55 protein-coding genes and 1 pseudogene (1 of these 56 running past the window's edge) are annotated in these 54128 nt (G+C 70.9%); 32 read left to right on the top strand and 24 right to left on the bottom strand.

The genetic code is table 11. From position 1 onward, the window contains the following. The 3 genes from MTDSW087_RS14480 to MTDSW087_RS14470 form a co-directional block, all read right to left on the bottom strand. Window positions 1-2060: the 5' portion of a hypothetical protein gene (locus tag MTDSW087_RS14480; RefSeq protein WP_144765024.1), read on the bottom strand. 1027 nt of this gene lie to the left of the window's left edge; only the first 2060 of its 3087 coding nucleotides appear in the window; its start codon is at window positions 2058-2060; its stop codon lies off the left edge, out of view. A 126-nt stretch (window positions 2061-2186) separates the two neighbouring features. After that, a complete protein-coding gene (locus MTDSW087_RS14475; protein WP_238179178.1) occupies window positions 2187-3527 on the bottom strand; it encodes an HlyD family type I secretion periplasmic adaptor subunit in 1341 nt (446 codons plus the stop codon). 27 nt (window positions 3528-3554) lie between these two features. Further along, on the bottom strand, window positions 3555-5318 hold the full coding sequence (locus MTDSW087_RS14470) for a type I secretion system permease/ATPase (protein WP_144765019.1): 1764 nt from the start codon (window positions 5316-5318) through the stop codon (window positions 3555-3557). A gap of 247 nt (window positions 5319-5565) precedes the next feature. On the opposite strand from MTDSW087_RS14470, the gene MTDSW087_RS14465 reads away from it, so the two are divergent. Continuing rightward, a complete protein-coding gene (locus MTDSW087_RS14465) occupies window positions 5566-5862 on the top strand; it encodes a helix-turn-helix domain-containing protein (RefSeq protein WP_144765017.1) in 297 nt (98 codons plus the stop codon). Window positions 5863-5874: 12 nt separating this feature from the next. Here the strand turns inward: MTDSW087_RS14465 and MTDSW087_RS14460 are convergent, their stop codons facing one another. Further along, complete coding sequence (locus tag MTDSW087_RS14460) at window positions 5875-6084, bottom strand: hypothetical protein (protein ID WP_144765015.1); 210 nt, start codon at window positions 6082-6084, stop codon at window positions 5875-5877. Window positions 6085-6326: 242 nt separating this feature from the next. Further along, on the bottom strand, window positions 6327-7028 hold the full coding sequence (locus tag MTDSW087_RS14455) for a sigma-70 family RNA polymerase sigma factor (protein WP_144765013.1): 702 nt from the start codon (window positions 7026-7028) through the stop codon (window positions 6327-6329). 406 nt (window positions 7029-7434) lie between these two features. On the opposite strand from MTDSW087_RS14455, the gene MTDSW087_RS14450 reads away from it, so the two are divergent. Both MTDSW087_RS14450 and MTDSW087_RS31430 read left to right on the top strand, forming a co-directional pair. Next, window positions 7435-7944, top strand: a complete 510-nt coding sequence (locus MTDSW087_RS14450; RefSeq protein WP_144765011.1) for a methylated-DNA--[protein]-cysteine S-methyltransferase — start codon at window positions 7435-7437, stop codon at window positions 7942-7944. Then, the gene (locus MTDSW087_RS31430) at window positions 7839-8525 is read left to right on the top strand and encodes an IclR family transcriptional regulator domain-containing protein (protein ID WP_425324724.1); all 687 of its coding nucleotides are present in this window, start codon (window positions 7839-7841) and stop codon (window positions 8523-8525) included. Before MTDSW087_RS14450 ends, MTDSW087_RS31430 begins: the two co-directional genes overlap by 106 nt. Window positions 8526-8647: 122 nt before the next feature. Here MTDSW087_RS31430 and MTDSW087_RS14440 read toward each other — a convergent pair. From MTDSW087_RS14440 to MTDSW087_RS14425, 4 genes and pseudogenes are all read right to left on the bottom strand, one after another. Further along, window positions 8648-9532 (bottom strand): annotated as a pseudogene (locus MTDSW087_RS14440) (alpha/beta fold hydrolase). 10 nt (window positions 9533-9542) lie between these two features. Then, window positions 9543-10151, bottom strand: a complete 609-nt coding sequence (gene leuD / locus MTDSW087_RS14435; RefSeq protein WP_144765009.1) for a 3-isopropylmalate dehydratase small subunit — start codon at window positions 10149-10151, stop codon at window positions 9543-9545. Window positions 10152-10154: 3 nt separating this feature from the next. Continuing rightward, entirely contained in the window at window positions 10155-11585 is a 1431-nt protein-coding gene (gene leuC / locus MTDSW087_RS14430; RefSeq protein WP_144765007.1) for a 3-isopropylmalate dehydratase large subunit, read from the bottom strand. Between the two features lie 63 nt (window positions 11586-11648). Then, window positions 11649-12998 carry a dicarboxylate/amino acid:cation symporter gene (locus tag MTDSW087_RS14425; protein WP_144765005.1) on the bottom strand — a complete coding sequence of 450 codons (1350 nt, stop codon included), beginning with the start codon at window positions 12996-12998 and terminating at the stop codon, window positions 11649-11651. A 215-nt stretch (window positions 12999-13213) separates the two neighbouring features. Here MTDSW087_RS14425 and MTDSW087_RS14420 point away from each other — a divergent pair, with 215 nt between their 5' ends. The 3 genes from MTDSW087_RS14420 to MTDSW087_RS14410 all read left to right on the top strand — a co-directional run bounded on the left by MTDSW087_RS14420 (window position 13214) and on the right by MTDSW087_RS14410 (window position 16768). Beyond that, window positions 13214-14170, top strand: coding sequence for a LysR family transcriptional regulator (locus MTDSW087_RS14420; protein WP_144765003.1), 957 nt, complete (start codon window positions 13214-13216; stop codon window positions 14168-14170). Window positions 14171-14468: 298 nt separating this feature from the next. Beyond that, window positions 14469-15392 carry a LysR family transcriptional regulator gene (locus MTDSW087_RS14415; protein ID WP_144765001.1) on the top strand — a complete coding sequence of 308 codons (924 nt, stop codon included), beginning with the start codon at window positions 14469-14471 and terminating at the stop codon, window positions 15390-15392. Between the two features lie 209 nt (window positions 15393-15601). Beyond that, window positions 15602-16768 carry an NAD-dependent formate dehydrogenase gene (locus tag MTDSW087_RS14410; RefSeq protein WP_144764999.1) on the top strand — a complete coding sequence of 389 codons (1167 nt, stop codon included), beginning with the start codon at window positions 15602-15604 and terminating at the stop codon, window positions 16766-16768. Between the two features lie 941 nt (window positions 16769-17709). On the opposite strand, the gene MTDSW087_RS14405 is transcribed toward MTDSW087_RS14410, so the two are convergent. Then, on the bottom strand, window positions 17710-18060 hold the full coding sequence (locus tag MTDSW087_RS14405) for an avidin/streptavidin family protein (protein ID WP_144764997.1): 351 nt from the start codon (window positions 18058-18060) through the stop codon (window positions 17710-17712). Between the two features lie 335 nt (window positions 18061-18395). Here MTDSW087_RS14405 and MTDSW087_RS14400 point away from each other — a divergent pair, with 335 nt between their 5' ends. Then, window positions 18396-19562: an MFS transporter gene (locus tag MTDSW087_RS14400; protein WP_186383850.1), complete on the top strand. Its 1167-nt coding sequence runs from the start codon at window positions 18396-18398 to the stop codon at window positions 19560-19562. A gap of 341 nt (window positions 19563-19903) precedes the next feature. Here the strand turns inward: MTDSW087_RS14400 and MTDSW087_RS14395 are convergent, their stop codons facing one another. Then, window positions 19904-21040: an HPP family protein gene (locus MTDSW087_RS14395; protein ID WP_186383849.1), complete on the bottom strand. Its 1137-nt coding sequence runs from the start codon at window positions 21038-21040 to the stop codon at window positions 19904-19906. A 541-nt stretch (window positions 21041-21581) separates the two neighbouring features. On the opposite strand from MTDSW087_RS14395, the gene MTDSW087_RS14390 reads away from it, so the two are divergent. The 11 genes from MTDSW087_RS14390 to MTDSW087_RS14340 all read left to right on the top strand — a co-directional run bounded on the left by MTDSW087_RS14390 (window position 21582) and on the right by MTDSW087_RS14340 (window position 32677). After that, entirely contained in the window at window positions 21582-21842 is a 261-nt protein-coding gene (locus MTDSW087_RS14390) for a hypothetical protein (RefSeq protein ID WP_144764992.1), read from the top strand. Between the two features lie 235 nt (window positions 21843-22077). Continuing rightward, a complete protein-coding gene (locus tag MTDSW087_RS14385; protein WP_144764990.1) occupies window positions 22078-24177 on the top strand; it encodes a caspase family protein in 2100 nt (699 codons plus the stop codon). Beyond that, entirely contained in the window at window positions 24174-25520 is a 1347-nt protein-coding gene (locus MTDSW087_RS14380) for a hypothetical protein (protein WP_144764988.1), read from the top strand. Before MTDSW087_RS14385 ends, MTDSW087_RS14380 begins: the two co-directional genes overlap by 4 nt. A gap of 50 nt (window positions 25521-25570) precedes the next feature. Continuing rightward, window positions 25571-26080 carry a hypothetical protein gene (locus MTDSW087_RS14375; protein ID WP_238179469.1) on the top strand — a complete coding sequence of 170 codons (510 nt, stop codon included), beginning with the start codon at window positions 25571-25573 and terminating at the stop codon, window positions 26078-26080. Window positions 26081-26173: 93 nt separating this feature from the next. Next, window positions 26174-27583, top strand: a complete 1410-nt coding sequence (locus MTDSW087_RS14370; RefSeq protein ID WP_144764985.1) for a hypothetical protein — start codon at window positions 26174-26176, stop codon at window positions 27581-27583. After that, window positions 27580-28113: a hypothetical protein gene (locus tag MTDSW087_RS14365; protein WP_144764983.1), complete on the top strand. Its 534-nt coding sequence runs from the start codon at window positions 27580-27582 to the stop codon at window positions 28111-28113. Before MTDSW087_RS14370 ends, MTDSW087_RS14365 begins: the two co-directional genes overlap by 4 nt. Window positions 28114-28178: 65 nt before the next feature. Continuing rightward, window positions 28179-29324 (top strand): hypothetical protein, encoded by a 1146-nt coding sequence (locus tag MTDSW087_RS14360; protein ID WP_144764981.1) that lies wholly within the window; start codon window positions 28179-28181, stop codon window positions 29322-29324. Between the two features lie 84 nt (window positions 29325-29408). Beyond that, complete coding sequence (locus MTDSW087_RS14355) at window positions 29409-30398, top strand: trypsin-like serine peptidase (protein ID WP_144764979.1); 990 nt, start codon at window positions 29409-29411, stop codon at window positions 30396-30398. 109 nt (window positions 30399-30507) lie between these two features. After that, on the top strand, window positions 30508-31383 hold the full coding sequence (locus MTDSW087_RS14350; protein WP_144764977.1) for an OmpA family protein: 876 nt from the start codon (window positions 30508-30510) through the stop codon (window positions 31381-31383). A gap of 26 nt (window positions 31384-31409) precedes the next feature. Continuing rightward, complete coding sequence (locus tag MTDSW087_RS14345; RefSeq protein ID WP_144764975.1) at window positions 31410-32366, top strand: hypothetical protein; 957 nt, start codon at window positions 31410-31412, stop codon at window positions 32364-32366. A gap of 8 nt (window positions 32367-32374) precedes the next feature. Continuing rightward, the gene (locus MTDSW087_RS14340) at window positions 32375-32677 is read left to right on the top strand and encodes a hypothetical protein (RefSeq protein ID WP_144764973.1); all 303 of its coding nucleotides are present in this window, start codon (window positions 32375-32377) and stop codon (window positions 32675-32677) included. Between the two features lie 116 nt (window positions 32678-32793). Here MTDSW087_RS14340 and MTDSW087_RS14335 read toward each other — a convergent pair whose 3' ends face one another. The 4 genes from MTDSW087_RS14335 to MTDSW087_RS30805 form a co-directional block, all read right to left on the bottom strand. Then, window positions 32794-34257 carry a caspase family protein gene (locus MTDSW087_RS14335; RefSeq protein ID WP_238179467.1) on the bottom strand — a complete coding sequence of 488 codons (1464 nt, stop codon included), beginning with the start codon at window positions 34255-34257 and terminating at the stop codon, window positions 32794-32796. A gap of 115 nt (window positions 34258-34372) precedes the next feature. Beyond that, window positions 34373-34741: an MliC family protein gene (locus tag MTDSW087_RS30810; protein ID WP_238179466.1), complete on the bottom strand. Its 369-nt coding sequence runs from the start codon at window positions 34739-34741 to the stop codon at window positions 34373-34375. A 42-nt stretch (window positions 34742-34783) separates the two neighbouring features. After that, a complete protein-coding gene (locus MTDSW087_RS14325) occupies window positions 34784-35155 on the bottom strand; it encodes a hypothetical protein (RefSeq protein WP_373322024.1) in 372 nt (123 codons plus the stop codon). A gap of 26 nt (window positions 35156-35181) precedes the next feature. Continuing rightward, a complete protein-coding gene (locus tag MTDSW087_RS30805; protein ID WP_238179464.1) occupies window positions 35182-35565 on the bottom strand; it encodes a hypothetical protein in 384 nt (127 codons plus the stop codon). Window positions 35566-35827: 262 nt separating this feature from the next. Here MTDSW087_RS30805 and MTDSW087_RS31425 point away from each other — a divergent pair, with 262 nt between their 5' ends. Both MTDSW087_RS31425 and MTDSW087_RS14310 read left to right on the top strand, forming a co-directional pair. Further along, window positions 35828-36148: a GCG_CRPN prefix-to-repeats domain-containing protein gene (locus tag MTDSW087_RS31425; protein ID WP_373322023.1), complete on the top strand. Its 321-nt coding sequence runs from the start codon at window positions 35828-35830 to the stop codon at window positions 36146-36148. Window positions 36149-36367: 219 nt separating this feature from the next. After that, window positions 36368-37417, top strand: a complete 1050-nt coding sequence (locus tag MTDSW087_RS14310; RefSeq protein WP_238179462.1) for an alpha/beta fold hydrolase — start codon at window positions 36368-36370, stop codon at window positions 37415-37417. A 205-nt stretch (window positions 37418-37622) separates the two neighbouring features. Here the strand turns inward: MTDSW087_RS14310 and MTDSW087_RS14305 are convergent, their stop codons facing one another. Then, entirely contained in the window at window positions 37623-38639 is a 1017-nt protein-coding gene (locus tag MTDSW087_RS14305) for an LLM class flavin-dependent oxidoreductase (protein ID WP_144764969.1), read from the bottom strand. Window positions 38640-38734: 95 nt separating this feature from the next. After that, window positions 38735-39352, bottom strand: coding sequence for a glutathione transferase GstA (gene gstA, locus MTDSW087_RS14300; protein WP_144764967.1), 618 nt, complete (start codon window positions 39350-39352; stop codon window positions 38735-38737). A 136-nt stretch (window positions 39353-39488) separates the two neighbouring features. Between gstA and MTDSW087_RS14295 the strand changes: the two genes are divergently transcribed. Beyond that, window positions 39489-39851 (top strand): winged helix-turn-helix transcriptional regulator, encoded by a 363-nt coding sequence (locus MTDSW087_RS14295; protein WP_144764966.1) that lies wholly within the window; start codon window positions 39489-39491, stop codon window positions 39849-39851. A 13-nt stretch (window positions 39852-39864) separates the two neighbouring features. Here the strand turns inward: MTDSW087_RS14295 and MTDSW087_RS14290 are convergent, their stop codons facing one another. Next, window positions 39865-40521, bottom strand: a complete 657-nt coding sequence (locus MTDSW087_RS14290; protein WP_144764964.1) for a response regulator transcription factor — start codon at window positions 40519-40521, stop codon at window positions 39865-39867. A 7-nt stretch (window positions 40522-40528) separates the two neighbouring features. After that, the gene (locus MTDSW087_RS14285; RefSeq protein WP_144764962.1) at window positions 40529-41863 is read right to left on the bottom strand and encodes a sensor histidine kinase; all 1335 of its coding nucleotides are present in this window, start codon (window positions 41861-41863) and stop codon (window positions 40529-40531) included. Window positions 41864-42034: 171 nt separating this feature from the next. On the opposite strand from MTDSW087_RS14285, the gene MTDSW087_RS14280 reads away from it, so the two are divergent. Both MTDSW087_RS14280 and MTDSW087_RS14275 read left to right on the top strand, forming a co-directional pair. Next, the gene (locus tag MTDSW087_RS14280; RefSeq protein ID WP_144764960.1) at window positions 42035-42946 is read left to right on the top strand and encodes an MBL fold metallo-hydrolase; all 912 of its coding nucleotides are present in this window, start codon (window positions 42035-42037) and stop codon (window positions 42944-42946) included. Between the two features lie 185 nt (window positions 42947-43131). Then, complete coding sequence (locus MTDSW087_RS14275) at window positions 43132-43344, top strand: hypothetical protein (protein WP_210248288.1); 213 nt, start codon at window positions 43132-43134, stop codon at window positions 43342-43344. A 64-nt stretch (window positions 43345-43408) separates the two neighbouring features. Here the strand turns inward: MTDSW087_RS14275 and MTDSW087_RS14270 are convergent, their stop codons facing one another. From MTDSW087_RS14270 to MTDSW087_RS14260, 3 genes are all read right to left on the bottom strand, one after another. Beyond that, window positions 43409-43684, bottom strand: coding sequence for a DUF2312 domain-containing protein (locus MTDSW087_RS14270; protein WP_144764958.1), 276 nt, complete (start codon window positions 43682-43684; stop codon window positions 43409-43411). Window positions 43685-43824: 140 nt separating this feature from the next. After that, window positions 43825-44151, bottom strand: a complete 327-nt coding sequence (locus tag MTDSW087_RS14265; protein ID WP_144764956.1) for a DUF1244 domain-containing protein — start codon at window positions 44149-44151, stop codon at window positions 43825-43827. A 57-nt stretch (window positions 44152-44208) separates the two neighbouring features. Beyond that, a complete protein-coding gene (locus MTDSW087_RS14260) occupies window positions 44209-45024 on the bottom strand; it encodes an N-formylglutamate amidohydrolase (RefSeq protein WP_144764954.1) in 816 nt (271 codons plus the stop codon). A gap of 135 nt (window positions 45025-45159) precedes the next feature. On the opposite strand from MTDSW087_RS14260, the gene MTDSW087_RS14255 reads away from it, so the two are divergent. The 3 genes from MTDSW087_RS14255 to MTDSW087_RS14245 all read left to right on the top strand — a co-directional run bounded on the left by MTDSW087_RS14255 (window position 45160) and on the right by MTDSW087_RS14245 (window position 47576). Next, window positions 45160-46467, top strand: coding sequence for a glycerate kinase type-2 family protein (locus tag MTDSW087_RS14255; RefSeq protein WP_144764952.1), 1308 nt, complete (start codon window positions 45160-45162; stop codon window positions 46465-46467). Then, complete coding sequence (locus tag MTDSW087_RS14250; RefSeq protein WP_238179458.1) at window positions 46433-46912, top strand: DUF1036 domain-containing protein; 480 nt, start codon at window positions 46433-46435, stop codon at window positions 46910-46912. Before MTDSW087_RS14255 ends, MTDSW087_RS14250 begins: the two co-directional genes overlap by 35 nt. 133 nt (window positions 46913-47045) lie before the next feature. Continuing rightward, on the top strand, window positions 47046-47576 hold the full coding sequence (locus MTDSW087_RS14245; protein ID WP_373322025.1) for a phospholipase A2 family protein: 531 nt from the start codon (window positions 47046-47048) through the stop codon (window positions 47574-47576). Between the two features lie 44 nt (window positions 47577-47620). Here MTDSW087_RS14245 and MTDSW087_RS14240 read toward each other — a convergent pair whose 3' ends face one another. Beyond that, entirely contained in the window at window positions 47621-47815 is a 195-nt protein-coding gene (locus tag MTDSW087_RS14240) for a hypothetical protein (RefSeq protein WP_186383848.1), read from the bottom strand. Window positions 47816-47842: 27 nt separating this feature from the next. Between MTDSW087_RS14240 and MTDSW087_RS14235 the strand changes: the two genes are divergently transcribed. The 4 genes from MTDSW087_RS14235 to MTDSW087_RS14220 all read left to right on the top strand — a co-directional run bounded on the left by MTDSW087_RS14235 (window position 47843) and on the right by MTDSW087_RS14220 (window position 50667). Next, on the top strand, window positions 47843-48337 hold the full coding sequence (locus MTDSW087_RS14235) for a hypothetical protein (RefSeq protein ID WP_144764948.1): 495 nt from the start codon (window positions 47843-47845) through the stop codon (window positions 48335-48337). Window positions 48338-48379: 42 nt separating this feature from the next. Next, complete coding sequence (locus MTDSW087_RS14230; RefSeq protein ID WP_144765105.1) at window positions 48380-49381, top strand: UDP-glucuronic acid decarboxylase family protein; 1002 nt, start codon at window positions 48380-48382, stop codon at window positions 49379-49381. 147 nt (window positions 49382-49528) lie between these two features. Then, window positions 49529-49924, top strand: coding sequence for a Ros/MucR family transcriptional regulator (locus tag MTDSW087_RS14225; RefSeq protein ID WP_144764946.1), 396 nt, complete (start codon window positions 49529-49531; stop codon window positions 49922-49924). Between the two features lie 266 nt (window positions 49925-50190). Beyond that, entirely contained in the window at window positions 50191-50667 is a 477-nt protein-coding gene (locus MTDSW087_RS14220) for a Ros/MucR family transcriptional regulator (protein ID WP_144764944.1), read from the top strand. 118 nt (window positions 50668-50785) lie between these two features. Here the strand turns inward: MTDSW087_RS14220 and MTDSW087_RS14215 are convergent, their stop codons facing one another. Further along, window positions 50786-51289: a Ros/MucR family transcriptional regulator gene (locus tag MTDSW087_RS14215; protein WP_144764942.1), complete on the bottom strand. Its 504-nt coding sequence runs from the start codon at window positions 51287-51289 to the stop codon at window positions 50786-50788. An 897-nt stretch (window positions 51290-52186) separates the two neighbouring features. On the opposite strand from MTDSW087_RS14215, the gene MTDSW087_RS14210 reads away from it, so the two are divergent. Together MTDSW087_RS14210 and MTDSW087_RS14205 are read left to right on the top strand one after the other, a co-directional pair. Then, window positions 52187-52393 carry a hypothetical protein gene (locus MTDSW087_RS14210; protein WP_144764939.1) on the top strand — a complete coding sequence of 69 codons (207 nt, stop codon included), beginning with the start codon at window positions 52187-52189 and terminating at the stop codon, window positions 52391-52393. Window positions 52394-53441: 1048 nt separating this feature from the next. Next, window positions 53442-53798, top strand: a complete 357-nt coding sequence (locus MTDSW087_RS14205; RefSeq protein WP_144764937.1) for a hypothetical protein — start codon at window positions 53442-53444, stop codon at window positions 53796-53798. Window positions 53799-54128 lie beyond the last annotated feature (330 nt).

Genomic DNA, 54128 nt, shown 5'->3' with positions numbered 1-54128 from the left:
GCCGCGTCGGACCGGGCTTCGACGGTTCCCTTGGGCGTACCCTGAACGGAGGCAGGCTCGATCCCATGGGCGCCGTGCGCGCCCGGGCCCCGATGGTCGCCCTGTTCGGCAGCGTCGGTGCCGTGACCGTGGCTGTCGGGGCGGCCTGCCTGCGGGTCGACCCCGGCAGCGGGAACGGCCTTGCTCTGCGTCACGGATCCCTGATCGCCGCCGTTGTCCGGCATCCGACCGTTGCCGTTTCCGTGCGTGCCGGATTCGATTGCACCGTGCGCGTCGGACTGGGCCTGCGAGCCGTTGCTCTGACCGTTGTTGCCTTGGCCGTTGCCATGGCCGGTCTGCTCGACCTTTGCGCTGTCTCCGGCAGCGGCCTCTGCCTGCGAGCCGTTGCCGTTGCCCTGACCGTTGTTGCCTTGGCCGTTGCTACGGCCGGTCTGCTCGACCTGTGCATTGTCCCCGGCAACGGTTTCAGCCTGCGAGCCGTGGCCGTTACCATTGCCCTGACCGTTGTTACCTTGCCCGTTGCCGCCGCTTGTCTGCTCGACCTGCAGATTGTTTCCGGCAGCAGCCTCGTCCTGTGAGCCATGGCCGTTACCATTGCCCTGGCCATTATTGCCTTGGCCGTTGCTACGGCCGGTCTGCTCCACCTGCGTATTGTCGCCGGCCGCGGCCTCGGACTGCGAGCCCTGACCGTTGCCATTACCCTGGCCGTTACCACGGTTGGCCTGCTCGACCTGTGCGCTGTCCCCGGCCGCGGTCTCAGCCAGTGAGCCATGGCCTTTGCCATTGCCTTGGCTGTTGTTGCCTTGGCCGTTGTCGTTACCTTGGCCGTTGCCCTGGCCATCCGCATCACGCGAGACCGTTGCCGGCGTCCGGTTGACGACGGTCTGGACCCCCGCATTGGCCCAGGCCGGCTGGGCCGTTCCCGATCCGGCGTCGGACTGGCCCGCATCGGCGGACCGTGACTGGCCGCCTGGATCCGCCGTCGGCGCCGGAGCGGAGCTGCCGCGCTGATCGCCGCCGGCCGCCCCCGACCCGTCCAGCGTCGCGGCCGCGCTCTCGGTGCGTCCCGCCGTCGACGTCTGCTGGCTGCCGGTGCGGACGGCACCCGCCTCGGCCGGTGCCCCGATCAGCGCGACGTCGATGCCGAAGCTCGGTGACGGATGCCCGGCTTCCGAGCCCGGAGGCCCCGCCCTGTCGCCGGGCAGGTCCGTTCGGACCGCCGGAGCCGCATCGATCCGGCTCCCCGCGGAGGCGGCGGCCTGGCTCGCGCCGCTGCCCTGCGCGGTCAGGCCAGCCGACTGGGTCGCCGAGACGGCGCCGAGCCCGGAGCCGTGCGCTCCGCTCGATCCCGATACCGCATCGCCCTGTGCGATCTGGCTCGGGGCGCCGCCCGCCGGATCCGCGAGCGCGAGGCCCAGCTCCGCGCTCGCGTCGCGATGATCGGCCGCCAAGGCCTCCGCGGCGAAGATCATCGCGGAGAGGATGATGGCTTCGATCTGCTTGCGGCTGCTCTCCTGGTCGCTGGGCCCGCCGGCGCCCTTCGCCTTCGCGGGCTGCGGCTGGCCTTGCGCGGCCCCGGCCGCGCCAGAGGCAGGGAGCGGGAACGCGCCCTCCGGCCCCGCCCCGATCTCGCCCGCATGGGCATCCTCGGCGGAGAGGCTCAGGGCCGCGGCCGCCACCAGGGCGGCCAGCAGGGCGGCGGGGTGAACCACGAGCTTCGTGCCCGCGGCGGCCGCCGGGATCGGGAGCAGGTCCGGATGAAGGCGGGCGATCTGGTCGATCAGGGCGCGGAAATCCGCGCCGCGCACGGGGCGGTCCAGCACCTCGGAGGCGATCAGGTAGCTGCCGTCGATCCGGGCGAAATGGATGATCGCGTCGCCGTCCGGCCGGCAGAAGACGAACCAGGGCTCGCCCTCGTCGCTGAGGCCGTGCTCGCTCGCGATGCCGATCCCGGCCCGGATGAGGGCCGCCTCGACCCGGTAGAACTCGGCGAGCTCCTGCTGCGACCAGCTGCCCGGCCGCGCCGCTGCCGGACGAAGGAAGGGAACGACCGTGCTCATCGTCCCCTCACCGTGCCCGCGCGCCGTGTCCTCCGGCGGATGCCGCCGCGCCCGATGGCCGTGCGACCGGGCGCGTCTCCGAGCCCTTGCCCCGGCGTGCTCTTGGTCGCCGAAATGGCGTGCGCTCTAGCGCTCATGGAAAGCGCGTCCCATCGCGTCGAAGAAGGGGGCGAACATGTATTCCAGGGCCGTGCGCTCCCCGGCCGAGACCACCACCTCGGCCGGAAGGCCGGCGACGAGGCGCTGCCTGACATCGGCCGGGAGCTGGTGCTCGTCGATCTCCACGGTGCCGGCGAAATAGGGCTGCTTCGTGCCGTCATCGACGAGGCGGTCGCGCGACACCGTCGTGAGCGTCCCGAACAGGGCGGGCGTGCGGCGCGCCTGGAAGGTCGGGAACTTGATCTCCGCCCGCATCCCCGCATGGACGGTTTCGAGGTCGTTGGGCGAGAACTGCACGTTGATGACGAGGCGGTCGGTGGTCGGGACGATCTCCATCAGGGGCTCGCCCGAGCGGATGACCTGCCCGATCGCGGAGACCTTGAGCCCCTGGATCACGCCCTCGTGCGTGGCGCGGATCTCGTGCCGCCGGAACACGTCCTGCGCGACGACGAGCTTCTCCCGCAGCTCGCCGATCCTCTGCCGCGTCTCGAGGAGCTGGGCCGTGATCGCCTCCTGGAGCTTCTGCTTCAACTGGGTGATCTGCAGCCCGGCCTCGCTGATGGCGTTCTCGGCCTTCGCCCGCTCCGCCACCGAGCGCCCGATCACGCCCTCCAGGCGGGTGCGCTCCCGCTCCATGACGAGGAGGCGCGACAGCGGGATCAGGTTCTTCGCGTGCAGGCTGCGCAGGCCCTCGAGCTCCTGCCGGATGAAGCCGACCTGCTGCTCGACCGAGGCCTTCTCGACGGCAAGACCTGAGATCTCCGTCCGCAGCTGGGTGACCTTGGCCTCGACGAGGGCGAGCTGACCCCGCAGCGTCGTCCGCCGCTCCGCCATCTGGCCGGCCTGATCGGCGATGATGCGGGCGAGCGCCGGCTCGGAGCGCCGTGCGGCGATCTCGGCCGGCAGGCGCAGGTCGTCGGTCCCGTCCTGCTCGGCCCGCAGGCGCGCCTCCAGCACGAGGGCCGCGTCGAGCTGGTTCCGGAACAGGTCGGCGCTCGCCTGGGACTGGACGGGATCGATGCGCAGGAGGACGTCGCCGGCCCGGACGCTCTGCCCGTCCTTCACGAGCACCGCCTGGACCATGCCGCCCTCGAAGTGCTGAACGGTCTTGCGGCTGCTCTCCGCGACGATGATTCCGGGGCTGATGACGGCGCGATCCAGGCGCGTGACGGCCGCCCAGGCGCCCGCGCCCCCGAAGAACGCGGCGATGAGCGCGTAGCCGGCGATCGCGTAGCGCCGCCAATCGATCGGGGCGAGCGCCCCGACCGCACCGGGTGACGGCGGGCGGGAGACCGGATGGGCGGCCAGGCTCGGGGCGAGGGGCGTCGTCACGGCTCAGCCCGCGCTGCGCTGGGCTTCGGCCACGCGCCGGACCTCGGGCGGCGGCGGATTGCCGGCCGCGACCAGCGCCGGGACCGGACGGGGGCCGGCGACCTGCGCCAGGATCTGGTCCGCCGGGCCCGCGCCGCGCAGGGTTCCGCCATCCAGCATCAGGATCAGGTCGGCTCCCGCCAGCAGGCCGACCTTGTGCGTGACGATGACGACCGTCGTCCCCTGCTGCCGGAGATCCGCCACCGCCCGCATCAGGGCGGCCTCGCCGGCCTGGTCGAGGCTGGCATTCGGCTCGTCGAGGACGACGAGGCTCGGCGCGCCGTACATGGCGCGCGCCAGGGCGATGCGCTGCCGCTGGCCGCCGGAGAGGCCGTGCCCGCCCGTCCCGATCCGGGTGTTGTAGCCCTCGGGCATTGCCTGGATCAGGTCGTGGCAGCCGGCCCGCTGCGCGACCGCGACGATGGCGGCATCGTCCTGCGCGCCGAAGCGGGCGATGTTCTGCGCCACCGTGCCGTCGAACAGCTCCACATCCTGCGGCAGGTAGCCGACATGCTGCCCGAGCGCCTGCGGATCCCAGTGCCGGAGGTCCGAGCCGTCGATGCGCACCGCGCCGGAGGCGACGGGCCAGACGCCGGTGATCGCCCGGACCAGGGTCGATTTCCCGGCCGCGCTCGGACCGATGATCCCGACGACGCTGCCGGGCTCCAGCCGGACGCTCACCCCGTGCAGGATGGCCGCCGGCGAGCCCGGCGCCGCGACGACGAGGTTCTCCGTCTCGACGAGGCCGCGCGGGCGCGGCAGCATCAGGCGCTGCGGCTCCGGCCCGACGCGCGCCACCATCTCCGCCAGCCGCGCATAGCTGCCGCGGGCCGCCGTGAAGCTCTTCCAGTGCCCGACCACCGCCTCGATCGGCGCCAGCGTGCGGCCCATGATGATCGAGGCCGCGATCATCGAGCCGGCGGAGATCTCGCGGTGGATGGCGAGGTAGGCGCCCAGGCCGAGGACCATCGTCTGCAGGAACATGCGGGCGAACTTCGTCGCCGCGGTGGTCAACCCGGCCCGGTCGCTCGCGCGCGCCTGCAGCCGGATCGCCTCGTCGTGGCGCCGGTGCCAGCGGGCGCGCAGGGCGCCGAGCATGCCCATGGCCCGCAGCACCTCGCCGCTGCGGAAGGTCGCGCGCGCCCGCTCTCCGGCCTCGCGGGCGGCCTGGCCCGCCGCGTCGAGGGGCCGCCGGGTGGTGAGGTCGGTGAGGAGCGTCAGTCCCAGGAGCGTGGCGCCCCCGAGCAGCGCCATCCAGCCGAACCAGGGATGCAGGATGAAGCAGGCGACCAGGAACAGCGAGGCCCAGGGCAGGTCGCAGAGGGCGAGCAGCGCGCCGCCGGTGAGGAACTCGCGCAGGACGTCGACATCGCGCAGAGCCGCCTCGTGCCCCGCCTGCGGCCGGAGCAGCGCCGCCCGGTGCACGATCTCGAAGGCCGGCCCTGCGACCGTCCGGTCGAAGATCATCCCGCCCCGCACCAGCAGGCGCGCGCGGAGCATCTCGAGCGCGGCATAGACGGCGAGCGCGAAGGCCGCGATCGCGGTGATCCCGAACAGCGTCGCCTCGTTCCGGCTCAGGAGAACCCGGTCGTACACCTGAAGCATGTACAGGGGCGCGGCGAACAGGAGCAGGTTCGTGAAGAAGGCGAAGACGAACACCGTCAGCAGAACGGGCCGGATCGCGCGCAGGCCGTCCTTCAAGACAGACTCGGCCGCACGACCGCTCATGGCATCTCCCTGCGCGGGGTTCGGATACCCGGATCGTCCGGCCAGCCGGCCCATCTCCGGGCGCCGAGCGCGACCCGATCTCTTGCCTACCCACCCAGATATCTTAGGGCAGGCTTATTGTGTTCCAAGGTATGCCACCAGGGCCGGCAGGATCGGCCACGCCGCCGACTGGACGTCGGCTGCCGCAGCCACATATAGAAATTACTGTACCACTCGGCCTCATCTGTGCTGGTAGGAGTCTCGACGCTTGTATGTCCACCAGCAACGTCTCGGCTCGGAGGAGGTGCAGGAGCTGCGCCGGGAGGGGGGGCGGTTCCTGAAGGAGCTGCGCGAGAAGCGCGGCCTGTCGCAGAGGCAGCTCGCCGCCCAGGTCGGTGCGGACTACTACACGTTCATCTCGCAGCTGGAGACCGGGCGCGGGCGCGTGCCCCCGGACCGCTACCGGATCTGGGCGGAAGCGCTCGGCGTGGATGCGCGGGATTTCGTGAAGAGCCTGATGCGCTTCTACGATCCCCAGACCTTCGAGATCCTGTTCGGGGACTGACCGCGACCGGGCCTATTCCGCGGCGAGGCCGAGCGTCGGCTCCTCGACGAGGTCGGCTCCGCAAGCCGCCATCAGGTCGCGGAGCATCGCCAGGGCGGATGACACCTCCGCCCGGGTGGCCAGTCCCTCGCGGGATTGCGTGCCGCCCCCGGCCAGCGTCACCGCGATGTCGAACCGGCCGTCAGGACGTTCGATGATCCGATAGGACGCGCGGCGCGGCATGGGCAAAACAGGGGACAATGGCTGCGGGCTGGGGGAGTGCCCCTGTCATGCGCGGTCTATTCCTGAAGTTCAAGATATGGCTTTCACTGTATCCGGCCGCACCCGCCGCGACTTGCAGCGGGATTGAGTGCGGGACATGTGTGCAGCCAGCCAATCCGCACGCGACCTGATGCGGGGAGTTCTCGACTGATTTGTAGCGCGCCCCCGCCTTGATGGTGCGGGGGCTGTTTCTTCGATCGGGTTCAAGCCGAGACCAGGGCCGACGGTGTCTCCAGCCGCTCGACCAGATAGGCGCGGGCGCGACTCACCCGGCTCTTCACCGTGCCGGTCTGGCAGCCCATGACCTCCGCGGCGGCCTCGTAGGTCAGGCCCTGCGCGCCGACGAGGAGCAGCGCCTCGCGCTGCGGCGCCGGGAGCCGCGCCATGTGGGACAGGACCACCTGAAGGTCCGATCCGTGCTCCTGGGCGGCCGGGGCGACGAGCTGGCCCGCGATGGTGCCGTCCACGTCCTCCACCTCGCGCTTGTGCTTGCGGCACTCGCTGTAGAACTGGTTGCGCAGGATGGTGAACAGCCACGCCTTCAGGTTCGTGCCCGGAACGAACCGGTCCTGGTTGGCCCAGGCCTTCAGCAGCGCCTCCTGCACGAGATCGTCCGCCCGTCCCGGATTTCCGGCCAGCGACTGCGCGAAGGCCTGCAAGGACGGCAACGCCGCCGTCAGCCCGTCGCGGAAGGCGGCGCTGCGCGCATCGGCCCGGGACGCGAGGCTCCCCTGGAGAGCCTGGATCAGACCGAGCAGGTGTTGCGGCGGATCGGAGGCGACGAGCCCGAGATAGGCCGCCTGCAACTGAGTCCCGAGATGCGTCCGCACGGCCAGGGGCAGCGTGGCAGGCTCTGCCGCCGTCCGATCCGGGCGAGCCGGACCAAGTCCGCTTGCTATCAGCATGTCGATCGATCCACGTCCCTTCGCAGAGAGCGGGAGGGCGCGCCTGGAACGCCCCCGCCCGCTCGTACAGTGAATATCTAACTCACTGTCCGCGGGGATTGATCCCTCGGGCGGTAACGGCGACGATCCCGTCAACTCAGGCGGAGGCCAACGCCATGCCGTGAGGGCGGTTGGCGGCGTAGGTCCCGAGCGTCGTCAATCCGGCGAGAACGAGGGCGATGACCTCGATCCTATCATCGTGGCGCCGATGCCGTGGGGCGGCCCCTGTCCTTCCGGCGACGGCGGCGCCAACGCCTGAGGGCGGTCCCGATCTCCGCTTCACCGGCGGGCGCGGCCGACCCCGCGCCGCTGGGGTCGCCCGGTCATCCGCAGGGGCTTACAGAAGGGAACGGGCGCGGAGGATGACATGAGCTATGCGTTCACGACGGTGGCGTCGCCGGTCGGCGCCCTGACGGTCATCGCGAGCGACCGCGGCCTCTCGGCCATCCTCTGGGAGAACGACGACCCGGCGCGGGTCCGGCTCGGGCCCCTCGTCGAGGACCCGTCCCATCCCGTGCTGCTGGAGACGGAGCGCCAGTTGGCGGCCTATTTCGCGGGAACGCTCAAGGCCTTCGCGGTGCCGCTCGACTTCCAGGGGACCGCCTTCCAGAAGAGCGTCTGGGCGGCCTTGCTGACCATCCCCTTCGGCGAGACTCGCAGCTACGGCGACATCGCCCGCCAGATCGGCCGGCCGGGCGCCTCCCGTGCGGTGGGCGCCGCGAACGGGAAGAACCCGATCTCGATCATCGCGCCCTGCCACCGCGTCATCGGATCGGCCGGCGCCCTGACGGGCTTCGCGGGCGGCCTCGACATCAAGAGGCACCTGCTCGGCCTGGAACGCGCCGGGGCCGGGGCCTCGCCCGGCCAGCTCCTGTAGCAGCGGGGCCCACTTGGTCGGCGCGTCGATCCAGGCCTTCGTCATGGGCCTGCCGGCTGTCCCCGCTCAGAAGCGGTAGAGCGTGGCTGGATTGGCGACGAGGATCTGCGCCTGTCGGATCCGTCTACCAGCAATCCTTCGCGCTGGAGGAGCGGATCGTCCCGGTCCTGGAGCGGCTCGCCGCCGAGTCCTTCGAGACGGCGTCGTTCTACATCCGCCGCGGCAACCAGCGGCTGTGCCTGTTCCGGGCGGATTCCCCATCCCCGCTCAGGATGAACGTCCGGCCCGGCGACATGAGGCCGATGGACGATTCCGCCATCGCCCAGGTCCTGTCGGCCTTCAACGACCGCAATCCGGCGGCCCGCGCCGATATCGCATTGCCCCTCGACACCTCCGGGATCACCGATCCGCATGTGGCCTCCCTCGCGATGCCCGTCTTCGGCACCGAGAGGCGGCTGATCGGTGCCCTCGCCCTCTCGGGCCCGTCATCCCGACTGACCCGCGAGCGCGCGGACGCGTTGAAATCCCGGTTGCGTGAATCCGCCGACCGGCTGTCTTCCGAATTGGAGGCTCAGCTTTGAGCGATGCGGGATCCGGCCCGAGCCGGAAAGGCAGATCTTTCCGAGGTCTGCTCCGGGCCGGGATTTCACGTGTCGTGTGCCCGATCGTATGCGAGCCGATAGCGGATCTTGCTGCCGGAGCATCAGGACAGGAAATTGTCGAGCGCGGCGAGCACCAGATCGGGCCGCTCCTCCTGCAGGGTATGGCCGCATTCGAGTGCATGGCCGCGCACATCCGTGGCCTTCTCGCGCCACGTCGCCAGCACGTCGTAGGTTCGCCCCACCGTGCCCTTCGCGCCCCAGAGCGCCAGGAGGGGAACCTCGATCCGCCGGTCGGCATCGGCCGCGTCGTGCTCCAGGTCGATGGTCGCGGCCGCCCGGTAATCCTCGCAGATGGCGTGGCGGGTCGCCGGGTCCCGGTAGACCCGCAGATACTCGGCGAAGAGCTCCGCGCTCGGGCTGCCCGGGGTCTTCGACTGTCCGTCGACATGGGTGCGCAGGAAGAATTCCGGATCCGCTTCGATCAGGCGCTCCGGCAGCGGCGCCGGCTGGATCAGGAAGAACCACCAGAAATAGGCCGTGGCGAAGGCCTTGTCGGTGCGCGCGTACATCGTCGCGGTCGGCGCGATGTCGAACAGCGCGAGCCGGGTGACGGCCTCCGGATGGTCGAGCGCCATGCGGTGCGCCACGCGCCCGCCCCGGTCGTGCCCGACCACCGCGAAGCGCGGATGGCCGAGGCTCCGCATGACCGCGACGGCGTCGGCGGCCATGGCACGCTTGGCATAGTTGGCGTGACGCGCGCCGCCCTCCGGCTTGTCGGAATCGCCGTAGCCGCGCAGGTCCATCGCCACGACGCTGTGGCGCTCGGCTCATTGCGGGGCGACGGCGTGCCAGGTCGCGTGCGTCTGCGGATGCCCGTGCAGCAGGAGGAGTGGCGGACCTGAGCCGCCGACGGCCGCGCGGATCCGGACGCCGTCGGCATCGATGTCGCGGAGCGCAAATCCTTCGAGAAACGGATCCCTCGTCATCGTCCGCACCTCACTGCGCGAGCCAGGGCTGGGCCGCATGATAGCGGTCCTCGAAGGCGCGGATCGTCGCGGCCTGATCGAGCGTCGTCCCGATGGCGTCGAGGCCGCGGATCAGGGCGTCCTTGCGCGAGGGCGGGATCTCGAAGGGGACGCGCAGGTCTCCGGCCAGGATCGACTGCGCGGGCAGGTCGATGGCCAGGCGGTTGCGCTGCGGGTCGGCCGCGAGGTCGGCGAGCGTGGCGACCTCCGCGAGGTCGACGCCGATCAGCAGCAGCCCGTTATTGGCCGCGTTGTCGGCGAAGATGCCCGCGAAGGTGGTGCCGATGATGGCCCGGATGCCGAGCTGCATCAGACCCCAGACCGCGTGCTCGCGCGAGGAGCCGCAGCCGAAATTCGGCCCGACCACGAGGAAGCGGGTCTCCGCCCATTCCGGGCGGTTCAGCACGAAGTCGGGGCGAGGCGCGCCCTGCGCGTCGAAGCGCAGGTCGTGGAAGGTGCCCCGGCTCAGCCCGCTCCGGTCGATGCCCTTCAGGAATTGCTTGGGCATGATCACGTCGGTGTCGACATTGGCGGCCGGAAGCGGGGCGGCCGGGCCGGCGACGGTGGTGAAGGCTTGCATGGCTCAGTGCTCCCGGGCGAGGCGCCGCACGTCGACGAGGTGGCCGGCGACCGCGGCCGCGGCGACCATGGCGGGGCTCATCAGGTGGGTGCGGCCGCCCGCGCCCTGACGCCCCTCGAAATTGCGGTTGGTGCTCGACGCGCAGCGCTCGCCGGGCGCCAGCACGTCGTCGTTCATGGCGAGGCAGAGCGAGCAGCCGGACTGGCGCCACTCGAACCCGGCCTCGATGAACACGCGGTCGAGCCCCTCGGCCTCGGCGGCGCGCCGCACGCTGGAGGAGCCGGGCACGACCATGCCGCGCACGCCCGCGGCGATGCGCCGGCCCCGCAGGATGCCGGCCGCCTCGCGCAGGTCGGAGAGGCGCGCATTGGTGCAGGAGCCGATGAAGGCGCGCTGGATGCCGACCGTCTCGAGCGCGGTGCCGGGCGTGAGGTCCATGTAGGCGAGCGCGCGGGCCATGTCCCGGCGGCGGTTGGCGTCGGGCTCCGCCTCGGGGTCGGGAACATGGCCGCCGACCGGGGCCGCCTGGTCCGGGCTGATGCCCCAGGTCACCAGCGGCTCGATCTCGGCCGCGTCGAGGCGGATCTCGCGGTCGAACACCGCGTCGGGGTCGCTGCGGAGGGTCGACCAGTGCCGCACGGCCGCGTCCCAGGCTGCTCCCTTCGGTGCCCTGGGCTTGCCGGCGAGATAGTCGAACACCGCCTGGTCGGGCGCCATGATCACGCCGCGGGCGCCGCCCTCCACGGCCATGTTGCAGATCGTCATCCGCCCCTCGACGGAGAGCGCCGCGATGCCGGGCCCGGCGAACTCCACCGCGTAGCCCGTCGCGCCGGAGGCGCCGATCCGGCGGATGAGCGCCATCACCACGTCCTTGGCGGTCACGCCCGGCGCCAGGGTGCCGTCGAGCGTCACGCGCATGGTGCGCATCCGGCGGTACCGCAGCGTCGAGGTGGCGAGGTAGTGCTCGATATCCGAGGTCCCGATGCCGAAGCCGAGGGCGCCGAGCGCGCCGTAGGTCGTGGTGTGGCTGTCGCCCGCCCCCACCACCATCCCGGGCAGGATGAAGCCGAGTTCGGGCGCGACCACGTGCTCGATGCCCTGGAGCGGGTGGAGCACGTCGAACAGCTCGATGCCGAAGTCGCGGCAATTCTCGGCGAAGTAGCGCACCTGGTTGGCGCCGCCGGCATCCGGCATCTCGGCGTTGCGGTCCGGAGCGGTCGGGTTGACGTGATCGACGACGCCGAGGGCGGCCTGCGGCCGCCAGACCCGGCGGCCCGCCTCGCGCAGCCCGCTGAAGGCCTGCGGGCTCGTGTATTCGTTGAGCACGGTGCGGTCGATGTAGAGCAGCACCTCGGCGCCCGGGCCGGAGCGGTCGTCGAGCCGGGCCACCGTGTGGCCGTCGATCAGCATGTCGTAGAGGGTGCGGGGCGACATCGTCCTATGTCCTGCGAGAGGGAGGAAGGCGCGGCCCGGCGGCCGCGCCCGGGATGGGGCGGGTCAGGCCGCCGAATGGGCCGGCAGGGCGGTGTGGGGCGCCGCCTCGGCGTCGCCGGCGACCGGGTCGTCCTCGACCAGCCGGCCCTCCAGCACGTCGCGCATGCGGGCGAGGTCGAGCTCGCCTTCGAGCTTGGCCATCACCACGGCCGCCACCGCGTTGCCGATGATGTTCACGATGGCCCGGCCCTCGCTCATGAAGCGGTCGATGCCGAGGATCAGCGCCATGCCGGCGAGCGGGATGGCGGGCACGACCGAGAGCGTGCCGACGAGGGCGATGAAGCCGGCGCCGGTGATGCCCGAGGCCCCCTTCGAGGTCAGCAGCGACACGCCGAAGATCGCGAGCTGCTGCGTCAGGGAGAGGTCGATGTTGGTGGCCTGGGCCACGAACAAGGCGGCCAGCGTCATGTAGATGCAGGTGCCGTCGGCGTTGAAGATATAGCCGGTGGGCACGACGAGCCCGACCACGGATTTGGAGCAGCCGAGATGCTGCAACTTCTCCATCAGCGAGGGAAGCGCCGCGTCCGAGGAGCTCGCGCCGAGCGTGATGAGCAGCTCCTCCTTCAGGTAGCGCAGGAGCTTGAACAGGCTGAAGCCGGCCCACATCGAGACGATGCCGAGCACGCCGAACACGAAGATCGCGCCCGTCAGGTAGAAGGTGCCGATCAGGCCGATGAGCTGCCCGAGCGAGCCGAGGCCGAACTTGCCGATGGTGTAGGCCATCGCGCCGAAGGCACCGAGGGGCGCGAAGCGCATCAGCACGTTGATGACGCCGAAGATCCAGTGCGAGGCGGCCTCCACGAGGTCGCGCAGCGGCTTGCCGCTCTCGCCCATCTTCGACAGGACGTAGCCGAACAGCACGGCGATGAAGACCACGGGCAGGATCTCGCCCTTGGTCAGGGCGTCGAAGACCGTGTTGGGCACGATGCTCATCAGGAAGTCGACGGTGCCGTGCTCCTTGGCGGCGCCGGCATACTTGGCCACCGCCCCCGCATCGAGCTTGCTCGGATCGGCATTCATGCCGGCGCCCGGCCGCACCAGATTGCCGACCACGACGCCGATCACGAGGGCCGCCGTCGAGAGCACCTCGAAGTAGAGCAGCGCCTTGCCGCCGAGGCGGCCCATCTTCTTCATGTCGCTCATGCCGCTGATGCCGGCGACGACGGTGCAGAAGATGACCAGGCCGATGACCATCTTGATCATCTTGATGAACACGTCGCCGAGCGGCTTCATGTCGACGCCGAGGCCGGGCGCCGCGTAGCCGACCAGGACGCCGAGCAGGATGCCGGCGACGACCTGGACGTAGAGGCTCGTATGGAGCGGTTTCGCTCGGCGTTCGGCTGCCACCTGCACGACGTTTCTCCCTGGCTGTTCTTGACGAGGCCGCCTTCCTGGCCTTCGGCCGGGGCGCTCTTCCGTCACAGGGCCAGAGCGCGGGCGAAACCGCCAATGCCGTTGTGGCATCGGTTCATGCCGGGCCGGCCGCTGCCTGCGTTGACCCCCGTCCAGGCGCTCGCCATGCTGCCCGGCCCTGGATGTGGCTCTGGCTCGGGGAAAGGGGCCGACGGATGGACGCCGCCTGGCTCGAGGACTTCCTGGCGCTGGTCGACCTTGGGCATTTCTCGCGCGCCGCGGAGCAGCGCTGCATCACCCAGCCGGCCTTCAGCCGGCGCGTCCGCGCGCTCGAGGAGTGGGTCGGCGCGCCCCTGTTCACGCGGGACGCCCTGCCGGTCACGCTGACGCCGGCGGGCGAGCGCTTCCGGCCGGTGGCCGAGGAGACGCTCCGGCGCCTCTACCAGGGCCGGGAGGCGGCGCGGGAGGCCGGCCGTATGGCGGCGGAGACCGTCCGGTTCGCCTCGACCCAGACGCTCTCAGTGAGCTTCTTCCCGAACTGGCTCAGGACCGTCGAGAGCTTCGAGAGCGTGCAGGGCACGATCCAGCTGACGGCCGCCCACATGGCCGCCTGCGAGCAGATGATGCTGCGCGGGGAGGCGCAGTTCCTGCTCTGCCACGACCATCCGAGCACGACGCACATGCTGGCGCCCGACCAGTTCCGCTCGATCCATCTCGGGACCGACATCCTGCTGCCGGTCAGCGTGCCGCGGCCGGACGGGACCGCCCCGCTCTTCGCCCTGCCGGGACGGCCCGACGCCCCCCTCCCCCTGCTCACCTATACGGGGGAATCCGGGCTCGGGCGCATCCTCGCGAGCGCGCGGGTCCTGGAGCAGAGCGAGGCTTCGGTGAGACCGGTCTTCGCCTCCCATCTCACCTCGGTTCTCGTGGCCATGGCGAGGGATGGCCGAGGGCTGGCCTGGGCGCCGCTGAGCATCCTGGGCGACGACCTCGAGCGCGGGCGGCTGGTGCGCGCCGCGAGTGCGGCGACCGACATCCCGATCGAGATCCGGCTCTACCGGCCGCGGGCACGGCAGAGCCCGGCCGCGGAGCGCCTCTGGGCGCTCGTCGCCGGCCGGGACTGGGATGTTCCGACACCGGATGCCGCGGAGGATCCCGACTCCGGCGCGTGAGGGCGTTCTGGGTTGTCCGGGGCATGAGCTTGTATCGCCCCCTCCCCGCCCGACGAAGCATGGGCGCTGGCGACGCCGGATCCGGCCCTGTTTCGGGAGAGATCGGGTCGGCGCGACCACGGCCTGCGGGCGGTGTTCGACCGGCTGCGCTGCTTCGTGGAGACAGGGCGCCGTGGCGGCTCATGGCGGCTCATGGCAGCTCATGGCGGCCAACCTGCAGGCCGATCCCCGGCTGGCATCGTCGCAGATACCGCTGTATCCAAAAATACATATCGCGGTCGCAGAGCCCTCCGCCGCCATGCTGGTCCGGCACCTCTCGTACTTCGTCACCCTCGCGCGCGAGCGGCACTTCGCGCGCGCGGCCGAGGCCAGCAACGTCACCCAGTCCACCCTCTCGGCCGCGCTCCGCAAGCTCGAGGACGATCTTCAGGTGGCCCTCGTCGTGCGCAACCAGCGCTTCGTCGGCCTCACCGTGGAGGGCGAGCACCTCCTCGCCTGGGCGCGGCAGATCCTGATCGACTACGACAGCCTGCGGGAGGATCTCTCCGGGCTTCGGACCGGCCTGAAGGGCACGTTGCGGCTCGGCGTCATCCCGGCGGCGATGGGTGCTGTCGGCTTCCTCACCACGCGCTTCCGGGAGGCGCATCCCGACGCCTGCGTCGAGATCCGCTCCCTGTCCTCGCGCGAGATCCAGAAGGGGCTCGACGGGTTCGAGATCGAGGCCGGCCTGACCTATCTGGAGAACGAGCCGCTCGATCGGGTCCGGCGCGTGCCGCTCTATCACGAGCGCTACATCCTCGCGATGCGCGCCGACCACCCGCTCGCTGCCGAGGCGCAGGTGAGCTGGGAGCAGGCCTGCGGCCAGCGGCTCGTCCTCCTGAGCGAGGACATGCAGAACCGCCGCATCCTCGACACCCTGGCGGCCGCCTTCGGGCTGGAGCTGCGCCCGACCGTCGTCAGCAACTCCTTCCTCGGCGTCTGCGCCCATCTGCGCGAGGGCGGATTCGTCAGCATCGTGCCCCAGACCTTCCGGCACCTGTTCGGCGGCACCGCGGACCTCGCCATGCGCGATTTCGCCGAGCCGACGCCGCATCAGGCGGTCGGGCTCGTCCTGTCCGAGCGCGATCCGCTGCCGCCGATGGCATCCGCCCTCCTGCGGACCACGCTCGGCGCGCCCTTCGCGGCGACCGTCGAGGCTGCGGAACGGCGGCCGATCCCCTGATCGGCGGCGTCGATCAGGCCATTCAAAGCTTTCGTTTGATGCCGGGCTGTCGAGCACCGAAGCTCTGCCTGCTCGCGCCGGGTTGCCGCCAAGGCAGCACAAGGCCACGGGCGGGGAAACGTCCGACAACACGATGCTCGATCGCGTTCCGCGGCCGATGGCGCGCGGCTGGACGCTCCCCTTTGGCTCACCGCGAAAGGGAGTGAAGCATGGCCAAGATCGTCCTCGTCCTCTACGACGATCCCGTCGAGGGATACCCGAAGACCTACGCCCGCGACGACCTGCCGAAGATCGAGCGCTACGCGGACGGCCAGACGCTGCCGACGCCCAAGGCCATCGACTTCCAGCCCGGCACCCTGCTCGGCAGCGTCTCGGGCGAGCTCGGCCTGCGCAAGTATGTCGAGGGGCTCGGCCACGAGCTCGTGGTCACCTCCTCGAAGGACGGTGCCGGCTCCGAGCTCGACCGTCACCTGCACGACGCCGAGGTGGTGATCTCGCAGCCCTTCTGGCCGGCCTATCTCACCGCCGAGCGCATCGCCCAGGCGCCGAAGCTGAAGCTCGCCCTCACCGCCGGCATCGGCTCGGACCATGTCGATCTCGACGCCGCCATCGAGCGGGGCATCACCGTCGCCGAGGTGACCTTCTGCAACTCGATCAGCGTCGCCGAGCACGTGGTGATGATGATCCTCGGCCTCGTGCGCAACTACATCCCCTCCTACCAGTGGGTGATGAAGGGCGGCTGGAACATCGCCGATTGCGTGTCCCGCTCCTACGACGTCGAGGGCATGCATGTCGGCACGGTGGCGGCCGGCCGCATCGGCCTCGCGGTGCTGAAGCGCTTGAAGCCCTTCGACATGCACCTGCACTACACCGACCGGCACCGGCTGCCCGAATCCGTCGAGCGGGAGCTCGGCCTGACCTGGCACGCCAGCCGCGAGGACATGTACGGCGCCTGCGACGTGGTGACCCTGAACTGCCCGCTCCACCCGGAGACGGAGCACATGATCAACGACGAGACGCTGAAGCTGTTCAAGCGCGGCGCCTATCTCGTCAACACCGCCCGCGGCAAGCTCGCCGACCGCGACGCCATCGTGCGGGCGCTCGAATCCGGCCAGCTCGCGGGCTATGCCGGCGACGTCTGGTTCCCGCAGCCGGCGCCGAAGGACCATCCCTGGCGCGCGATGCCGCATCACGGCATGACGCCCCACATCTCCGGCACCTCGCTCTCGGCGCAGACGCGCTACGCGGCGGGCACCCGCGAGATCCTCGAATGCTATTTCGAGGGCCGGCCGATCCGGAACGAGTACCTCATCGTCGATGGCGGCACGCTCGCCGGCACGGGCGCGCATTCCTACAGCGCCGGCAAGAAGGCCTGACGCGCGAGATCGGGCGAGCGGTCCTGAGGATCGCTCGCCCTCATTGAGAAGCACGGCGGAGGGACGAGCAGGATGCGCAGTCGTGGTGCTCGGATCCATGCCGCCATCGCGATTGCCCAGGGGCTGGCACTTCTCTGCTGGATCGGCGACGCGCTGATACGGCCCCGGATGCTGCCGGGCTTCAATCCCGGCGAGTTCGCAGGGTCCGCCCTGGCCGCGATCCTCCTCGTCGGTCTGAACGATCGGCACTATGCATGGGGTACGGCCCGGAAGAAGCGGGTCAGGATCGACGCGAAGCGACCCGGGCAACCCCAATTGCGCCCTCTCGGCCGTCGATAGGGTCATCCAAAGCGATCGAGGATTGCGGCCGGCTCGCTCGCCGACATCGACTCAGGAAGATGATCGTGTCCTGAGATGAAGACCCGGCCTGGGGATGGACGCTGCGGAGCCCTCACGTCAGCTCAGCGCAACTCCCTGGAGCGCTCTCGGGGGAAGTGGACACCGGTTCGGCGAAAGAGAGCGCGTCAAAACAAGAGTTTAGAGCCGTTCCCGATTGCAACGCGATCGGGAACGGCTCTAGGTCGTCGCCCGCAATCCCGGGAATCGAGGTGCCACGGCGTTTGCCGGCCGAGCCGTTGACCGCGGCCAGCCGCATCGCCTCATCGGGCGTGAAGCGGCGCCAGATCGAGCTTGCGCGCCCTCTCCGATCCTGCCTGGAAGGCTTCCGACTCGGTGGAATAGGAAATGGTCGAATGCTCGTGCCAGTGCTTGTCGGGCACTGCGATCGTCCATCGAAATCTCTTTCTCTGAAAAGCGCAGCGGCGTGTCGTGACGTTATATCTGCATGTTATTAGCTCATGCATTGGAATCTGGTCCATGGCACGTTCGTTGAAATGCTCGATCGTCATCGCTTTCGAAGCAGAAGATGCTTCGGCCGTGCATCAGGCTCGTTGAAACAGATCGAATGAAATCTGTACGGATCTCGCAATATCGAAATCGTCCGTCAGACGTTCGAGCGAATGGCAGACCGTCTTGATCTCATCGTGACCCGATCCATCATTCATGGAAAGTCGCCCGGTCCAGCTCTTCATGATGTGCGGCGTCGAAGCGCCGGCGACGAAGCAGATGGTGTTTTCATTGATCGATCCGACGAGAATTCGGCTTCGACACGTCTCTGCAACCTCGGATCTGGCGGAGATGTACGTGCCTGAGATGGAAGAGCCGCACTGGACCAAGTGGAGCTCATCGCCGGCCTTGTTGCGCCATTGCCCCGCGAACATCCCGTTCTCCATGCAGCCTCCCGGATCCACGTCTTCGCGCGTGACGATCCTGCGCTATAGTTACATTTATATCCCGCTGGGGCCACGGGACGGGGCCTCTTCGGAGCCGCGCGCAGAGCAGGCCCCATGTGCAAAAATGCATGGTCTCACGCTGGAATAGAGGCCTGTGCAATGGCATCCCGCTATTGCTCCAGGGCACCAAGGTCAGCCGCAGACGCGTAGCCGAGCAAGCGAAGCGCGAATGCTCGACTGTCGCGCTATAGGCAGGGCGCGCCCGCAACGGCGTGCTCAGGGTACATGCTGGACCGATGACGCTCCCCTCCACGTCCGTTGCCCCGAGAGCCGCCATGCACCGCTCGCGGGACTTCATGCTGACCTTGGCGCTCCTGTGGTTCGCCGGCGTGGCTCTCCGCGCGACGATCCTGGCACTGCCCCCGGTGCTGCCGGCCGTCTCGTCCGAGCTCGGACTGAGCGCCGCCGATATCGGCGTGCTGGCCGGCCTGCCGTCGCTCCTCTTCGCTGTCGCCTCGCTCCCCGCCGCGACCCTCATCCCCCGCATCGGCCCGGTCCCGACCCTCGTCCTGGGCCTGTTGGTGAACGCCATCGGTGCTGCCGCGCGCGGCTTCGCGCAGGGTACCGTCGCCCTGGAGGCGGCGACTGCGCTGATGTGCCTGGGTGTCGCCGTGATGCAGCCCGTGCTGCCCGCCCTGGTCCGGGCCTGGGCTCCCAGGCGCATCGGCTTCGCCACCGCGGTCTATACCAACGGGCTGCTTGTGGGTGAGGTGATCCCCATCGTCTGGATACCGGGATCGGAACTGCCCCTCGTCGGCGGCGGCTGGCGCGCCGCGCTCGCCGTCTGGGCACTGCCCGTCCTCGCGACGGCCCTGGGCTTCGTCCTGTCGGGGCGGCACTTGGCCCTCCCCTCCACGCCGCCGCGGGGCCGCCTGAACTGGCGCGACGGCCGCGTCTGGCGGGCAGGCCTGCTGCTCGGCGGCGTGAACGCGTCCTATTTCGGCCTCAACGGATTCCTGCCGGGGTGGTTCTCGGCGACCGGCTGGCCGGAGCTGGTGCAGCCTGCCCTGATCGCCCTGAACATCGCGCAGCTCCCGGCCTCGTTCCTGATGCTGGTCCTGGCCGACCGCCTGGTCCGTCGTCCGATGGCCTATGGCATCGGAAGCGCCGTGTATGTCGCCGGCGTCGTCGGCCTGATCGTCGTGCCCGGTCCTCTCGCGGTCGCCGCGGCAGCGGTGGCCGGGTTCGCCAACGCGGCGCTCCTGACCCTGGCGCTGGCCGTGCCGTCCGTGCTGGCCGATGGCGAGGAGGTTCCTCGGCTTTCGGCGGCCATGTTCAGCATCGGCTACGGGTTTGCGGTGGGCATGGCCTTGCTGGCCGGCCGCCTCTGGGATGCGAGCGGGATGGCCGTCCTGGCGGTGCTGCCCTTCGCCCTCACCTCGGCTCTGACGGGGCTTCTGGGCCTGACGCTTCGGCCGCACGTTTTCACCCGGCGGTTCTGATCGGCTCACGGCGCGGCGTCCGCATCCGGCCCGCACGAACCGGGATCGGCGGGAGTCTCCGCGGACCTGAGCAGGCCTACCCCACCTTGGGCTTGCGAAGGCGATAGACCTGCCACGTCAGCATCATGCTCGACGCCATCAGGGCGGCGTGCAGCAGGTGAAGGGGAAGCTGTCCATCTTGCATCGGCTCGATCCTGCGGACATGGCGTTGCCGGGGAAGCCAGGGTTCCAGCAACAACCGGGCCAATGCCCGCGGTGGCGCGCCGCGTGAGCCGCCCGCCTCCGCCGAACGTCCGTGCCTTGAGCCGATCGAGTCGTAGTGTCCGGTCGTGGCGGAGCGCCTATGCCGGCACCGGTTCGGGCTGCGCGAAGGCCTTGGCCGAGAGCAGGCGGGTCAGGGTCGCGAGCAGATCGGTCTGGGTGATGATCCCGAGGACGTGCCGGTCACCGTCGACGACCACCACCGCATGGGTGCGGCCGTCGGTCAGCGAGGAGGCCAGCGCGACCACCGGCGCATCCGGGCCGGCCGTTCGGGCCTCGGACATCACCTGCGCGATGCCCACATCGCCATGGAGCGTCAGCTCGCGCAGGCCGAGCGTCCCGGCGAGCCGCCCGGCGCCGTCCACCACGGGCAGCGTCCGGATGTTGTGCGTGATCAGGAGTTCCCGCGCCCGCTCGGCGCTGCTCTCCAGCCCGACCGTGACCACGTCGCGCGACATGACCTCGCCGCAGGTGAGGTTGCCCTGCATGCGCACGAGCGCATGCATTTCGACCTGGCGGAGCAGCCGGTCGAGGTCGGCGCGGTCGATGTCCAGCGTCTCGTGCAACTCGACCAGGGCCGCGTCCACGTCCTCCGGGTTGAAGCCGACCCGCAGCGGCGCGGGCAGATCCGCGGTTCCGTGCGTGTTGGCCGGCGCCGCGACCGGGACGTGCGGGTAGTTGCGGCGCGAGATCTTGTGGAAGGCGACGCCGAGCGCGACCAGGATGACCGAGTTCACGCAGACCGGGAACAGCGGGAACAGGAACCCGGCGGAGGTCACGGCCGGGCCGCCGATGAGCGCCGTCAGGGCGGCCGCGCCGCCGGGCGGGTGAAGGGAGCGGGTGAGCGACATCGCGGCGATGGCGAGCGACACGCCGACGCCGATGGCCACGACCGGGTTCGAGATGAAGTGGGCGGCCAGCACGCCCATGAAGGCGGAGATCGTGTTGCCGCCGATGATGGACCAGGGCTGGGCCAAAGGGCTCGCGGGCACGGCGAAGAGCAGGACCGCCGAGGCGCCCATCGGCGCGACGATGAGCGGGATGTGAGGGCCCTGGCCGAAGACCAGGCCGCAGATCAGACCGGTGAGCGTGATGCCGACCAGCGCCCCGAGGCAGGCGACCAGGCGCTCTCGCAGGGTGGCGCCCGCCAGGATCGGCCTGAACAGCCGAAACCCGGACGACTTGCCGGCTTGGTCGGGGCTGACGGTCCTGGCCATCCTCGCGCGTCCCTCGCTTGCCCGAACCGTTACCGGAATCGCCCGTTCAACAGGCAGATGCTCCGATCGTCGGTGCGGATCTCTGGTATACCAGATATCCGTTTACGGGCTGCGGCCGAAATTGCAACGTGCCGAGGCATTCTGCCTGAAGGCTAGGCAATTCGAGTTCGGATCCTCGCCCGGAGGACCATGAAGAAATCGCCGCCGCGCCTCTCACGATCACGGCGGCGCTCGGCTGATACCGGGTCCGGTTGATCAGACCGGACGCGGTCTCGGCCAAGCCCGCGCGGCGCCTGAGCGAAGGCGACATCCGCCATCCCGAAGGGGTCACCCGGATGTCGTATGAGGTCGCTTCGCGGGGCCGCTCACGGATCCATCTCGCCTGAACCGTGGGCGCCGGAGTCGCGACGCTTCGGCCAGGCCGGAGAGGCCGGATGCCCCTGAAAAAGCTCTCGGACGAGCGGGCGCCCCCGAAAATCGCTCTGGCCGGCCCATGACCCCGGCGAGGGCGGCCGGCGCCGCCCGACCAGGGAGATGCGACATGCGGACGGTTTCGATCCTCGCCGGACTCGGCCTGATCCTCGGCGGCGCTCCGGCCCTCGCGCAGGATGCGGCGGGTCCGGGCAGCCGCGGAAACCAGGAGTTCCTCGGCGTCGACCTCGACAGCGGCGGCGTCTATTACAACGGCCGCAATTCCGGGCATTACTGCCTGTACCGCACGGTCGAGGTGTTCAACCGCTACACCGGCTATGTCGAGCTGCGGCGCGTGCGCCGCTGCGGCCGCGGCCTCTACCTGCCGTGAGGAGGCCGGTGATGCTGGCCGCCCTCTCGCCGCTCCACCTCGTCGTCCTCAGCCTCGTCGTCGCGCTGGCCGTCGGATGACCGGCCGCCTGCCATGCTAGGGCCGGGATTGCCCGTCCATGGTCGCGCCGGGACGGGCGCGCGCAAGAATCAATGCGCGCACGAATCAACCGGTCGGGCCGGGTCGCGCCATCCCCGGACGTGAGTGCCCGACCCTGCAGGAAGGGAGGAAGCGCATGACGGCAAAGGCCCCGGTCGCAAGGTCCCGGCATCTCGCCCGGCTCGCGGTGACGGTGCTCCTGCCGGTCGCGGCCCTGCTGGGTCCGCCCGGACCGGCCCGGGCCGCGCCCGAGCCGGTCCCCTTCTCCGACAATGCGGACTCGGTCGCCGTCGTCGTCGGCAACCGCAGCTACAAGCAGACGGTGCCGGTCGACTACGCGCACAACGACGCCGACGCGATCCGCGCCTATCTCGTCGAACGCCTCGGCTATCGCGACAGCAACGTCTTCGTCCTGAAGGACGCGACGCTGAACGAGTTCAACCAGGTATTCGGGACCGAGCGGAACCCGCAATCCGGCCGCCTCTGGCGCAGCGTGCGCGAGGGCCGCTCGAACGTCTTCGTCTATTATTCGGGCCACGGCGTGCCCGACCTCGCCACGAGACAGCCCTTCCTGCTGCCGGAGGACGGCAACCCTAACCAGGGCGAGAGCGGCTACGCGCTCGAGACGCTCTACCGCAACCTCGACCTCGTGAAGCGCAAGATCGGCGCCGAGCGCCAGCTCGTCGTGATGGTCGATGCCTGTTTCACCGGCGAGACCGGGCGCAGGGGCGAGAGCCTGCTCGCGGTCTCGGCCCCCGGCTTCGCGCCGTCCCGTCCGAAGGCGGAGAGCGGGATCGTGCGGCTGGTGGCGACCTCCGGCGCGACGCCCGCGAACTGGGACGAGGCGAACCGGCTCGGCCTGCTCACCAGCCGCTTCCTGATGGGGGCCTCGGGCCTCGCCGACGCGAAGGAGCAGCAGGGCGACGGCGACGGGCAGGTCCAGTGGCCGGAGCTGAAGCGCTACCTGCGCCGCGAGGTCGAGGAGGCGGCGCGCCGCGCCAGCGGTCGCGAGCAGGTGCCGGAGATCGACGACGCGCCCATCGTGCTGAAGGCCTCGCTGCCCGTGGCGGCGGTGGCGCGGGGCGTCGCGGCGATCCGCGACGAGGCCGCATGGCGGCGCGCCGAGGGGCTCGGCACGCGCGAGGCGTTCGAGGCCTATATCGGCACCTGCGGCGAGGTCTGCGGCTACCGGCCCCAGGCGATGGACCGGCTTCTCGCCGGACGGCAGCGGGACGCGGCGGCGATCGACCAGGAGAACTGGGCCCGCTTCGGCAGCCAGCGGCAATACCAGGCCTATCTCGATTCCTGCGGCGCGGTCTGCGCCTATCGCGGCCTCGCGGAGGGCTATCTCGGCGGCTCCGACCCGAGCGGCGATCCCCGGGTCCAGCGCTGCGACGCGCTGGCCGCGGGCACCGACGATCCCGACCGGCCGAAGGCCGTCCCCGGGGTCAAGCTCGGCCGGATCGAGCCCGCGGCCGCCATCGAGGCCTGCCGGGCGGCCTCTGCCGCCTATCCGGGCCTGCGCCGCCTCGCCTACCAGCTCGGCCGCGCCTACGACCGGGCCGACCGCTACAAGGAGGCCTTCTCCGCCTATGACCAGGCCGCGAAGGCCGGCAGCGTCTCGGCGATGAACAACCTCGCCACGCTCTACGAGAACGGCCAGGGCGTGAGGCGGCAGCAGGCGGAGGCGCTCCGGCTCTACCGGCAGGCGGGCGAGGGCGGCAACGTGGTGGCGCTCGCCAACGCCGCCCGCATGCTCGAATACGGCAACGGGATCGCGAAGAACGAGGCCGAGGCCGTCGCCCTCTACAAGCGCGCGGCCGCGGGCGGGGACGTCGCCTCGATCTCGAAGCTGGTGCCGCATTACGGCACGGGTGCCTACGGCTTCCCCAAGGACCTGCGCCAGGGCTTCGACCTGTTCCGGCAGGCGGCCGACAAGGGCGATCCCGTCGCGATGGCCGCGATGGCGACGCTGATCGACAACGGCTACGGGCGCTTCTTCCCGGGCGTGCGGTCGGCCGACATGGTGATGCGGGCGCTGAAGAAGGGCGAGCTCGGCGCGGCCTCGGTCTCGGCGACCGACACGGCGGCCCAGAAGCTGAAGCCCGAGACGATCCGCAGCGTGCAGCGCGCCATCAAGGAGGCGGACTATTATCCGGGCGCCCTCGACGGGCGCTTCAACCCGGTCTTCGTGCGCGCCCTCGACCAATACGCCAAGGCGAACGAGGCGGAATGAGGCGCCTCCTCGCCGCCGGGCTCGCAGCCGGCCTCGCCGGGTCCGTCGTGCCCGCCCGCGCCGATCCCGGCAGCGCGGCGCTCGCCCCCTTCCTCGACGCGGTCGCGGCCTGCGCCGGGCGGCCCGATCCGACGCTCGCGGTGGTCGGCGTCGAGCCCGGCCAGACGGCCCTGTCCCGCGAGCAGGCCGAGGAGGTGCGGCTCGCGCTGGAGAGCCGCCTGCAGGCGACCGGCCGGGTCAGGCTGGCGGCGGCCGCCGACGTGGTGCGGATCAAGGCCCTGCGCGAGGGCACCACCGGGCTCTCCGGCGTTGAGGCCGAGGCGCAGATCCGGGCGGCCTTCTCGGGCGATGCCAGCGTCTTCCTGGTGGAGCCGCGCCGCGCCGGCGGGACCGTCGCCCTGCGGCTCCAGGCCATCACCCGGAACGCCGCCTGCAAGGCGACGAGCGAGCCCGTCGCGGTGCCGATCCGGGTCGGGGCCGGCGTCGCGGATGTCGACGCCGTGATGGAGGGGGCGGTCAGGGCCTTCGCGCAGGCCGCGCCGCAGGCCGGCGCCGTCGAGGTCTGCCCCTTCGTGGCCGAGGGCGGCCACTCGACCTGCGCGGGCGCGCTCACCGACCGCCTCGTCATCGCGCTCGATGCCGAGGCGCGCTCGGCCAACCGCATCCTCAAGGGCGCGCGCCTCGACGTACGCCGCCGCCCGCCGGGCACCGCCTGTTCGGGGCCTGTCACGGCACGCGGGCGCTTCCTGACCGATCGCGACCGCCAATCCTGGATGGAGGTGGAGTTCCAGCGCGACGGGGCGGTGCTCGCGCCGACGGGCCGGCGGCGCATCGGCGTCGAGGGCCTCGGCTGCGATCCGACGCCGCGCCCCTTCCTCGATCATCTGGTCGCGACCGCGCAGACCGATGGCGGCCGCCTCGCGGTCGGCGCCGCCGCCACGCCCTTCTCGGCCGGGCAGCGGCTCGAGATGCGCATCGAGGCGCGGGCGGGGCAGAGCCTCTATTGCTGGGTGGTCGCCCCCGACGAGACCGCCTTCGTGGCGCTTCCGGTCCGCGGCAACCCCGCCTCGCTCGCGCCGCTCGCGGCGGGCGACGTCCGGCGCTATCCGCGCGGCTACGGGCTCGACGAGATCGTCGCGGGCGAGCCCTTCGAGAACCTGTTCGCCTGCTTCGGCGTCGCGGGCGGCCTGCCGCCGGAACTCGCGGAGCGCTGGCTCGCGGCGGCGCCGGGCCCGGACGGCGCGGCGCGGCTGCTGCAGCCGCCCGAGGTGCTCGACCTCGTCGAGAGGATCCGGGCGACGCCCGGCGTCACCGAGGCGGCGGCGCGGATCGTGGTGCGGTGAGCCGCGCTGCGACGGACCCGATCACCCGAGCCGACCCGCAGGAGTGCCGCATGCGACGCCATATGCGATCTCTCGTCCTCGCCCTCCCCTGTCTCTGGGCCCATGCGGCGCAGGCCGACGGCTTCGCGATCCGGGATCTCGCCGCCGTCGCGGATGCGGCGAAGGCGGCTCTCGGCCAGGGCTTCGCCGCGCGCGCCGAGACCCGGCGGCTGACCCTGGTCTGCACCGGCTGCGCCGGCGCGCCGATGCTCGACCTGCTGCTCGGCCGCCAGACCGACGGGACGGAGGAGCGCGTCCGCTCCGGGCAGACTTCCGTCGCGCAGCTCGAAGCCCTCTGCCAGGCCAGGAGCCCGGATTGCCGGGTGTCCGGTCTGGCCGTGGCCCCGGCGGTCGGCTGGGTCAGCAGCTACGCCGCCGGGAGCGGCGCGGGCGCGACCGCGGTGATCCTGTATGGCGGGGATCTGCTGACGATCCGCGGGCTGGCGGGCTCCCGCGAGAGCGCGACCCGTCATGTCGAGGCGCTGGTGCGCGCGGTGGCGCCGCGCATCGTCGGCCGCTGAGCGGGCTGCCGGGCGCGAGGGGTGACGGATGCGGGGCCGGGCGATAAGGATGCGGCGTTCCGAGGCATCGCGAGGGTGGAGCCGGGCGGACGCATGACCGGCGGATACGACGAGCGCTGCGCGGCCGATCTCGCCAATGTCTGCGAGGGCCGCGAGCTCGCCCGCGAGGACCGCGCCTGGCTCGCCCGGGCCGTCACCGGGGCCGTGCGGCCGAACCGCGACAGGCCGCTCTGGGACCTCGCCCACGCCCTCGCGGCCCTCGCCCGGCTGACGCGGGCGGGCGCGGGCCGCGATCTCGTCACCCTGGTCCTCGATCCGCAGCTGGCGCGGGCCGAGGCCCTGCGAGCCCGCTTCGCGGAAGCGGGGACGGCGACCGGGACCGCCGATGCGCGGGGCCTCGTTCTGCAAGGTGATGCGGAGGGCTGGCGCACGACCTGGTCCGGTCTCGCGCGCCTGCTCGCGCTGGCGGAGTTCGTGCTGACCGCGGAGGATCTCGCGCATTTTTCCGCCCTGTCGGGCTGGCTCGACGAGCTGGTCTCCGCGCCGGGGCCGGAGGGCGCCGCGTTCCTGGCAAAGCGCCTCGCGCGCCATCTCGCCGCCTATCGCAACGCCCACCTGCCGCTGGCGCCGCTGGAGCGCCGCTTCCGCGCGATCCTCGGCTTCCTCGACGGCCGCCGCGCCTTCACGGACGACGACATCCTCGGGTTCTGGCAGGCCGAGATGGGCGGGGACGAGCGGCCGGGCTTCCGCACGGTCGCCGAGCATTTCGTGACCTTCGAGGCCGTCTCGGCCCTGCTCGGCGATCTCGAAGGGCTCGCCGCGGCGGCCTCGCTCGACGCGGTCGAGGGATGGGAGGACCGCCTCGACGCCTCGCTCGGGGACCTCGCGGTCGAGCCGGCCGAGAGCCTGGCGGTCCTGCTCGCCGGCATCGGCGACGCGCCGAAGATCCTCACGGGCGCCGAGCGCGACGATCTCGCCGACCTGCTGCGCCTCGAACCCTTCCACCGCACCCGCCCGCTCACGACGCTGCGGGCCGCGAGCTTCGGGCGGGTCCAGTCCGGCCTCGCCAACCGCCTGCGCCGGGGCGGCGGCGGGGCCGAGATCGCCGAGCGCGTCACCTGCGCGGAGGCCGAGACCTACCGGGCCCTGGCCGACCGGGTCGCTGCGCTGGCGGCGCATCTCGACCGGATGCTGCGCATCGCGGCCGCGCTCCGGGTCCCGGCGGATGCCGAGGGTCTCGAGCCGGAGGTGCGCGGCGCGCTCGCCGCGGCCCTGACCGATCTCCGGCGCGTCCGCCGCGCCGGCTTCGACGATCCCGACCGGGTGACCGCGGGCTTCGCCGCCGCGGACGCGGCCCTCCTGCGGCTCGCCGACGAGATCGGCCGGCTCGGCCGCGCGCTCGCGGGCCTCGCCGGGGAGCGGCCCCTGGAGGCGGCCTTCACGGCGGACCGCGCGATCTTCGCCCGGACCCTCGCCGAGGCCTACGCGGCGGAGGCGGCATGAGCGACGACGCGGCCGGCCTGCTCGCCGAGATCCATGCCGCGCGGGGCCTCCTGCGCGCGACCGCGCGGGCCGCTCCGAGCCCGGCGCGCGCGCATCCGGGCATCGCCGCCCTGTGGGCCCACGCGATCCGCGAGCCGGGCGCAGCGGTCGATCTCGCGGTGGTCCGGGCGATCCGCACGGATCCCGACACGGCGCGGCGCTACCGGACCCTCCTCGCCGCCCAGGCGGTCGCGCACGCGCCGCTCGCGGCGGCGGCCGCGGACGGGCGGATCGCGTCGCGCCGGATCGGGGCCTTCACGCTCGAGTTCCTGGACGGGATGGCGGAGGGGCCGCCGCTCCTCGTCATCCGCGGCGAGAATCCGCGGCCGCCGCGCATCATCGAGGTGATCCTGGCGGACGATGCCGTGCGGGTGGCGCTGCCGGAGCCCATCGCGGGTGCGATCCTGCTCGCCCTCGATCCGGCGGTGCCGGACGTGGTGCGGCTCGGGGCGATGCTGCGGAACCCCGCCTCCGCGGCCTTCCTGCTATGACGATGCCCTGCCTATGACGATGTCCTGCCCGACGGCCCCCGGGGCGGCGTGACCGGTCCCGACGCATGACCGCGGGCCCCGTCCTCGTGGTGGTGCCGACCACCGCCGGTCCCCTGGTGCTGCGCGCGCTGGGCGCGCGTCCCGGCCTGCCGACCTCCGCCGCCTTCGCGGCCGGCGATTACCGGCCCCTGCCCTGGTCGGGCGACTACGCGCGACTCGCCGCCGAGGGCGGGCCGTTGTCCCGCCTTCCGGGCGTCGCCCCGGGCCCGTACGAGCTGCGCCTGAGCGGATCCTTCGATGCCGGGCGCTCCTGGGAGGTGCCGGTCTGCCTCGCCCACGGCCTCGTCGCCCGCGGGCACAGGCTGACCGCGGATCCGGCCGAGGCCGAACTCGTGGTCTGGGCGACGGGTGCGGTCGACCTCGACCTCGCGGTGCTGCCCGGAGACTACGCGCTGCTCGACAAGGTCGAGCGGTCCCGCGACCTGCTCGCCGCAGCGGCGCGAGCCGACCTCTCCGTTCTCCTGCCCGAGGGCCCGGAAGCCTCGGAGGCCGGCCGGATCCTGCTGACGGCGCCGCGCGACCGCCCGCCGCTGGTCCTGCCGAACGGCACCGTGCCGTCCGCCCTCGCTGCCCTCGCGCGGCGCGCGCATCCGCCCGCGCGCCCGGCGCCGTCCAGGGGGTCGGTGCCGCGCACCGCCCTCGCGGCCGGCCTGGCCGTTCTGACGGCCCTCGGCGCCGGGCTTGCCGCGCTGCATGGCCGCGGACGGGCGGATGCCGACGGATCGGCCGTCGCCGATGCGGCGGCCGCCGCGACCCGCCCGGCCGCGGGTCCGGAGCCGGATGCGGGAGCCGCGCCCGCGATCCTCGTGCAGGAGCTCGTCGCACCGGCGGGCTCGTCCTGCCGCCGGGTCGCCTTTGGAGCCGACACGCCCGAGCGCCGGACGGTTCCCGTCGCGGAGCACGGCCGGCTGCGCCCGAGCCGCCTCGCACCGGAGCTGTGCGGCCTCGCCTTCCGCCCCTCGGATTCCGGTGCGCGCCTCCTGGTCGGCCCGGAACTCGCCGCCGCCGCGCTGCCGCCGACGCGGCTGCCCGACGGGGCGCAGGCCTACTTCCTGCGCGAGGGCGCGCGGCAGAACCTCGTCTACGGGGTCCAGGCCATACCGCAGGCGGGTCGCACCGTGGAACGGCTCAGCCACGCGCTGGTCCGGTGAGGATGCGGTTCCACCTGCGATCCGACGTCTTTTGACGCAGCGCCCGGTGGCCGGCATAAAGCCGCCGCCGAGAGGAGGACAGCGATGGCCGCAAGCCACCGGATACGCCGCTCGACCCTGGGGGGAATCGGCCTGCACCTTGCCCTGTGCGCGGCCGGTGCCGCGCGGGCGCAGAGCGTCGGGTTCGACCCCGCCGATTACGGCCGGGCGCAGCTGCCGCTGCGGCAGACCACCGGCGACGCCGCGGCCTATGTCGACCGCAACAAGGGCGCCTTCGAGCCGATCGCCGAACTGGATCCGAAGGATGGTCTCGCGGCGCTCGCCCGCCCGATCGGCCGGATCGACATCGTCCTCCGGAACGCCCGCAGCGGGCAGATGGTCGGCGCCTCCTGCACGGGCGCGCTCCTGCCGGGCGACTACGTGCTGACGAACCACCATTGCCTGCCGCAATCGGGCGATCTCTCACCCGTCAAGGCCTCGATCCTGATGGACTACCTGACCCTCGACGGGCAGGGCTCGCGCCGCTTCGAGATCGATCCGAGACCCGTCGAGTTCGACGCGCGCCTCGATTACGCGCTGGCCCGCGTCTCAGGGAACCCGGCGGCCATCTACGGCACCGCCCGGCTCTCGGGCGAGGCCGTGCCGGGCAACCGCTCGATGCTGGTCATCCACCACCCGCTCGGGCGGCCCAAGGTGATGAGCCGCTTCCGCTGCTTCGCCCTGAAGGACCCGGGCGAGGGGCCGGACCTGCGCCACCGCTGCGACACGCTCGGCGGCTCCTCCGGCTCGCTGATGTTCGACGCCTCCGTCGCCGGCGTGGCCCTGCACAAGGAGGGCGGGCTCGATCCCAAGGACCCGTCGAGCTTCAACAGCGCGACGCGCCTCTCGACGATCCTGGGCCGGAGCCGCATCCTGGCCGAGATCGCCGCCCGGCAGGGCGGGCCGGCCGCCGCCACGGCGGCCGCGGATCCCGCGCCTCGGCCGGCCGTGCCGACGGCGGCTCAGGCGCCTGCGCCCACACCGGACGGCCCCCTCGATCCGGGCCGGATGAACGCGATCCTGCGCGGGCGCTGATTCCGACAGCACAGATATGCGAGCCCGCGCGGCGAAAACCGCTCTGGTGTGTCCAAGGACGGGGTGTGTGGGGCCGGAGCGAGGCCCGGGACTTGAGGAGAGCGGATCCATGCCGATTGACCACGCGCCCTCGCCGCGCCTCGCGCCTCCACGTCCTGTGGGGCATCCGGCGGACGGCCTGCGCCGCGCTGCCCGGGGGCGCCTCGGCCGCTCCTGTCTCCTCCTCGCGCTCGGTCTCGCGACGGCGCTCGGCCCGGCCGCGCGAGCCAACCCGCTGACCGAGGTCCCGGGGCGGCCCGCGATTCCCGAGCAGGCCGGCCCGCGCGACGCGGCCGCGGAGCGGGCGGAGGCGGAGGCGCGCAACCCGGCCGCGACCGCGATCATCCGGTCGCTCGCCCCCTTCGCCGACGGCAATCCGGGCGCTCCGGCGCGGCCGCTGGCGGTCTCGCCCGACGACGGCGGCCCGGGGGTGCGCGTCGACCCGGCCCGCTCGGTCGATCTCACCGTCTTCTTCGCCTACGACAGCGCGCGCCTCACCCCCGAGGCGCGCATCCAGCTCGAACCCCTGGGACAGGCGCTGGGCTCTCGCGATCTCGCCGGCCAGGGCTTCCTCATCGCCGGCCACACGGATGCGGCCGGAGGCCTCGCCTACAACCGGCGCCTCTCGCTCGCGCGGGCGCGCAGCGTCAAGGCGCATCTCGTCGAGACCTACGGGATCGCCCCGGAGCGGCTGCGGGTGCACGGCTGGGGGCCGGACCGCCCGAAGGACCCGGACGCGCCTCGCGCGCGGGTCAACCGCCGGGTCGAAGTCAGCCTGATCGCGCCCGTCCGCAGCGGCGCCCTCCGCTTCGTCGTGCCGGAGACGGATCCGGCCTGCGCCGGGCCGTTCGCGGCCGGCCGCGCTTTGGCCGACCCGCGCCACCGGGTCGGCCTCGACCTCGACGATTTCGCCGCGGCGCCGACGCCGCTGCCCTGCTCCGAGTGACCCGAAACCGATAGGGGAAGACAACGATGCAGCCCTTCGCCGCCGCCCGCCGCGCCGCCCTCGCCGCCGTCTCGATCGGGCTCGCGCTCCTCGTGCAGCCCGCGGAGGCCCTGGCCCAGTCCAAGCCCAACCTCGTGGTGATGGGCGAGGATGCCGACGAGGATTCGGTGCCGCGCGGCAACCGCATCTTCCAGCGGGTGATCGCGGAACTCTCCGAGACGATGAGCCTGCGCGGCTACAACGTCTACGACGAGACCGCCGTGGCGATGGGCTTCACGCAGCCCAACCGCGTTCGCCGGCGGGATGCCGAGCTGATCGAGGTCGCCCGCGCCGTCTCGAACCCGCCCCTCGACGTGGTCGCGGTCTTCCAGATCTACGCCTCGGCCTCGAAATCGGCCTACTCGGACATCGTGCGCCCCGAGGTGCGCATCCCCGGCCGTCTCCTGAACGTGCGCACCGGCCAGTCGCTGGGCTCCTTCGAGGTGGCCGGCGTTCAGCTCCCGCCCTTGCCGCAAGGGTGCGACCGGGAGTGCCTGCTGGAGCGCGTGGGCGCCGAGGCGAAGGCGATCGCCGGCGACGTCGCCTCGGCCCTCGCCGCGAAGCTCGACGGGTTCGTCGCTCCGCGGCGCGGCGCCGATCTCGGCACTGCCGCAGCCGCGGTCGCGCCCTCCCCGGGTGCGGCGGGCGCGGCCCCCGGCGGCGAGGCCTGCGGCGGCCTGCCGACCGCCTACACGGTCAAGCTGAGCGGGTTCTCGGCACAGGAGATCCAGGCGGCCGAGGAGTACATGGCGGCCTTCCGCTGCTACGAGCACCACCGCCCGGTGCGGGCCGGAGGCTCGGCCGCCGAGTACTGGTACGAGACCCGCTCCGATTCCGCGCGGCTCGGCCGCAACCTCCGGCTGATGCTGGAGCACATGAGCGCGCCGGGCCAGGTTCAGTTCTCCGGCAACACCTTCGTGATCAGCCGCGTCGCGACGCGCTGAGCCGATCGATGCTTCTCCGACGCCTCCCCCGCGCCGCCGGCCGGCTCCTGTCCGCCGGCCTCCTCGCCGCCCCGTGCCTCGCCCGGGCGGCGGAGGCGGCCCCCGACACGCGGGCGCTGCTGCGGGACTGGGAGGCGCTCAACGGCGCCTGCCGCGGCGGGCGCGGCGACGATCCGGGCACGCTCGAGGCCTGCGCCCGCCGCGATGCCGTCGACCGGCAACTCGCCGCGGCGGGCTGGTGCTACGGCCGGCCCGGCGATGCCGGCTACCAGCGGGCCTGGCAGCTTTGCGCGGTGCGGGACCGCCGATAAGGTCCGGGCGCCCGGACCGATCCGGCGGCGAGGGAGGATGCACGTACCCCTTGCCTGCTGCGCCGCAGCCCTTGATGACGCCCGCAACGCGTCGCCCTGGCCCGCAAGCCGCCACGCTATCTCCAGCGTGCGCTCGCCTCATTCATCGCACGGCCGCTCGGGAAGCCGGTCGCCAGCGTGAGGGCGGCCTGCTCCCCGTTCGTGTACCGGATCGCGAGATCGAACCACGCCCTCCTGAACAGCAGATCCTCGTTTCGCCTCACGTCTCCGGGGACGGACGAGAGCTCGATGCGGAACAGGTTGTCGCGCACGCGCACAGGAAGGCCGGAGACGGGGGCACCGCGCTCCACCACCTCGTTCTTTGCCTGGAGGAGGCCGATATCCTGAACGATACGCTTCGCCGCATCGGGCCCGGCCGCGCTGAAGGCAAGGGTGACGGTGTGGGAGGCCGCGCGCGAGGCGTCGAGGTTCCGCTTCAGCCGCATCTCCAGGGTCAGGCCCGCATCCGGGATGGTCGCCGTCGCGACGAGCGCGACCTCGGGCGGCAGACCGCCGCCCCTGGCTTCCGACGCGAGGTTCCAGACCACGCTCCCGGACCGGACGCGCGGCGCGGCGCCGCCATCCCGCGCAATGCCCTCCGCCAGAAGGGCGCGATGCGTGCTGGAATAGCCGTCCGCAAGCGTCTCGGAAAAGTCCGATCCTGAGGCGTTCTGCCGGCTCGAAGGCCGATCGTCCGGGACGGCAGCGACCGCGGTGCCGGATGGTTGGGGCGACGGGGGCGCTACGGATGACGGGAGCCGGAAGACGAACCTGTCGGCGGGCAGCGATTCATACGTGGCGGGCTCCTGCCGCTGATGGGTCGTGCGAAGGACCTCGGCGCGCACGCGGCGGAAGAACAGGTTCACCTCCACATCCGGCGTGGCCAGATGCTTCACCAGGGCCGTCACGTATGGGCTGTTGACCTGGCCCTCCTCGCCGTCCGAGGCGGTCTGTCCGGCCGCCGCCGAATAGGCCACGAGCGAGCCGGTCTGCGGCAGGTCGGGACGCGCGAGCCCCCGTCCGACCGAGCGCGTGGCGAGCGTTCGCTTGATGCCGGCGAGGAAGGGATTGTCGCGGCAGGCATCCAGGATGACGAGGCGCAGCTTGCCGGCACCTTCGAGGCGCTTCTGCACCTGGCTCAGCGAGACCGTCTCTTCGTCCACATCCCGATCGCTTCTGAGGCGCGCATCGACCGGCACGAGATAGTTGGTCCCCCCGACCTCGATGCCGTGCCCGGCGTAGTAGACAAGGGCCCAATCCGCGCTGTCGGCCTGCCGCTCGAAGCGGCGCAGAACCGTGATCAAGGTTTCCCGATCCAGGTTCCGCTCGACTTGCACATCCTGGAAGCCGGCATCCCGCAAGGCCTGGGCGAGGAGCTCGCCGTCCCGCACCGGATTGTCCAGGCGGGGAACGTTCGCGTACTGGCCGTTGCCGATGACGAGGGCGACGCGCCGCTCCTCCGCCGCCGCGCTCTGCACGACGAGGGCGGTGGCGAGAAGGATCGCGGCTCGAATCATGCGAAATCGCGCTCCACGGATCACGGCTCCGATTCTGTCTGCGCGATCCGGAACGACCCATCAAGGCTTGGCACCCGCGCGGACCGACGGTGTCCGAGCCGAGTTCCCACCTGCTGAAAGAGCCGCCAGTCGCGTCGCATCATGGGCTGGATCGAGGCGCCGTGCAGGTGACGGCAGGATTGCTCCCCTCGGACCAGGTCACCGCGCGTCCGCGGCCGCGCAATTCGTGGCTCGCGTCCCCGTACCGGAAGCCGTCCCCACTCGGCAGGCTCGGCAAGGTGACGGCTGGCCCCGTGGAGGGGCGAACGATAGCCGAAGCCTGGGGGTCGGCGGCGACGAACTCGACCGACAGCGTCAGGCCGGCGGGACAGGCAAAGGTGACGTGCCGAGACGTTGGCGAGGCGGCGTGTGCCGGAAGCGCCAGAAGCAACGGCAGGCAGCCGCAGATGGGCGCCAAAGCGGCTCCGAATGCGCCGCAGCTGCCGTGTTTCGAACCGTGCTTCGTCATGTCGTCTCCTTGCCGCATCGGTGTGGAGCAGCGGCACACGCGTCAGACCGCCTCGTAGGCAAACAAGAGCGAGATCAGGCACAGGCACAGCAAGCCGAGAACGAAGCAGCTGTCAGCCACGTCTTCGAGCCGGACCGACAAGGCCTTCTCGGACGACCAGCGCATCGAGAGATACGATGCGGCCGAGCTTGCGAGGAAGAGGAGCGCCGTCAGCGCGGCATATTCGTCGACATGGCTCGGACCGATGCGCGCCTCGAGGATCTTCACCAGGCCGATCAGGGTCGTGCACACCCCGATCATCGTCGCGGCGCTCGGCAGGATGTGCCGCGAGAGCCCGGCGGCATCCGCCGTGCGACGGAGCAGGCGTCCGCGCTGGAAGGCCCTTGCCCAGAACGGTCGGGTCGGCTCAGGCATGACCGGCTCGGCGCTGCGCTGATGGATCAGAATCGCTGCTCCTGGCGCCCGGGATTCGGCCCGCTCGCATGATAGGACGCCATGCAGGTGTGCCAGATCTGGGATCCGAGATCCCAGAGGCTCAGGCGGTTCGGATTGGGGGCCATGAAGACCTGCGATCGAGCCTGCTCACGACAGGCCGCATCCGCCGGCCCCTGGACGGGCGGCTCGCTCGCGAGGGTCGGGCCGGCCGAGGCGACGATCAGCACGATCGCGAGCAGAGAGTTGCGCAAGGTGACGACCTTGATGGACGCGGCCCGCACGACCGGCAACAGGCTGTGTCCATCGGCTATTGCAGCGGCTGGAGAGGCTGACGCCGACGTCCCACGCCGCGCGATGATTGCTAGACATGGCAACAGAGTGCGCAGCATCGATGACCTCGATCGCAAAGCGAATCGCCTCAGCAGGTCCATTATTGTGAGGGATCGGATCGAGGCAACGGTGCGTCTGAAAATTTCACCGCAAGATTGCGGACAATTCAATTCCATAGGGATTTAGAATGACACCAAAGCCATAGCAACAATCAAGTTTATTGGATTTATCGGTATTGCATTGACGAGATGCTTATGCGGGAAGCTTGCCAAGCTGGACGGTTCTCTGCTTGAGTGTCCGCAGCCCAGGAGGTCCGACACCATGCGTCGCGCAATCGTCCTCTTCGCTGCTTCCTTTGTCTTCGCCGCCCCCATGTCGAGATCGGCCCAGGCTCTGCCGGCGATGGTCGATCCCGCTGCGGCAGCCCCCATCGAACGCGTTGCCGGCGGATGCGGGCCAGGCCGTTGGCGCGGACCCTGGGGCCATTGCCGCAGCACCCCCTATGTCGGACCGCTGCCTGGCGGCTGGTACCAGGTGCGCGCCGGCAACGGCTGCCCTCCGGGCTATTGGCGCGGGCCCTGGGGGCACTGCCGCAACACGCCCTATCACGGGCGCCTGCCGGGCGGCGGCTGGAAGCCTTAGGCGGCCGCAATACGGGCGATCCTGTCGACGCGGGCCTCACCGGAGGGCGACGTGCTGGAGATGTTGAGACAAGCCTCCGCTTCGCGGTGTTCCGGTCCAGGGCGGCCGAGGAGCGGTGCCCTTCGGCTGGTCGGGGCGCTCGTGGTCGCGTTGATCCTGCCCGCGGCAGCACGACCTGCGGAGGCGCGGCAGGCCCCCGGTCGCGCGGCGCCCGGAACTTTGCTCGACTCTCAGCCCCTCCCGAACGCACCGGACGGGGCTGCCGCCTACCGTGTGCTCTACCGCTCGACGGGCCTGCGCGGTGAGCCCATCGCCGTCTCCGGAGCCATCCTCGTGCCGGCCGGGCCGGTGCCACCCGGAGGCCGGCCCATCGTCGCCTGGGCGCACCCGACCACCGGCGTCGTCGACAAATGCGCGCCCTCGCTCGCCCGCGTGCTCTACCGCTCGATCCAGGGCCTGCAGGAGATGCTGGCGCGCGGCTACATCGTCGCCGCCACGGACTATCCGGGTCTCGGCACGCCCGGCGTGCATCCCTATCTCGTCGGGATCAGCGAGGGGCGCGCCGTGCTCGACTCGGTGAGGGCCGCCCGTCAGCTCGCCGGGCCCGGAGGCGCCACGAACGCCTTCGCCGTCTGGGGCCACTCACAGGGCGGCCACGCCGCGCTCTTCACCGGCATCCTGGCTCGCGGCTACGCGCCGGACCTGACGCTCGTCGGGGTCGCGGCCGCGGCGCCGGCCACCGAACTCGCCACCCTGATGATGGCCGACCTCGATACCGCGGGCGGCAAGAACCTCACCGCCATGACGCTGTGGTCATGGTCGCAGGTCTATGGCGCGCCCATGACGAAGGTGGTCGTGCCGGCCGCGCTCCCCGTCATCGACGCGCTCGCCAACGACTGCATCGAGACGATCTTCGACGTGCTGGAGCGGCGCGGCCCGTCCAAGGCGCTCGACCGCAGCTTCCTCTCGGTCGACGACCTCGCCGACCGCGAGCCCTGGCGCGCGCTTCTCGCCCGCAACACGCCCGGCACCCTGCCGCCGCGCATCCCGGTCTTCCTGGCGCAAGGCGCCGCGGACACCCTCGTGCTGCCGCGGGTGACCGAGGAGTACCGGGCGCGCCTGTGCCGGGCCGGCAGCCGCGTCGAATTCGACCTCGTGCCGGGCGTCGGGCATCTCTCCATCGCCAAGGATGCCGCGCCGGCCGCTCTCGACTGGATCGGCGACCGCTTCTCCGGCGAGCCGGCGCCGAGCAATTGCGGAGCGCCGTGACCCGCGGGTTCGCGCCGGGACCCGGCGCGCTCCGCCGCAGGGACACCGGTCCGGCGAAAGTGCGCACGTCGAATCGAAGACCGGGAACAGCTCCAAGGCCGAGATTGGTGCTGCGAGGCGCGGTCAGCCGTTGTCCGAGGCTCAGGGTCACGCCCTGTCGGCTCGCACGGCCTGATGTCAGGGCGGATCGGGGTGACGGTTCGGTTCACCGCCAGCCGAGCGCCGGGGCGACATGCTTCAGGATGGCCTCGATGACATGGGCATTGTAGGCCACGCCCAGCTGGTTCGGCACGGTGAGCAGCAAGGTGTCCGCCTCGGCGATGGCCTCGTCGGCCTTCAGGTCATCGATCAGCCGTTCCGGCTCCGCGGCGTAGGAGCGGCCGAACACCGCCCGCATGTTGTCGATGATGCCGATCTGGTCGCTGCTCTCGCCGCGCCCGAAATAGGCGCGGTCGCGGTCGCTCACGAGGGCGAAGATCGACCGCGAGACGGAGACGCGCGGCTCACGGAGGTGTCCCGCCTCCTTCCAGGCCTGCCGATAGCGGCGGATCTGCCGCGCCTGCTGGATGTGGAACGGCTCGCCGGTCTCGTCGGCCTTGAGCGTCGAGCTTTGCAGGTTCATGCCCTGCCGCGCGGCCCAGAGAGCGGTGGCGTCGGAGGCCGAGCCCCACCAGATCCGCTCGCGCAACCCGTCCGCATGCGGCTCGAGGCGCAGCAGGCCGGGCGGATTGGGAAACATCGGCCGCGGATTGGGCTGCGCGAAGCCGTCTCCCTTCAGCAGGTCGAGAAACACCTCGGCGTGCCGCCGCCCCATATCGGCGTCGCTCTCGCCCTCGCGCGGGGCGTGGCCGAAATGCCGCCAGCCATCGACGACTTGCTCGGGCGAGCCTCGGCTGATGCCGAGCTGGAGGCGCCCGCCCGCGATCAGGTCCGCCGAGCCGGCATCCTCGACCATGTAGAACGGGTTCTCGTAGCGCATGTCGATGACGCCGGTGCCGATCTCGATGCGCTTGGTCCTGGCCCCGATCGCCGCGAGCAGCGGAAAGGGCGAGGCGAGCTGCCGTGCGAAGTGATGAACCCGGAAATAGGCGCCGTCCGCGCCGAGCTCCTCCGCCGCCACGGCGAGATCGATCGACTGCAGCAGCGTGTCGCGCGCGGAGCGTGCCTCCGACTGCGATGCCGGCGACCAATGCCCGAACGACAGGAATCCGATCTTCTTCATCATCACATCCGCTATGGCATGCCGCTTCGCATGCGGTCGGCCGGAATGGGCTTGCGTCGGGCGGCGGACCGGAGCCCGCCGCCCGTCGGCTTCCGTTACGCCGCCTTCTGCAAGCCCTCCGCCGCCAGCGCGGTCTGGACGGCCGCGCGCGTGGAGACGCGCTGGCTGAACGCACCGAGATGCGGCCAGCGGCCGAGATCGATGCCGAGATGCGGCGCCCAGCTCAGGACCACGAACAGATAGACATCGGCGACGGTGAAATCCGCTCCCGTGAGGAAGGGACGACCATCGGCGAGCGCGGCTTCGACGACATCGAGCTTGCGACCGAGATTCGCGACCGCCGCCTCGCGCGCCTCCGGCGCGAGCGCCGGATTGAAGAGCGGTCCGAACGCCTTGTGCAGCTCGGCCGAGATGAAGTTCAGGTGGCCGTTGAGCCGGGCGCGCTCGACCGTGCCGGCGACGGGGGCGAGGGTGCCGGGGGCGTGCCTGTCGGCCAGGTACTGCACGATGGCCGCGCCCTCGGTCAGGACCTCGCCGTCCTCGAGCTGCAGCGCAGGGACGTACCCTTTCGGATTGATGGCCGTGAAATCCGCGCCGGACTCGGTCGTCTTGCTCTTGAGGTCGACGGCTTCGAGCGCGAACGGCAGGCCGATTTCGCGCAGGACGATATGCGGCGAGAGCGAGCAGGCGCCAGGAGCGTAGAAGAGCTTCATGGGATGTCTCCGCTGGGGAACGGCATGGAGCGGTAGACGGCCTCGTTACCTTTGGAAACCCGGTAACTTCCGGTGACTGGTGTTTTCGAGTATCGTCCCGGAAACCAGGTTGCCGGCCGGATTTCGGGTGCGTGTCATGGCTCTGAAGCTCAGGAAGAAGGTTCCCCCGCCGCCGGGCTGCCCGATGTCGGCCTGCATGAGCCTGCTGGGCGGGGCCTGGACGCCGGAGATCATCTGGAACCTGAGCGAGGGTGCGCGCCGCTTCTCCGAGTTGCGCCGGGCGATGCCGAGGATCTCGGCCAAGGTGCTGAGCGTGCGCCTGAAGGATCTCGAAGAGCGCGGCGTGCTCGTCCGGTCCGTGCTGGCGACGACCCCGCCGAGCGTCGATTACGCCCTGACCGACCTCGGCGAGGAGCTGATCCCGGCCATCCGGGCGATCGTCGAGGTCGGCTCCAAGCTGTATCTGCGGATGAGGGCGCCGACGGATCGCGCGGCCTGAGATCGCGGGTCCCTCATTCGGCCAGAGGTGGCGCCTCGGGCGCCGACACGAGCCCGGCCCCGACTGCGATCCAGACGAGGTGCGCATCCGTGCGCGCGCCGAGCTTGGCGCGGATCGCCGAGAGATTGTTGTGCACCGTCTTCAGGCTCAGGCACAGCGCCTCGGCCACGGCCTGCGCCGTCGCCCCGGCCGCCGTCAGGCTCAGGATCTCGAGCTCCCGCGGGCTCAGGTCATCGAGCGCCGCGCGCCCGCCGGCCACCTCGTCCTGCGCGACCGCATGCGCGATGTCGGTGCTCATGGCCCGCTCGCCGCGGAGCACGCCGGCCACCGCCGCCAACAGCTCGCGCGGCGGGCTCGCCTTGCTGACATAGCCGCGCGCGCCTGCGGCGAAGGCCTGGCGCACGATGGCCGCGCCCGTCCGCATGCTGAACACCAGGATCTGCGCCGCCCCATCCCGTTGGCGAATATGCCGGATGGCTTCGATGCCGCTCGGGCCGGGCAGCGACAGGTCGAGGATGACGAGGTCCGGCGCATGCGCCTTGTAGAGGCGATAGGCCTCCGCCGCGCTCTCCCCCTCCGCCACGACGCTCAAGCCCGGCTGCCGCTCCAGCAGGCGGCGGTAGCCCTCGCGCACGACCGGATGGTCGTCGATGAGGATGATGCGCATCATGACAGCCTCAGGCCGCCGTCGGGACTCTGGCGCGGGCACGGATGCCGCTCCCCGTTCCGGTGAGCGACAGGCTGCCGCCGAGGGCGGCGAGCCGCGCCCGGATGCCGGTGAGGCCGCGGCCCGGCGCGGCCATCGCGCGGGCGGCATCGCCCCCGCCATCGTCGTCCACCGTGAGCATCGCCGTCCGCAGACCGGTCTCCGCCCGCTCCAGGCGCAGGAAGACGCGGCTCGGCCGGCCGTGGCGCAGCGCGTTGGTGAGGAGTTCCTGCGCGATCCGGTAGAGGCTCGCCGCGGCGTCCGGCGGCAGGCTGGAGAGGTCGCCGGCGATGTCGAGATGGAGGCTCGGTCCGGCCCGGAACTGCGACCGCCAGCCCGTGATGAGGTTGCGGAGTGCCTCCACGAGCCCGGCCTCGGTGAGGTCCGGAAGTTCCAGGCGCGCCAGGGCTCCGCGCAAACTCGCGCGCATGGTCGCGACGACGGACTCGATGCCGCGGGCATCCTCGCGCAGATCCTCGCGATCCGGCGGCGCGGCCAGCTCGATCGCGGCGGCGCGCGCGCCCACCGCCGCCAGGCACTGGCCGAAGGCATCGTGCAGGTCGCGGGCGAGCGCCTGCCGCTCCTCCTCCTGAACCGTGACGAGGCGCTGCAACAGGTCGGCGCGCTCGGCCTCGGCGCGGGCGAGGCGCTGGGCGAGCCCGTTGCAGGCGACCGCGATCCGGTCGAACTCGGCGGCGGCGAAGCGCGGCAGGGGACGACGCTGCGCGTCTGCGCCGAGGCTCTCCAGGCCCTGGACGATCCGCGCGGCGGGCGCGACGAGGCGGGCGGCGGCGATCCAGCCGAGGAGCGCCGTCGTGGCGGCGAGCGCGAGGGCGAGGCCGCCCGCGAGGCGCGTCTGACGCCACGCTCGGGCCGCGGCCGCTGCGGGATCGGGCCAGGCCGCGACGCTGCCGATGACGCGGCCGCGATAGACGATGTCGCGCAATGCCGGGCTCGCGTCCCTCGCCAGCATGGTTCGCAGCCAGTCGGGCGCCGCGTCGAGCCCGTCCCAGTCGCCGCAATGGCGGCGCGCGGCTTCCGCGGCGAGGCGGATCTCGGCGCAGATGCCGGGCAGGAGGGTGAGGATGGCCGATGCCGGCTGCGGCGCGGCGGCCGGCATCGCCGCCGGCCCGGCGCTGCCGAGGCCCGGCTGGCGCGCGTACTGCGCCGCGATCCGCGTGGCCGAAACCGCGGCCTCGGCCCGCAGGCTCGCCTGCGCCTCCCAGACGGTCCAGGCGACCGCGCCTGCACAGCACAGCAGGGCGACGGCGAGGAGGCGGAGGCCGAGATGCGCGGGCAGGCTCATGGATGGTCGCCGGGCTCGAAGCGAGGCCCGACTTGGCACCGGAAGCACCGCCTCGGGCAAGCCGTGGGACGCCACGTCGGGAAGAATGCCCGGATACGCGCGGGACGGCTTCCCTGGCCGGCGGGCAATCCGACCCGGAGGATGAGGGCATCGCCCTGTCCGGAGCCCGAGATGCCGCTTCCGCTCACCCGCCGCAGCCTGCTGGCCGGCTCGATCCTGCTGCCGCTCGGCTTGCGCCCGGAGGCGGCCAGGGCGGCCTCGGAAGGCCCCTGCCGGGTCGGTGCCTTCACGGTGACGCCGCTGCGCGACGGTCACTTCCCCCTGGAGCCGAGCATGATCCCGGCCGCCGACAGCGCCGCCGGTCGTGCCCTGCTGCAGGCGGCCGGCCTGCCGCCGGGCGGTCCGTCGCCCGAGCCGGTCAATGCCTTCCTGATCCGGCGTGGCGAGCGGCACTGGCTGCTCGATGCGGGCTGCGGCACCGTGCTCGGCCCGGGCTTCAACCGGGTGACGGCGGCGCTCGCCGCCGAGGGCGTGCGGCCGGATCAGGTCGAGACCATCTGGCTGACGCACCTGCATGCCGACCATGCCGGCGGGCTGCTCACGCCGAGCCGGCTCGCGCGCTTTCCGAACGCCGAGCTCGTGCTGCAGGAGCGGGAGGCCGCGCATTGGTCGGATGCAGGCGCACGGGCCAACGCCTCCGCGGCGCTGGCGCCGTTCTTCGACACGGCGCAGGCGGTGCTCGAGGCCTATGCCGACCGGACGCGCCGCGTCTCCGGGGACGCGGAACTCGCGCCGGGCGTGCATGCCCTGCCGCTGCCCGGCCATACGCCGGGGCATATGGGCGTGCTGATCACGGACGGACCGGAGCGGCTGCTGATCTGGGGCGACATCATCCACTCGCGCCTGCTGCAGATGCCGCATCCGGACTGGACCGTGATCTGGGACGCCGATCCTGCCCAGGCGCTGGCGACGCGCCGCCGCATCCTCGACCGTGCGGCGGCGGAGAGCCTGAGCGTGACCGGGATGCATCTGGCAGCCCGCGGACGGATCGAGCGAATTGACGCGGGCTATGCGCTGATCTGATTGCTTTAAGATTCTCCAGCGCTAAAGGCGCCCCATCATGGGTTTTCATCGCGGTCGCGATTCGACCAGCGCCTCCTTTCGATGCTTCGAGAGTGTCCGGCGGGCTTGAGCGAAGGCGACATCCGCCATCCCGAAGGGATCACCCGGATGTCGTATGAGTTGGATCGAGATCAGCGATTCAAGCCATGCGAATTCAAGGTCGGCTGCTGGCACTGCACGTCACGCCCGCCAATGCCCGCGCCGCGGTGGCCACGCTGGCGGACGCCGCGCAAGAGGCGTCCGGTGACAGCGTGGACCTCGCCTATGTCGATCAAGGCTATACGGGCGAGCGCGCCGCGAAGGCGGCTGCCGTTCGCCGTATCGCCAATGGCCGGACCTTGTGCCGCAAAGTGCAATAAGTGGTCCACGACAGGCTGCATCGACCGTTGCAGATCGCAGTGCCTGCGGGGACGGCTTTGATATCTACGCCATCCCGAGCGCCTGCATGTAGAGCTCAAGGATGGCTTCCTGCTCCTGGCGCTCCGAATGATCCTGCTTTCTGATCTTCAGGATCGCGCGGACGGCCTTCACGTCGAAGCCGCGGCCCTTGAGCTCCTGCATGACGTCGCGGATGTCGCCCGCGATGCCCGCCTTCTCCTCCTCCAGGCGCTCGATCCGTTCGATGAACTGCTTCAGCTCCTCGGCCGCGACGCCGCCGGCACCGGAGATGTCTGCGTTCGGCATCGCATGGGCGTTCATGGCATTCCTCGTGTCCTGTGGGGGGCGCCCCGTGGGGACGGCCGCGTTCTCGATGCGGCGGGCGGGCTCGCGGAGCCCCGCGCCCTCGCACCGAGTGGTAGTGCAGGGCAGTTACCGGAAGCTTGCGGGGCGCGTGCGCCTCAGTGGCCGTGCGATTCGGGCGAAGCCTTGGCGAAGGCCGCCTGCTGGGCCGGGCTCGCCTCGCTCTGGTGGGCCGCCTTCCAGGCCTCGTAGGGCATGCCGTAGACGTGCTCGCGGCTCTCGTCCTTGCTGAGTGCGACGCCCTGCGCATCGGCCGCGTCCTTCAGCCAGTTCGAGAGGCAGTTGCGGCAGAAGCCCGCGAGATTCATCAGGTCGATGTTCTGCACGTCCGTGCGGTTGCGCAGATGGCTGACGAGGCGGCGGAAGACGGCAGCCTCCAACTCGGTCTGGGTCTGCGCGTCGATCTCGGGCTTGATCGGGTCCATGGGCTCGCTCCGTGTGCGACGGGATTCCGCCTCAGGTCGGCGGCGCGGCGCCCGCCGTCAAGCGCGGGCGGGCATCAGCGGGCGCAGGGCGTGGGCGAAGCGTTCGGCCCATTCCGCCTGGCCCTCCGCCCCGGCGATCAGGTCCTGGCGGATCTCCACCAGCGCGTTCGGCAGCCCGCGGGCGGTGGCGTGGCGGTCGATCGTATCGCCGGGCAGGCCGCCGCCATAGGGCTCGTTGTCGCCCACCGTCAGCGCGGCCGGGTCGGCCTCGAGCGCCGCGATCAGCGGCCGGACCAGGCGCTCGTCGCGGTCGTAGAGGATGCCGACCTGCCAGGGCCGCGCCACGCCCCGCCAGTAGGGGGTGAAGCTGTGGATCGTCACCAGCATCGGCGTGACGCCGGCCGCCTGCGCCGCCGCGACGGCGGCGTCGATCGCGCGGTCGAAGGGCTCGTAGAAGCGGGCGATGCGCGCCGCCTTGCCGACCGCGTCGATGCGCGCGTTGCCCGGCACCACGGCGCCGTCGGAGAGGCGCATCACCAGGGTGGGGTCGGCGCGGCCGCGGTTGGGGTCGATGATGAGGCGCGAGAAGTTCGTGAGGATCGCGGGCGCGTTCAGATGCGCCGCGAGGGCGCGCGTCACCGCGGCCGCGCCGATGTCGTAGGCGATGTGCCGGCCGAACTCGGTCTCCGCCACGCCGAGATCGATGTCGGGCGGCACGTGGTTCGAGGCGTGGTCGCAGGCGAGGATCAGGCCGCAGGCCGGATCGCCGGGGAGCGTCTCGACCGGATGGATCGCGGGGCTTTCGGGGCGTGCGGGGGCGTTCACAGGGCCGCTTGGTGTCTTCGCTGGTGTCGTCGGGGTCGGCGCGCGCATAAGCCTTGCCGCGCGCGGCGGCCTCGGGCAAGCACGTATCAAGGATCGTGCGCTCACGGCAAGAAAACGGCCCGTCGCCCGGGAATCAGGGCGAGGACTGCACGAGAGGAAACGGGACCCACGCGAGGAGCCATCATGACCGCCCCCACCGATCCTGCCGTCCGAGAGGCCCGCACCCATCTCGACCGCTTCCTCGCCGCCGGGATCGCCGCGGCCCATCCGGAGAAGTGCCTGCGCGCCCACCTGCCGCCGCCGCCCGCCGGCCGGCTGATCATCCTCGGCGCCGGCAAGGCCGGGGGCAGCATGGCCGCGGTGGCGAGCCGGTTCTACCGCGAGGAGCACGGCGTGCCGGAGGCGCGCATCCTCGGCCTCGCGGTGGCCCGCCACGGCTACGGGCAGGAGGCCCCGGGCATCCACATGGTCGAGGCCGGGCACCCGGTGCCGGACGAGGCCGGCATCGCGGCCACCAAGGAGGCCCTGCGCATCGCGGGCGAGGCGGGCCCGGACGACGAGGTGCTGGTGCTGCTCTCCGGCGGCGGCTCGGCCAACTGGATCGCCCCGGCCGGCGACCTGACGCTGGCGGAGAAGCAGGCGATCACCCGCGCGATGCTGCGCTCCGGCGCGCCGATCGGCGAGATCAACACGGTGCGCAAGCACCTCTCGCGCATCAAGGGCGGGCGCCTCGCCATGGCCGCGCGCAACGCCCGCTCGATCCTGACGCTCGCGATCTCCGACGTGCCCTTCGACGATCCGGCGGTGATCGCCTCGGGGCCGACCGTGCCGGACCCGTCCACCCTGGAGCAGGCGCGCGCCATCTGCGAGCGCCGCGGCATCCCCCTGCCCGAGGCGGCGCAGCGCCTCCTCAACGACCCCAACAACGAGACCCCGAAGGCCGGCGACCCGGCCTTCGCCCGGGCCGAGTACCGCATCATCGCGCGTCCGATCGACGCGCTGGAGGCGGCCGCCGCCGCTGCGCGCGAGGCCGGCTACGAGCCGGTGATGCTGGGCTCGGACCTCGAGGGCGAGGCCCGCGAGGTCGCCGCCGAGCACGCGGAGCTGGCCAAGCGCGCCAAGGCGGATGGGCGCAAGGTGGCGCTGATCTCGGGCGGCGAGCTCACCGTCACCATCCGCGGCGAGGGCCATGGCGGTCCGAACCAGGAATACGCCCTGGCGCTCGCCATCGCGCTCGCGGGCGAGACCGGCATCCGCGGCATCGCCGCCGACACGGACGGCACCGATGGCGGGCGCGGCGAGGCGACCGACCCGGCCGGCGGCCTCGTCGACGAGACGACGCTGAAGCGGGCCCGCGCCGCCGGCCTCGATCCGGCCGCGATGCTCGCCGACAACGATTCCACGCGCTTCTTCGAGACCATCGGCGATCTCGTCCGTCCAGGCCCCACCCGCACCAATGTCAACGACTGCCGCATCATCCTCGTCGGCTGATTTCTCACGGATTGTGCGTCGCGGTTCCGCGGCGCTGCTCATCGGGGCGGCGGGGCTTCTCGCTGCCGCCCCGGCCCGGGCGGACCTGCGCCTGTGCAACCTGACGCCGAGCAAGGTCGGCATCGCGCTGGGCTACCGCGACCCGCAGGGCTGGGTCACGGAGGGCTGGTGGGATCTCTCGCCGAAGGCCTGCGAGACCCTGCTCCGGGGCGCGCTCGCGGCGCGGTTCTACTACGTCTTCGCGGTGGACTACACGCGCGGCGGCGAGTGGAGCGGGCGCTCGATGATGTGCACCCGCGATGCCGAGTTCACCATCCGCGGCGTCGAGGATTGCCTCGCCCGCGGCTACGATCGGAACGGCTTCTTCGAGGTGGACACGGGCGAGCAGAAGAGCTGGACCATCCAGCTCACCGACCCGAACCAGCCGGTGGCGCCGCAGCCCTGACGCGCGGGGTGGGCGCGGAACGCTGCGGGGCGGCCCGCCGTTTCCGGCAGCGATGCAGCCCCGGAAGCCGCCCGTGATCCGATTCCTCCCCGTCCTTCTCCTCGCCCTCTGGCTAGGGCCGGTCCAGGGTGCGCTGGCGCAGGCGGCCGCGGCGCCCCCGCCGCCCGAGCCGGAGATCGTGGTCGAGGAGCCGAGGCCCGGGCCGCCCCCGCCCCTGCCCGACATCGCGGACCCGAATTCCCGCACCGGCGAGTCCCTCGGGGAGCCGGGCCCGCGCTCCGGCATCCCGAAGGCCCTGCGCGGCTCGGCGGCGAAGTCGGGCGGCCCGGCCAACGACCTGAATCCGAGTGGGCAGCCGGAGGAGGCGCCCCTGCCGAAGGCCGACCTCGCCGCGGTGCTCGCCGGCAAGGCCCTGTTCCACGGCAACTATTGCGGGGCTGGCCAGCAGGGCGAAGGCTTGCCGCCCACCGACGACCTCGACGCCGCCTGCATGCGCCACGATGCCTGCTACGACGCGGCCGGCTACCGCTCCTGCGCCTGCGACGCCGCCCTGAAGCGCGAGGCGGGAGCCGTCTCGGAGCGGCCCGGCCTGTCGCGCCAGGTGCGCGAGCGGGCGCTCAGCGTCACCGAGGCCGCCGACGCGATGGGCTGCAAGGCCCCCTGAATCCGGGTTTCCAAAGGGGTGACCCCTTTGGGATCCCGGGGCGGTCAGGCGCCGGGCGTGACCGCCGGCTCGATCCCGAAGATCGCATGGACCGGGCGGCCGGCGGCGAGGTCCGCCTCCCACTGCGCCTCGCGGGCGAGCTTGGCCTGCGCGTCGCCGATGCGCGTCCGCACCGTGGCGGGTGCGAGCGCCACGAGGTCGTCGTCGTCGCCGATGATCCCGGCGTCCGGCTCGCCCATGGGCACGTCGTCGTGTTCGGGCTCGGCATGGGCTGGTCCGCCGCGGCGAGCGCGCTCAGGCCCGAGGTCGAGTCCGTGACAGTGGTCGAGTTCGGCCCGGCGGTGATCGCCCTGCACGAGGCCCTCGGCATCTTCGCGCAGCTGCCGCCCGAGGCGCGCGCCAAGATCCGGATCGTGCGCGGGGACGCCCATGCCTGGATGCCGGACGGGCCGGTGGACCTGCTGATGCCGGACATCTGGCTGCCGCTGGTCTCCGACGGCCGCGTCGCGGAGGTGCGCCGCATGCAGGCGAAGGTGCGGGCCGGCGCCGTCTATTTCTGGGGCCAGGAGATGGAGATCGCGCGGCACGCCGCCCTGGCGGGGCGCGACCTCGACGACGACGGCATCCGGGCCACCATCGCCGATGTCGATCTGCTGCTGATCGGCCCGGACATGCCCGGCTACGCGGAGAAGGTGCGCCTCGCGGCACAGCGGCCCATGCGCGGGCGCTGGCTGGCCGGGGCGTCGCGCGCTCCGAAATAGACGTGGATGCCGGGACGGCCCGGCGGGAGGACAGGGGTGAGCATGCGCTACGGCAGCACGAAGAAGGTCCTGGTCACGGGGGGCGCCGGTTTCCTCGGCTCGCATCTGTGCGACCGCTTGGTGGCGCAGGGCCACGAGGTACTCTGCCTCGACAACTTCTTCACCGGCACGCGCTACAACATCCGTCATCTGCTGGACAGGCCGAACTTCGAGCTGATGCGTCACGACGTGACCTTCCCGCTCTACGTCGAGGTGGACGAGATCTACAATCTCGCCTGCCCGGCCTCGCCGGTGCATTACCAGTTCGACCCCGTGCAGACGACGAAGACGAGCGTACACGGGGCGATCAACATGCTCGGCCTCGCCAAGCGGGTGAAGGCGAAGGTATTCCAGGCATCGACCTCGGAGGTCTACGGGGATCCCGAGGTGCATCCCCAGCCGGAGGAGTACTGGGGCCAGGTCAACCCGATCGGCTTCCGCTCCTGCTACGACGAGGGCAAGCGCTGCGCCGAGACGCTGTTCTTCGACTATCACCGCCAGCACAAGGTGCAGATCAAGGTGGTGCGGATCTTCAACACCTACGGCCCGCGGATGCATCCGAACGACGGGCGCGTGGTCTCGAACCTGATCATGCAGGCCCTGCGGGGGGAGGACATCACCCTCTACGGCGACGGGCAGCAGACGCGCTCGTTCTGCTACGTGGACGACATGATCGAGGCGATCCTGCGCATGATGGCGACCGGGCCCGAAATCACCGGCCCGATCAATGTCGGCAGCCAGGACGAGATCACGATCCGGCAGCTCGCCGAGGTCGTCTGCGCGGTCACGCAGTCGAAATCCCGGCTGATCTTCCGCCCCCTCCCCTCGGACGACCCGCGCCGCCGCCAGCCCGACATCACCAAGGCCCGGCAGGTTCTCGGCTGGGAGCCGACGACGCGGCTGCGCGCGGGCGTGGAGCGGACGGCCGCCTATTTCGCGGACCTGCTGGCCCGGCAGGGGGCCGTGCGCGACCGCGATCCCGGGGCGGGCGTGCCTCCGAGCTGATTGCCGGCGCCTCCGCCTCTGTCCGCGGCCACAACCACGGCTATTGGCAGGGTCCGGTCTGCGACGGCTTGCAACAGCGTTAACCCTTCGGCATTGCTACCCAGGGTTGCATTTATGCGATCCGGTAGTATGGCGATGGGAGGGTTGATGAGCACGGATGCCGCCACGATTGATCTCGCCGCGAACATCGTTTCCGCCTACGTCATGCGGAACGACGTCCCGCAAGCGCAGATGCCGGATCTGCTTCGGCAGGTGCATGCGGCACTGACACGGCTGAGTGTCCCCGCGGCCGCGGCGGTACAGAAGCCGAGCCCGTCGCAGATCAAGGCCTCGATCCGCGCGGATGGGCTGATCAGCTTCGAGGACGGCAAGTCCTACAAGGTCCTGCGTCGGCACCTGACCACCCGCGGCCTGACGCCGGAGGCCTATTGCCGGAAATGGGGCCTGCCCCGCGACTACCCGATGGTCGCTCCCGCCTATAGCGACGTCCGGTCCCGGATCTCCCGGGAGATCGGCCTCAACGCCTCGCGCGAGCGGGCGTGACCGCGCCGGAGACGGTGTCGCGCATGCGAGCCGGCCCGGCCGGGCAGGTGCGGCGTTATGCACGATCGCGTCGGCATTCGCGATGATCGACAGATCTCGCGCAGGCGACAGGTAAATTGATTCGGGGTTTTCGACGGCTGCCAGGATTGTGAATTCGTCCGTCGAGAATTCTGGATGGAAAAATGATTTTCATCGCAGAACAGGGCTTGCCCTTCGGCTGCGTGTGATAAATCGACACTGCGGGGGTGCATCTTGGGAATACGATAATGACGGAAGAAGCCGCACGTACCAAATCTGACCTTGTCGAACTCGCGGGCGACATCGCCGCCGCCTACGTGTCGAACAACTCGGTCCCGGCCGGCGAGCTCGGTGCCCTGCTCGCGAGCATCCACGCGACGCTGGTCGGCATCGCGAGCGGCGCGGCGGCGTCGAGCCCGGTGGAGGAGGTCGAGAAGCCGACCCCGGCCCAGATCCGCAGGTCGATCACGCCGGACGGCGTGATCAGCTTCATCGACGGCAAGTCCTACAAGACGCTGAAGCGCCATCTCACGACGCACGGGCTCGATCCGCGCGCCTATCGCGAGCGCTACGGCCTGCCCTCCGACTATCCGATGGTCGCGCCGAATTACGCGGCCCAGCGCTCGGCGCTGGCCAAGCAGATCGGCCTCGGCCGCCCCGGAGCCCAGGCCGCGCGCGAGGCGGCGCCGGACCAGGCCGCCGGGCGGCGCCGCAAGGCGGCCTGAGCGCCCGCTCTGGGCGTCTCCGAATGCGCGGGGGAGCCCGGCAGGACACGGCTCGGAGCCGTGCTCGATCCAGCGTGATCGGGCACGGTCCCGGAAACCCGGATCCCCTGCCCGGGGCTCACGCCGCGGCCTGAGCCTTCTTCCGGCGCCCGCGCGGCTTCGGCGTCGCCGCAGGGGTCTCGGCGGGGGCAGGCGGGGCCGGCGGGGGCTGCTCGGCCTTCCGGCCGAGGCCGAGGCTGCGCGCCAGGGCGGAGCGCTGCTCGGAATAGCTCACCGCTGTCATCGGGTAATCGGCGGGAAGGCCGAAGCGCTCGCGATAGCTGTGCGGATCGAGCCCGTGGCCAGCCAAGTGACGCTTCAGCGTCTTGTAGCTCTTCCCATCGATGAAGCTGACCAGGCCGTCCCGGGAGATGCTCTTGCGGACCTGGGCGGGCGTCGGCTTCGGAGCGGCCGGCTCGGCGACCTCGGCCGGCTTGCCGAGGCTGCACAGGGCCTCGTGCACGCTGCCGATCAGGCTCGACAGCTCGGCAACCTGAACGTGATTTCGGGTCACATAGGCCGAGACGATCTCCGCGGTCATCTCGACCTGTTCGATATGGATCGCTTTGCTGCTGTCGCTCATGGCCTGCTCCAAGAAATGAATGATATTTCCGCTCACATCCCGCGGCAAAGTTCAAGCGACGAATTCGTTCATGATCGGCCGAGTTCGACACGATGCACACGGAAGTTCTTGTCCAGATGGGTCCAGGCGGGCGCGGATTGCCTCGACCGCCCGATCGACAGCCGCTTTCATTGCCGGCGTGATCCGCCGCCGCAGGGGCGGCTGGCCGGCTCGGTCAACGATGATCCGACGCGGATCGTCCAGCCGCGGCTGGCATCGGCTCGCGCCCTGGTTCGGTCCCGCTCTGCGCCGGAGCCGCTGCAATTTCCTGCATGTTCCGTGCGTGTCTCGGCGCCGCATACCTAATCTGATGCATGACGCTGGCCCCGCCGGGGTCCTAACCCTACCCGCTCACGCAGCCACGAAGGTATCGGCGGGAGGGGCGATGCGGCGAATGAAGCGATCTTTGGCGTGGCTGGAGCGCCGGAACTACCGGCCGGCCCTGAGGGAGCGGATCGCGCAGCGCGTCTCCCGCCGGCGCAGGCTCGGCGCGGCGCCGGCCTCGACCGCCGGCGGCCGCCCGAGCGCGTCGCCATTCCAGTCCGGACCCGCCGGATGGGGGGTGGTCTGGCGCGATCCCGCGGCCCTGACGGTGTGGCCTGATGCCGATCGATCCCGGGACGCGGATGATCTGCCCTGAGGGCATAAGGGGCGGCCGGGCTGAGGGGGTTTCCACACCTGATCGAGCAGCAGGTCGGGGCGAGCTTCCCCTTCGTAAGCTCGGCCATTTGTCAGCATCGACGAGGAGGTATCTCTCCCGATCGTAGCAACTGCGTAGTTAGTGTTCTGGCACACGGCGAAGGCGGAGAATAACGTTATCACTGGGCTGCGGCAGACAACTGGTTTGGGGAGGATTTCGTGAGCCACCTGAGCCTATCACTGGCCGAAGCTAGACTGTTGCGGCGACTCGCCGGCCGATCGCAGAAAGAGTTTTGCGATTGCGATGCGAGCGCCTTACAGCGCCGGGGCCTCGCGACACTCGATCCCGTCAAGCGCCTGCTCGTCATCACCGAACATGGCGAGCGTCTCATGCATCAGGTTCGCCGCGATAGCGGACGAATTTGATCGCCATCATATTCGCGGCTCGACCCGGGAATAGATGGTGTTTATATCATGAACAAAATGCTTTGAATGCATTTTGCCGACTCGAGATTTAGAACAAATCGGAGACGGTCGGCGCCGTATCATGCCGGCCCGCAGGGATCGATACCGCACGCCCGGAACGAAAACGCCCGCCGCGGCGAACCGGGCGGGCTTCAAGTCGATCCCTGGGAGGAAACGCCACCGAAGCGGCACGACCTCGGCGTAGCATGTGGCATGCCAGACGTTGCGTGCGCTCCCGCACCTGTCATCGAACCGTCATGCGTTCCCGGCCCGCACGCGGCACCCGGATCCACGGATGTGAACTGTCGTCGGAGCCTGACGGCGTGCTGCCGCGTTCGGCCCGGCATGGACCGGCTCACCGACCGCAGGACACGGCCCTGCGGTGCGTGCTTCGCAGACGAAGCCCGGTCTCCGGGTCGTTTCAATGTCAGGCTGTCAGGATGGGCCCGTACGACGATGCCGTCGTCACCAAGCCGCCGTGATGGCACCAACCGTTCGATCCGAAACGTAAGGATCAGGTTGGTGCGGCCAAGAGGACTCGAAACTCGGCCTCTCGTCGTACCTACCTGAAAAATCAGCACATTTTCGATGTCCCGGCCTTGAAGGTGTGCATGGACGGTGTGCGAGTGTCAAGCACGGCCATCATCGACGCCACTCATCCATCACTGACGCAATCCGTTCGTCGCGGTCGATCTCCTCGATCACTGCGGCAACCTCGGCAGCAAGGCCGTCCGGCAGGTAGGCAGCGACCGCGCTGAGGTTAGCCCGCAGTTGGCTCACAGTGGCTGGTTTCAACCTGTTCCAGCCGCGACTACGGAATTCGTAGTCCCTGATGAATGTTGGCCCACGCTGAAGCCAGCGGCGCGCAAAGTCCCTTTTCGAGCGAACTAACCCGAACCGTGTGAGCCTATCAACGTAATTTATTAGATTAATAGCTAACACAAATCCCTCAATGAGTAAATACTGTAGGATATTTAAGCATATCTAAGTGAAATAGAGGACGTATTTTATGAACAATTTCGATGCAATTGAAATCGCAAACCATCTCGTATTACAAAAACTGCTGGCGAACCACCTATCTGCCTCTCCTCACTACGCCACCTATGAAATCGCCGCGGTCATCATCACGGTTGAGCCGTCACGACATCGAACAGGCATTCCAGCCGGCGCAACCTGTCTACGGTACATCATCACACATCCCGGTGAGCTTTGGTCCTTTGTTGCCCGTGCGGTCTGGAATGAGGACCGCCTGTATGAGCCATGCGCCACTCATGTCCGCATCACCAGCTACGATGACTTGAGCGGCAAAGATGATCGATACATTCCAGCATCAATAAACAGATGGGCACAGACCCTCGATCTATAATACATACCCGGAACATGACATTTTTCTTGACAATAGTAGATATATAAATACAATCTAATAATACACCAGGGCTTCTAAGATGCTGGCCCGGCAAAAGCGTAGCCCGATCCTTTGCTGAGGTCGGAGCGTGGCAGGTGAGCCAAGGAGATGGAAGCTGCTCCAGTCCGGTCCAATCCCGGTCAAGGCTTCAGAAAGAGGATCGCTCTGTCAGACACGACAACGATCCGTCTCAGAGTCCGTCCGATAAGTCATGAGGCGCGTCCCAGCCGTCGAACGAGGATCATGACGGCAGCGGCGTAGAGGAAGGCTTGGGCCGAGGCGAGGGTCGCC

This window comes from Methylobacterium dankookense (assembly GCF_902141855.1).
GTDB lineage: Bacteria > Pseudomonadota > Alphaproteobacteria > Rhizobiales > Beijerinckiaceae > Methylobacterium > Methylobacterium dankookense.
This window is presented reverse-complemented; position numbering and strand designations above follow the sequence as displayed.

What these genes read in the sequence shown, in the direction of transcription:
- MTDSW087_RS14380 (WP_144764988.1), top strand. Translation starts at nt 24,174, where the DNA reads ATGAGGCGCCTCCTCGCCGCCGGGCTCGCAGCCGGCCTCGCCGGGTCC.
- MTDSW087_RS14390 (WP_144764992.1), top strand. Translation starts at nt 21,582, where the DNA reads ATGCGGACGGTTTCGATCCTCGCCGGACTCGGCCTGATCCTCGGCGGC.
- MTDSW087_RS14250 (WP_238179458.1), top strand. Translation starts at nt 46,433, where the DNA reads ATGTCAACGACTGCCGCATCATCCTCGTCGGCTGATTTCTCACGGATT.
- MTDSW087_RS14350 (WP_144764977.1), top strand. Translation starts at nt 30,508, where the DNA reads ATGCCGATTGACCACGCGCCCTCGCCGCGCCTCGCGCCTCCACGTCCT.
- MTDSW087_RS14295 (WP_144764966.1), top strand. Translation starts at nt 39,489, where the DNA reads ATGGCTCTGAAGCTCAGGAAGAAGGTTCCCCCGCCGCCGGGCTGCCCG.
- MTDSW087_RS31425 (WP_373322023.1), top strand. Translation starts at nt 35,828, where the DNA reads ATGCGTCGCGCAATCGTCCTCTTCGCTGCTTCCTTTGTCTTCGCCGCC.
- MTDSW087_RS14340 (WP_144764973.1), top strand. Translation starts at nt 32,375, where the DNA reads ATGCTTCTCCGACGCCTCCCCCGCGCCGCCGGCCGGCTCCTGTCCGCC.
- MTDSW087_RS14260 (WP_144764954.1), bottom strand. Translation starts at nt 45,024, where the DNA reads ATGCGCGCGCCGACCCCGACGACACCAGCGAAGACACCAAGCGGCCCT.
- MTDSW087_RS14275 (WP_210248288.1), top strand. Translation starts at nt 43,132, where the DNA reads ATGCGAATTCAAGGTCGGCTGCTGGCACTGCACGTCACGCCCGCCAAT.
- MTDSW087_RS14225 (WP_144764946.1), top strand. Translation starts at nt 49,529, where the DNA reads ATGAGCACGGATGCCGCCACGATTGATCTCGCCGCGAACATCGTTTCC.
- MTDSW087_RS14255 (WP_144764952.1), top strand. Translation starts at nt 45,160, where the DNA reads ATGACCGCCCCCACCGATCCTGCCGTCCGAGAGGCCCGCACCCATCTC.
- MTDSW087_RS14290 (WP_144764964.1), bottom strand. Translation starts at nt 40,521, where the DNA reads ATGATGCGCATCATCCTCATCGACGACCATCCGGTCGTGCGCGAGGGC.
- MTDSW087_RS14230 (WP_144765105.1), top strand. Translation starts at nt 48,380, where the DNA reads ATGCGCTACGGCAGCACGAAGAAGGTCCTGGTCACGGGGGGCGCCGGT.
- MTDSW087_RS14280 (WP_144764960.1), top strand. Translation starts at nt 42,035, where the DNA reads ATGCCGCTTCCGCTCACCCGCCGCAGCCTGCTGGCCGGCTCGATCCTG.
- leuC (WP_144765007.1), bottom strand. Translation starts at nt 11,585, where the DNA reads ATGTCGCCCCGCACCCTCTACGACATGCTGATCGACGGCCACACGGTG.
- MTDSW087_RS14345 (WP_144764975.1), top strand. Translation starts at nt 31,410, where the DNA reads ATGCAGCCCTTCGCCGCCGCCCGCCGCGCCGCCCTCGCCGCCGTCTCG.
- MTDSW087_RS14325 (WP_373322024.1), bottom strand. Translation starts at nt 35,155, where the DNA reads ATGCCTGAGCCGACCCGACCGTTCTGGGCAAGGGCCTTCCAGCGCGGA.
- MTDSW087_RS14265 (WP_144764956.1), bottom strand. Translation starts at nt 44,151, where the DNA reads ATGGACCCGATCAAGCCCGAGATCGACGCGCAGACCCAGACCGAGTTG.
- MTDSW087_RS14375 (WP_238179469.1), top strand. Translation starts at nt 25,571, where the DNA reads ATGCGACGCCATATGCGATCTCTCGTCCTCGCCCTCCCCTGTCTCTGG.
- MTDSW087_RS14395 (WP_186383849.1), bottom strand. Translation starts at nt 21,040, where the DNA reads ATGGCCAGGACCGTCAGCCCCGACCAAGCCGGCAAGTCGTCCGGGTTT.
- MTDSW087_RS30810 (WP_238179466.1), bottom strand. Translation starts at nt 34,741, where the DNA reads ATGACGAAGCACGGTTCGAAACACGGCAGCTGCGGCGCATTCGGAGCC.
- MTDSW087_RS14455 (WP_144765013.1), bottom strand. Translation starts at nt 7,028, where the DNA reads ATGCTGATAGCAAGCGGACTTGGTCCGGCTCGCCCGGATCGGACGGCG.
- MTDSW087_RS14215 (WP_144764942.1), bottom strand. Translation starts at nt 51,289, where the DNA reads ATGAGCGACAGCAGCAAAGCGATCCATATCGAACAGGTCGAGATGACC.
- MTDSW087_RS14410 (WP_144764999.1), top strand. Translation starts at nt 15,602, where the DNA reads ATGGCCAAGATCGTCCTCGTCCTCTACGACGATCCCGTCGAGGGATAC.
- MTDSW087_RS14400 (WP_186383850.1), top strand. Translation starts at nt 18,396, where the DNA reads ATGCACCGCTCGCGGGACTTCATGCTGACCTTGGCGCTCCTGTGGTTC.
- MTDSW087_RS14460 (WP_144765015.1), bottom strand. Translation starts at nt 6,084, where the DNA reads ATGCCGCGCCGCGCGTCCTATCGGATCATCGAACGTCCTGACGGCCGG.
- MTDSW087_RS14470 (WP_144765019.1), bottom strand. Translation starts at nt 5,318, where the DNA reads ATGAGCGGTCGTGCGGCCGAGTCTGTCTTGAAGGACGGCCTGCGCGCG.
- MTDSW087_RS14420 (WP_144765003.1), top strand. Translation starts at nt 13,214, where the DNA reads ATGGACGCCGCCTGGCTCGAGGACTTCCTGGCGCTGGTCGACCTTGGG.
- MTDSW087_RS14360 (WP_144764981.1), top strand. Translation starts at nt 28,179, where the DNA reads ATGACCGCGGGCCCCGTCCTCGTGGTGGTGCCGACCACCGCCGGTCCC.
- MTDSW087_RS14450 (WP_144765011.1), top strand. Translation starts at nt 7,435, where the DNA reads ATGAGCTATGCGTTCACGACGGTGGCGTCGCCGGTCGGCGCCCTGACG.
- MTDSW087_RS14415 (WP_144765001.1), top strand. Translation starts at nt 14,469, where the DNA reads ATGCTGGTCCGGCACCTCTCGTACTTCGTCACCCTCGCGCGCGAGCGG.
- MTDSW087_RS14220 (WP_144764944.1), top strand. Translation starts at nt 50,191, where the DNA reads ATGACGGAAGAAGCCGCACGTACCAAATCTGACCTTGTCGAACTCGCG.
- MTDSW087_RS14285 (WP_144764962.1), bottom strand. Translation starts at nt 41,863, where the DNA reads ATGAGCCTGCCCGCGCATCTCGGCCTCCGCCTCCTCGCCGTCGCCCTG.
- MTDSW087_RS14235 (WP_144764948.1), top strand. Translation starts at nt 47,843, where the DNA reads ATGGGCTGGTCCGCCGCGGCGAGCGCGCTCAGGCCCGAGGTCGAGTCC.
- MTDSW087_RS14405 (WP_144764997.1), bottom strand. Translation starts at nt 18,060, where the DNA reads ATGGAGAACGGGATGTTCGCGGGGCAATGGCGCAACAAGGCCGGCGAT.
- MTDSW087_RS14205 (WP_144764937.1), top strand. Translation starts at nt 53,442, where the DNA reads ATGAACAATTTCGATGCAATTGAAATCGCAAACCATCTCGTATTACAA.
- MTDSW087_RS30805 (WP_238179464.1), bottom strand. Translation starts at nt 35,565, where the DNA reads ATGCTGCGCACTCTGTTGCCATGTCTAGCAATCATCGCGCGGCGTGGG.
- MTDSW087_RS14355 (WP_144764979.1), top strand. Translation starts at nt 29,409, where the DNA reads ATGGCCGCAAGCCACCGGATACGCCGCTCGACCCTGGGGGGAATCGGC.
- MTDSW087_RS14365 (WP_144764983.1), top strand. Translation starts at nt 27,580, where the DNA reads ATGAGCGACGACGCGGCCGGCCTGCTCGCCGAGATCCATGCCGCGCGG.
- MTDSW087_RS14370 (WP_144764985.1), top strand. Translation starts at nt 26,174, where the DNA reads ATGACCGGCGGATACGACGAGCGCTGCGCGGCCGATCTCGCCAATGTC.
- MTDSW087_RS14270 (WP_144764958.1), bottom strand. Translation starts at nt 43,684, where the DNA reads ATGAACGCCCATGCGATGCCGAACGCAGACATCTCCGGTGCCGGCGGC.
- MTDSW087_RS14305 (WP_144764969.1), bottom strand. Translation starts at nt 38,639, where the DNA reads ATGAAGAAGATCGGATTCCTGTCGTTCGGGCATTGGTCGCCGGCATCG.
- MTDSW087_RS14240 (WP_186383848.1), bottom strand. Translation starts at nt 47,815, where the DNA reads ATGGGCGAGCCGGACGCCGGGATCATCGGCGACGACGACGACCTCGTG.
- leuD (WP_144765009.1), bottom strand. Translation starts at nt 10,151, where the DNA reads ATGCAAGCCTTCACCACCGTCGCCGGCCCGGCCGCCCCGCTTCCGGCC.
- gstA (WP_144764967.1), bottom strand. Translation starts at nt 39,352, where the DNA reads ATGAAGCTCTTCTACGCTCCTGGCGCCTGCTCGCTCTCGCCGCATATC.
- MTDSW087_RS14385 (WP_144764990.1), top strand. Translation starts at nt 22,078, where the DNA reads ATGACGGCAAAGGCCCCGGTCGCAAGGTCCCGGCATCTCGCCCGGCTC.